Here is a 55,821-nt window from a genome sequence, read left to right as displayed (position 1 = left end):
ATAAGGGACGGTGAAATGGCGCGCGGCGCGCAAACAGATAGTGTATCCGCTAGCGCGCCGCGACGTGGCGATCAACAAATTAAGAGTTGCTTAAAGGAATGAAACCGCTTTAAGCCAGAACCTCGGCAGCCTGGTTTTGCAACAGGGCCAGCAGACGGGCGATTTCTTCGCGCATCTTGCGGCGGTCGACGATCATGTCCACCGCCCCCTTGGTGACGAGGAACTCGGAACGCTGGAAGCCTTCCGGCAATTTTTCACGCACGGTGTTTTCAATCACGCGCGGGCCGGCAAAGCCGATCAGCGCTTTCGGTTCAGCGATCACCACGTCGCCCATGAAGGCGAACGAGGCGGACACGCCGCCCATGGTCGGGTCGGTCAGCACGCTGATGAATGGCAATTTCTTTTCCGACAACTTGGTCAGCATGGCCGTAGTCTTGGCCATCTGCATCAGCGACAGCAAGCCTTCCTGCATGCGCGCGCCACCGGTGGCGGTGATGCAAATGAATGGCACTTTCTGTTCCAGCGCGATCTGCGCGCCGCGCACGAAGCGCTCGCCGACCACGGAGCCCATGGAGCCGCCCATGAATTCGAATTCGAAGCACGCCACCACCACTGGCAAGCTCATGATGGCGCCGCCCATGACGACCATCGCATCCGTTTCACCGGTGGCTTCCATGGCCGATTTCAGGCGATCCGGGTATTTCTTGCTGTCTTTGAACTTCAAGGTATCGACTGGCAGGATTTCCTGGCCAATTTCATAACGGCCGCCCGCGTCGAGCAGGCTGTCCAGGCGTTCACGCGCGCGGATACGCATGTGGTGGTCGCATTTTGGACAGACGTGCAGGTTCGATTCCAGATCGGTGCGGTACAGCACGGCTTCGCACGATGGGCACTTGACCCACAAGCCTTCCGGCATGGTTTTGCGCGCGGCAGCGTCAGAGCGCTGTATGCGCGGTGGCAGCAGTTTTTCCAACCAACTCATATTTTCTCCTTGGGCCATAAGCGGGACATCGGTCAATGTCCCCGGCAGACGGTAAAAGGGCGGCAAACACAGAGGGCGCCGCCCCGAATTTTATCTATTGCTTACAAATCAGTGGCCGAAGTGTAGCCGTTTATCGCCGGGCTGTCGAACTTTGCCGCCGCACAGGAGTGCCTAAAATACAAGATTGCTCAGGCGTCCAGCGCTGCGCGTATGCCTGCCGTAAAGCTGCGCACGGCGTCCGCCGCGCCGCCCGCCGGGGCATTTTCGATTTCCTGGATGATGCGGCTGCCGATCACGACCGCATCGGCCACCTTGGCAACGGCCTGGGCGGTTGCCGCATCGCGGATGCCGAAACCCACGCCAATAGGTAATTTTACATGCTGGCGGATGGCTGCGAGACGTTCGGCTACCTGTTCCGTATCAATGTTACCTGCACCCGTGACGCCTTTCAGCGATACGTAATAGCTGAAGCCGCCGCCAACCTTGGCCACTTGCTGTATCCGTTCCTCGGTCGAGGTCGGCGCCAGCAGGAAGATCAGGTCCAGGCCCGCTGCCCGCATGGCGCTAGCGAATTCCTCGCATTCTTCGGGGGGATAATCGACCACGATGGCGCCATCGGCGCCTGCTGCTTGTGCGGCGGCAATAAAAGCGGCGCTGCCGATGCGTTCGATCGGATTGGCATAACCCATCAGCACCACCGGCGTGGTCTGGTTGGTCAGACGGAACTGGCGCACGTAGTCAAATACATCGTGGATGCCGATATTGAATTTCAGGGCGCGCTCGCAGGCGCGCTGGATCACGGGGCCTTCGGCCATCGGATCGGAAAACGGCACGCCCAGCTCCAGCACGTCGGCGCCGCCTTCGACCAGCGCATGCATCAGCGGCACGGTAGCGTCAGGGCCGGGATCGCCGGCGGTAATAAACGTGACCAGGGCGGTCTTGTTACGGGATTTTAAATTGGCAAAGGTGGTGGGGATACGGGACATGGTGCAACTCTCTTCTGAAGGAATTTGAAGGCTGGGGTCAGATGGGGACGCCGAGTCCCGCCGGGTCTGACCCCGGCAGTTATCAAAGGTCAACTGGATATCAGCTGAAATTGAGTCCCATGCGTTCCGCCACGGTGTGCATGTCCTTGTCGCCACGGCCCGACAGGTTGGCCAGTACGATCTGGTCTTTCGGCAAGGTGGCCGCCAGCTTGGCCGCGTACGCCAGCGCATGCGACGATTCCAGCGCCGGGATGATGCCTTCGATATGGCAGCAGTCGTGGAAGGCCTGCAGCGCCTCTTCATCGGTGATCGAGACGTATTGCGCGCGGCCCGAATCTTTCAGCCACGCATGTTCGGGCCCCACGCCAGGATAGTCGAGGCCAGCCGAGACGGAGTGCGTCTCGATGATCTGGCCATTCTCGTCCTGCAACAGATAGGTGCGGTTGCCGTGCAGCACGCCAGGGTAGCCGGCCGTCAATGACGCCGAGTGCTTGCCCGTGTCCAGGCCCTCGCCCGCCGCTTCCACGCCGATCAGTTTTACATCTTTCTGGTCGATGTACGGGTAAAAAATGCCCATGGCATTCGAGCCGCCGCCGATGCAGGCGAGCACATAATCAGGCTGGCGGCCCGTCATTTCCGGCATTTGCACCAGGCACTCTTCGCCGATCACGGACTGAAAGTCGCGCACCATCATCGGGTACGGGTGCGGCCCTGCCACCGTGCCGATGATATAAAAAGTGTTTTCAATGTTGGTGACCCAGTCGCGCATGGCTTCGTTCAGCGCATCCTTGAGGGTCTTGGAACCGGACTCGACCGGCACGACGGTCGCGCCCAGCAATTTCATGCGGTACACGTTCTGCGCCTGGCGCTTGACGTCTTCGCTGCCCATGTAGACCACGCATTCCAGGCCGAAGCGGGCGCAGATGGTGGCTGTCGCCACGCCATGCTGGCCGGCGCCCGTCTCGGCGATGATGCGAGGCTTACCCATGCGCTTGGCCAGCAAGGCCTGGCCGATCACGTTGTTGATCTTGTGCGCACCCGTGTGGTTCAGGTCTTCGCGCTTGAAATAGATTTGCGCGCCACCGGCTTGCTCGGACCAGCGCTTGGCGTGGTAGATCGGCGAAGGGCGGCCCACAAAATGCTTGAGTTCGTAACGGAATTCTTCCAGGAATTCCGGGTCGGCGCTGTAGCGCGCATAGGCGTCTTTCAGTTCGGCCAGCGCGTGCGTGAGCGTTTCGGCAACGAAAGAGCCGCCATACGGGCCGAAATGGCCGCGTACGTCGGGAAATGGGTAATCGGCGGCGTGAAACAATGCAGCGGCGGCGCCACTGTCTTTGATTTGGTCAGTCATGGGGTGATCCTCTGGCAATGATGGCATCGGCATCCTGTACCGCGCAGATAAAGTCGCGGACCTTGGATGCGTCCTTGATGCCCTTGGACGCTTCGACACCACTGCTGATGTCGACGGCGTAAGGGCGCACGCGCACCACTGCGTCAGTCGCGTTTTGTACGCTCAAGCCACCACTTAAAACGACCCGAGGCGCGAGCTCTTTTGGGATGAGAGACCAATCAAATACCTTTCCTGCACCACCGTAGGCATCCACATAAGTGTCCAGCAAGAGGCTGGCAAACAAGGGACTGGCGGCGCGATAGCGCTGCTCATATTCTAGCAAATCTTCACCACGGCTGTCAGGTTTGACGCGGAACACTTGCGTAAAGGGCCGATTGACCGCAGCGGCCAGCGCGGCGCTATGTTCCGGCGTTTCATCGCCGTGAAACTGCAGCAGCGACAGGGGCGCCACCGCCAAGGCCGCTTGCACATCTTCCACGCTGGCGTTGACGAACAGGCCCACCGTGCTGACATACGGCGGAATGGCGGCGATCAACGCTGCGGCCTGCTCCGGCGTCACGTAGCGCGGGCTTTTCGGATAAAACACGAAACCGATGGCGTCGGCGCCGGCCGCGACGACGGCGGCGATATCGTCAGCGCGGGTCAGGCCGCAAATCTTGATGCGTGTGCGTGGCATGGCTATTTCTTTCCTTAAAACCAGGGCAGAGCGCTGCTCGAATCCTGTGGCAAGCCCCATTTCGGGTCGTAATCGATCTTCGCCAGGTACAGGCCGTCCGGCATGAAGGTGGGCGCGGCCGCGTGGCGATCCTTGCTTTCCAGCAAATATCCCATCCATTCCGGCGCTTCGCGCCCGCTGCCGATATACACCAGCGAGCCGACCAGGTTGCGCACCATATGGTGCAAAAAGGCGTTGGCGGTGATGGTAAAGATGATCAGCTCGCCACGGCGCTCGATACGGATATCGTGCATCAGCTTGACAGGCGACTTGGCCTGGCACTGGGCGGCGCGGAAAGCCGTGAAGTCGTGCCAGCCCAGCAAGGGCTGCACGGCTTGCTGCATGCGCTCCACATCGAGCGGGCGGAAAAAGAAACCGGCGCGCCCCGCCACCAGCGGCGAGCGGGTGGGGTTGTTGTACAGCACATAGTGATAGGTGCGGGCACGGGCGCTGAAGCGGGCGTGGAAGAAGTCATTGACCGTGGGGTCGCCAACAAGTTCCTTGGCCCAGCGCACGGCGATGGACGGTGGCAGGAAGGCATTCACGCCGCGCACCCAGGAATGGATGTCACGCGTCAATTCCGTATCGAAATGCACGACTTGCTCAAGCGCATGCACGCCCGTATCCGTGCGGCCGGCACAGGTAGTGGCCAGGCGCACGCGGGCAAATTGTTCCAGGGCGTTTTCCAGCTGGTCTTGCACCGTCTGGCCACCGTCCTGCTTTTGGTAGCCATGCCATGCCAGGCCGTCATACTGCAAACCCAGGACGATGCGTTTTAATGGCGTTGCGGAAGTAATATTTTGCATCGGGGCATTATACCGGTGCACAAGCAGCCCTGCCCCCAGAGACATCAGCGCCTGAGACGGCGTTCAGGGCAAGGCGCACGGTCGAAGACAGTACGAATAGTACGGCGAGACCGTGCAACGCCGCCATGGATGTCGTATCAGGCGCTTAGCTAAGGAGCGCTTTCATGGTGTTGGCCTTGGCAACCTGTTCGGCACTACCACCCTTGATCACCTCATCGATCAATTCACGCGCGCCTTCCTTGTCACCGATTTCCTGATAGGCAATCGCCAGGTCCAGCTTGGTATCCATTTCCATGTGGATGGCCGACAGCGGGTCTTCCACGCCGGGTGCGGCAGGCTTGCCGTCGTTCAAGTCGAGGTCGATGCCGGACAAGTCGAATTCTTGCGCTGGTGGCAGGGTTTCCGCTGGCGCCGGCGATGCCGGCTCAGGCGGCACGACGGGCGCGGCTGAAGCTGCCGGCGCTGCATCGAAACCGGCCAGGTCCACATCTTTCAACGGGTCTGGCAGCGGCGTCAGGCCTGGGCCGGCGCCATTCACGGGGCCGGCAGGCGGCTCCAGGTCCAGGCCGAAATCCATGCTGGCGTCAAATTCCGCATCCTTGTGTGCTTGCGCAGCCGACACTTCAGGCGCTTCGGGCACGGGAATCGCTGCCGGGCCAGGCATGACGATAGGATCGCTGGTCGAAACTGGTTCGAAATCGAGGCTGTCCAGATCGAAATCCAGGTGATGCGGGTCGGCAGGCGCAGCCTGGACGGGCGCAGGCGCGGGGGCAGGCTCTTCATCGGGCAAGTCCATGCTGCTACCGACTGGGGCCGGCCCCTTGCTCAGGCTCACCACCGCATCGACATCGGCGTTGCGGTACAAGGGATTGTGCGGATCGAGCGCCAGACCCATGGCGGCCGCTTGCGGCCACTCATCGCCCTGCCCCTGTGTCTGGCTGTACAACTCGCTGGCCTGCGCTTCGAACGCAGCCGCGTCATTGCGGGCCGAATAGATTTCCAGCAGCTTCAACCGGGCGGCATGGCGGTCCGGATGGGCCCGCAAGGCTTCCTTGAGGATTTCTTCCGCCTGGCCATCACGGCCGTAGGCGATATAGACATCGGCTTCGGCCACCGGATCGACTTCATTGCCATCGAGCGCAGTCGCGCCCGCCACGGCAGCCGCACCAGCCGCTGCCGCGGCACCGGCGCCAAACAGATGATTGCTCGCTTCCGAATGCTGTTCTTCCGGCGCCAGGCTGTGCTCTGCCGCTGGCGCAGGCTCAGGAGCGGGCGGCGGTGCCGGCTCAAACGTGGGGGGCAGGTCGTCCTGTGGCGGTTCGGCATCTTTGCGGCGGCGTGCCACCACCAGCGCGGCAGCGGCCGCCAGCAAGGCGGCCACGGCAATGCCGATGGCGCCTGCATGGTCGCCCAACTTGTCGGCCAGCGTCGGCTCCAGCGGCGACACCTGTTTCACCAGCGGCACCGGCTTGGCTTTCGGCACTGGCGGCTGGGCCGCTGCACTGGCGTCCGCGCTGGCCACGGCAGACACAGACACAGATGCAGATGCGGATGCAGCGGGCTCAGCCGGCTTGGCCGGCGCCGGCGCGCTCTTGTCGGCCATGGCCTTGTTCTTGACGGCCATCAGCTTTTCCAGGTCGCTGACGTTCTTTTCCAGTTCTTTCACGCGCGAGGCCGCTTCTTCCACCTGCTTGGCCTTGGCGATCTTGTCTTCATCGCTGGCGACCGCGCTCTTGCCGGCAGCCTTCGCCGCCGATTCCGCCTTCGACAGCTTCAGCTTGTCCTGCGCTTCACTGACGGCGGTCGGTTTTTCTTCCACCTTGGTGGCGCTGATCTTGCCGGCCGTGCTTTGTCCTGGCTGGACAGACTTGGCAGGCTTGCTTTGCGCGACCTGCCCTGCCAGCTTGTTGCGGTAGGCTTCGAAATCGATGGCGTGCGCCGTCACCACGCTTTTCGCTTCGGCCGCACTGGTGGCGCGAATGGTCTCGGCGCCCGGCACGGCCAGGATGCGGCCGGCCTGCATGCGGTTCATGTTTTCGCCCTTGAAGGCGTCGGGATTGGCGCGGTACAGGGCCACCAGCATCATGTCGAGCGAGACGCCGGACGGCTTCAATTGACTGGCGATGCGGCTCAAGGTGTCGCCCGGCTTGACCCGGTAATCGGCAACTTTTTTGGCAGTATCGGCGGCAGGTGCAGGTGCAGGCGCTGCAGCGGCTGCGGCAGCCAGCTTGCCCTTGCCTGGCGCCGCTACTTGCGGGCCACGCGTCTGGCGCGCTTCCGGCGTGTCGAGCACGAACGCATATTCCCGTACCTGGCGGCCATTTTTTCCACTCAATTCCAGCAGCAGGTCAACCATCGGTTCAGTGACGGGCTGGGCCGAGCTGATGCGGACAAACGGCTTGCCATTGCGGCTTTCCACCGCAAAGCTCAGGGCGCTCAGGGCGGAGTTGAATTCCACATTGGCCTGCTTGTAGGCATCAGGTGGCGCCAGCTTGGCCAGCAAGCCCGACAATTCGTCGCCCTTGACGGAGGTCAATTCGATCTCGGCGCGCAATGGCTGGCCGGCAGCCGACAAGACGGTGATCTTGCCCAGCTCGGCCGCGGACGCCGCCGTGGACAATAACACTGCGCAGGCAACCGCGCTACTGAGTGTTTTGAGAGCAAGGGAGGCGACCCGGGGACGAGTGTGTGCAGGCATAGTTGGCGGTATCTTAGTTGACGTGGGAAAACAGTTACTTTTCCAGATGTATCAACATATCATCATGCCCATGGCTATGCAAGCTCCGCATGGTTGAGTCTTGAGGGGCACGGGACGAAAAAAAAGCCGGGAAAACATTCCCGGCTTCACTTCGTCGCGACTTACGCATCTAAAAGAATGCGCAGCATGCGGCGCAATGGCTCGGCCGCGCCCCACAGCAACTGGTCGCCCACGGTGAACGCGGACAAGTATTCGCCGCCCATGCTCATCTTGCGCACGCGGCCTACCGGGATCGTCAGGCTGCCCGTCACGGCCGCTGGCGACAGGTCTCGCACGGACGCTTCGCGCGTATTGGGCACGAATTTTACCCATTGGTTGTTGCTGGCGATGATGTCGTTGATTTCATCGAGCGGCACGTCTTTCTTCAGCTTGATGGTCAAGGCCTGCGAGTGGCAGCGCATGGCGCCGATGCGCACGCACAAGCCGTCGACCGGGATTTCTTTCGAGCCAAAGTCGATGCCGCGGCCCAGGATCTTGTTGGTTTCCGCGCCCGCTTTCCACTCTTCCTTGGACTGGCCATTGCCCAGGTCCTTGTCGATCCACGGTATCAGATTGCCAGCCAGTGGCGCGCCGAACTGCTTGATTTCGTCTGGCGAGTAGCCGTGCTGGGTGGCCAGCACCTGGCGGTCGATTTCCAGGATGGCCGAGGCCGGGTTTTCCAGCAGCGCCTTGACGGAACTGTTGATGGTGCCAAATTGCGTCAGCAACTCGCGCATATGCTGCGCGCCGCCGCCCGATGCTGCCTGGTAAGTCATCGAGGTCATCCAGTCGATCAGGTCGTGCTGGAACAGGCCGCCCAGGCCCATCATCATGCACGAGACGGTGCAATTGCCGCCGATATAGTTCTTGACGCCCTTGCCCAGCGCATCCTTGATGACGTGCAGGTTGACCGGGTCGAGCACGATGACGGCGTCTTTTTCCATGCGCAAGGTCGAGGCCGCATCGATCCAGTAGCCATCCCAGCCCGCTGCGCGCAGCTGCGGGAAGACGGCGCTGGTATAGTCGCCGCCCTGGCAGGAAATAATGATGTCGCACTTGGACAGTTCGGCGATGCTGTTCGCATCTTTCAGGATGGTTTCATTCTTCGCCATGGCCGGCGCTGCGCCGCCCGTGTTCGACGTCGTGAAAAACACCGGTTCGATGTGGGCGAAATCGCCCTCTTCCTGCATGCGCTGCATCAGGACCGAACCGACCATACCGCGCCAACCTACCAAGCCAACTAATTTCATTACCATTCCTCAAGATGAGACGGCCACTGCCGTCATTGAATTATTTTATCCCAAAGCCTTGACCACGGCATCGCCCATGGCCTCGGTGCCGACCAGTGTCGTACCCGCTTCATGGATATCCGCCGTGCGCAAGCCTTGCGCCAGCACTTTTTTCACCGCTGTCTCGATGCGGTCTGCCTGCTCTGCGCGATTGAGTGAATAGCGCAACATCATGGCCGCCGACAAGATCGTCGCCAGCGGATTGGCAATGCCCTTGCCCGCGATATCGGGCGCCGAACCATGCGATGGCTCATACAAGCCCTTGTTGTTGGCGTCCAGCGAGGCCGACGGCAACATGCCGATCGAGCCTGTCAGCATGGCCGCCGCGTCCGACAGGATGTCGCCGAACATATTGCCCGTGACCATCACGTCGAATTTCTTCGGCGCCCGCACCAGTTGCATGGCGGCATTGTCGACATACATATGGTCGAGCGCGACATCCGGATATTCCTTGTGCACGTCGATCACGATGTCTTTCCAGAACTGGAAGGTTTCCAGCACGTTGGCCTTGTCCACGCTGGTGAGCCTCTTGTCGCGCTTTTGCGCCGCCTGGAAGGCTACGTGGGCGATGCGGCGGATTTCGCCTTCTGCATAGCGCATGGTGTCAAAACCTTCGCGCTGGCCCTTGAAGGGACCGTCCGGGCACTCGCGCACGCCGCGCGGCTGGCCGAAATAAATGTCGCCCGTCAATTCGCGGATAATCAGAATATCCAGGCCGGACACCACTTCCGGTTTCAGGGTGGAAGCGCCGGCCAGTTCCGGATACAGGATCGCCGGACGCAGGTTGGCGAACAGCCCCAGGTTCTTGCGCAAGCCCAAAATGGCTTGTTCCGGGCGGAACTGGCGCTCCAGATTGTCGTACTGATAGTCGCCCACGGCGCCAAACAGCACCGCATCGGCCGCCTTGGCCAGCGCCAGGGTGGCTTCCGGCAAAGGATGGCCATGGGCCGCATAACCGGCGCCGCCGACCGGCGCGCTTTCCAGTTCGAACGATTCGCCAAGCACATTCAACACTTTGACGGCCTGGGCGACGATTTCAGGACCGATCCCGTCGCCGGGCAAAATTGCAATTTTCATGGATATAATCTTTTAGATAACGTTGGCCAGCCACGGTTGGCTATGCAAATGGCGCTCTTCGAAGGCGCGGATATCGTCGGCGTGGCGCAGGGTCAGGCCGATATCGTCCAGCCCATTCATCAGGCAATATTTGCGGAAGGCATCGATCTCAAACGGATACGAGACGCTGCCATTGCTGGTCGCCACGCGCTGCTGTTCCAGGTCCACCACCAGCTTGTAGCCGGGGAAAGCTTTCACTTCATTGAACAGGTGATCGACTTGTGCTTCCGACAGCACGATCGGCAGCAAGCCGTTCTTGTAGCAGTTGTTGAAGAAGATGTCGGCAAACGATGGCGCGATGATGGCGCGGAAACCATATTGATCGAGCGCCCACGGCGCATGTTCGCGCGAGGAGCCGCAACCGAAGTTCTTGCGCGTCAGCAAGATCGAGGCGCCCTGGTAGCGCTGTTCGTTCAGCACGAAGTCCGGGTTCAGCGGACGGCGGCTATTGTCCTGGCCCGGCTCGCCGTGGTCCAGATAACGCCATTCGTCGAACAGATTGGGGCCGAAACCGCTACGGTGGATCGATTTCAGGAATTGCTTTGGGATGATGGCGTCGGTATCGACGTTGGCGCGGTCCAGCGGGGCCACCAGGCCTTCGTAAATCGTAAATTTATCCATGCTATTTCTACTCGGTAAGACGGCGGCGCAGCGCGCCAGCCGTCACGGTTTATTTTCCGCCGGCGCCGGTGACGACCTGGCCGACTTTCTGCACATCGCGGCCGAAACCGGAAACGGTGTTGCAGCCGGCGAGAACGATGGCGACGATGGTGAGGGCGAAGAGTTTTTTCATGATGTGTACGTTTTGAAAATAAAATGAGGGGCTGAAACCGCTAGTGTAATCCAGCGGCGTCCAGCCCTGCATTCATCGCAGTGCCCGCACATCCACAAAGTGGCCGGCGATGCCTGCAGCGGCAGCCATGGCGGGCGACACCAGGTGGGTACGGCCGCCCTGGCCTTGCCGGCCTTCGAAGTTGCGGTTCGAAGTCGAGGCGCAGCGTTCACCCGGCTCCAGCCGGTCGGCATTCATCGCCAGGCACATGGAACAGCCCGGTTCGCGCCATTCAAAACCGGCATCCTTGAAGATGCGGTCCAGGCCTTCGCGTTCAGCCTGATCCTTGACCAGGCCGGAGCCTGGCACCACCAGCGCCAGGGTCACGTTCGAGGCGCGGTATTTGCCACGCACCACGTTTGCTGCAGCGCGCAAGTCTTCGATGCGCGAATTGGTGCAGGAACCGATAAACACCTTGTCAATGCGGATATCGGAAATCGGCGTATTCGGTTTCAGGGCCATGTAGACCAGCGCCTTTTCCATCGCGTCGCGGCGCACGGCGTCTTTTTCCTGGTCGGGATCGGGCACGCGGCCATTCACGCCCGTCACCATTTCCGGCGAAGTGCCCCAGGTCACTTGCGGCACGATTTCGGCCGCATTCAGGGTGACCACCAGGTCGAAACGGGCGCCCGGGTCCGAATGCAGGGTGCGCCAGTAGGCGACAGCCCGTTCCCAGTGCGGGCCAGCCGGCGAAAATGGACGGCCCTTGACGTAATTGATGGTGGTGTCGTCGACGCCGATGATGCCGGCGCGCGCGCCCGCCTCGATCGCCATGTTGCAGACCGTCATGCGCCCTTCCATCGACAGCGAGCGGATGGTGGAGCCGCCAAACTCGATACAGTAGCCGGTGCCGCCGGCCGTGCCGATCTTGCCGATGATGGCCAGCACGATGTCTTTTGCCGTCACGCCGGCCGGCAGGGCGCCATCGACCTGCACCAGCATGGATTTCGATTTCTTTTGCAGCAGGGTTTGCGTGGCCAGCACGTGCTCGACCTCGGAGGTGCCGATGCCGTGCGCCAAGGCGCCGAACGCGCCATGGGTGGACGTATGCGAATCGCCGCACACCACCGTCATGCCGGGCAGGGTCGCGCCTTGTTCAGGCCCGATCACGTGCACGATGCCCTGGCGCTTGTCGTTCATGTTGAAATACGTCAAACCGTAGTTCCTGGCATTCTTGTCCAGGGTTTCCACCTGCAGGCGCGAGACCGGGTCGCTGATGCCGTCAAGACGGCTGGTGGTCGGCACGTTATGGTCGGCCACGGCCAGGTTGGCGGACAAACGCCACGGCTGGCGGTTCGCGGCGCGTAGGCCGTCGAACGCTTGCGGGCTGGTGACTTCGTGCAGCAAGTGCCGGTCGATATACAGAATTGTCGTGCCATCATCGTCGGCCCGCACAACGTGGGATTCCCAAAGTTTGTCGTAAAGCGTCTTCATCATGATTTATGCAGCGTTGCCACAGCCTGTGTAAGTAAGCACTAATGCGTAAGCGCTAATAAGTAATCAGTCATGCAGATCCCAAGGATCGGCAATGATTATGCCATATTTCGCGCAATACAGAACTGAAACAGGCAAAACCGTTAGATTGGCGATACAAAGTTCGGACTCGAAGTTTGATATGAGTTAAAAATTGCTGAAATATCCCTTTTACTGGCATGGCCGACGCATCCGCTACCGCGTGCCCGAAGGAATGTCTGTGGAGTAAGAAATAATGGGTTTTCACTCTGCTTTCATGTATCGTGTTTCGACAAAAACAACAGCGTGCGCACTCGCCCGCGCTACCCCATACAGTTGAGGATGATTGATGAAATTACGCTTTTTCGCGCTGGCCACAGCCATGGCCGCCAGCGGCCAGGCCAGCGCCGCCACGGCCGGTGACATCTGCGTACAGGACTTGCGGGCGATTCCGTCCTTCCTGCTGGAAAACGACACGGGGGCGCGCCAGCACCTGGCGCAAAAAGGCCAGGCCTATTTTGACCTGGCGCTGGCGAACTCCACCACGGCGGCGGCCGGCGCGGCAAACAGCAAGGCCTGCGATGTCATCCTGGAAAACTATGTGGGCATGTGGCGCAAGGGCCATTTGCATGTCAAGCCGGGCAGCGCGCAGGACGTCGCCAAACCCTCCCCGGCCCAGCCCGCTGTTGCAGGACAAGCCGCGCCATCCAGGGAACCCTCGCTGCAAGTGCTGTCGGAGACGACCGTTTTATTGACGCTACCCAGCTTCCACGGCCGCTACCGCACTGCCATGGCCGCCCTGCTCGACACGCACCGTACGACACTGGCCTCGCATCCGAACTGGATCCTGGACGTGCGCAGCAATGGTGGCGGCAGCGACGCCACGTATGCGCCCCTGCTGCAATGGATCAGTTCGGGAGAGATGGTCAACATGGGCGCCGAATGGCTGTCCACGCCGGCCAATATCGATGGCCAGGAGAAAGTCTGCCCCCTGCTCGCACCGGGCGACCAGAATTGCGCCGCGTTTTCCGCCCAGGCCGTGGCACAGATGCGCACCGTCAAGCCGGGCGACTATGCCCCTCAGAACGATGAGGGCGTGATCAGCTATACACGCTTGAGTCCGCCAGAGTTGCACCAAGCTGCACGACAGCCGGCACGCGTGGCGGTGCTGGTCGACAATGCGTGCGCCAGTTCCTGTGAAGAATTCCTGCTGGCGGCGCGGCAAAGTTTCCATGTCAAATTGATCGGCCGCAACAGCTATGGCGCGCTCGATTATTCCAACCTGCGCCTGCACGCCCTGCCATCGGGTCTGCGCCAGCTGCAATACGCCACTTCGCGCTCGGCCCGCCTGCCCCATCTGCAAGTGGACCTGGGCGGCATCATGCCCGATATTTACTTGCCGCCACCCAAGGACGAAGCAGCGCGCGTACAGGAAATCGTGCGCGTGCAACGCTGGCTGGAAGGTGGAACCTTACGTCCGGACGGTGTCTGATGCAGTAATAAAAAAGCCCGCTGTGCGTGAAGCACAGCGGGCTTTCCAAGCAACAAAGCAGTCTTAAGCTGCCAGGCGCACGCTGCTTCGGCAACCATCCATCAGGAACGACAGGCCCACCACCAGCACCAGTTCGCCTTCAGCCGAGCGGGCCGTGCCGGTAATGCCTTCCACCGTAATCGCCGTCATCGGCTTGATCACCAGGTCGGCCGTGCCATCGACGGCTTCCACCGCCAGGATGTACGGTTGCGGTGCGGCCACCACGATGCCGACGCGCTCGCTGCACGATTCGTAGCCCAAGGCGCCCGCCAGCGAGCGTACCGGCAATGGACGGCCCTGGTCTTTCAGGACCGGTGCGCCGCCCACTTCCATGAAGGTTTCCGGCAACTCGACCACGCGCTGCACCACCGCCATCGGCAGCGCCAGCGCGGCGCCCGAGGTGGACACCAGCATGGTCGGCACGATCGACAGTTCGATCGGCAGGCGGATGGCAAACTTGGTGCCATGGCCCAGCGCGGATTCGATGTGGATCGCGCCACGGTTTTTCTCTACCGCCGTTTTCACCACGTCCATGCCCACGCCGCGGCCGGACACGCTGGACGCGACTTCCTTGGTCGAGAAGCCTGGCAGGAAGACCAGCTGGAAACACTCGTCGTTGCTCAACTGCGCGTTTTCGCTGATCAAGCCTTTTTGCTGCGCCTTGCTGCGCAGGAAGACGGGATCCATGCCCTTGCCGTCATCCTGCAGCACGATCATGACGCTATTGGCTTCCTGCCATGCTTTCAGGGAAATATACGACTTGGCAGGCTTGCCGGCGGCCAGGCGGTCTTCCGGCGACTCCACGCCATGGTCGAGCGAATTGCGCAGCATGTGCACCAGCGGATCGTACAGGCTGTCGACCACCACGCGGTCCACTTCCGTCTCCGCGCCCTCGATGGTCAGCTCGACATCCTTGCCCAGGTCTTTCGCCAGTTCGCGCACCAGGCGCGGGAATTTCTGGAACAGACGGCCTACCGGCTGCATGCGCGTGGCCAGGGTCGCGCGCTGCAACTCGGTCGAGTAGCGCGAAGCGCGTTCCAGCGTTTCGGCCAGGGTTGCCATCAGGCTGGCAGCCGGGCCTTCGAATTTGAATTGCAGCAAGCGTTCCAGCAACACGGCAGCCTGGTTGGCCGCCTGCACCGATTCGCCAGCCACTTCCAGCAAGGCGTCGAGCTTGACGGCGTCGACGCGGATGCTGTCTTCCTTGACGGGCGCGGCGTGACGCGCATCGGCGCCCTCGCGGCGGTCTACGCCATCCCAGGCCTTGCCGGCCGGCTTGGCAGCGGCAGCGACAGGTGCGGCAGGCGCGGATGCAGGCGTTGCCGCCACAGCGGCAGTGGCGGGCGCGGCGGCCAGCTTGCTGCCTTCCGGCACCACGGCGTTATACATGCCAGTCCAGTCCAGGCCATCTTCTCCGAGCACCGGTGCGGCAACAACGGGGGCCGCGACCACTTCGGCCACGACTTCCACTGCTGCAGGGGCGGCAACCGGCGCAGGCGCGGCCGGTGCATCCTTGCCTTCGATGGCGTTGGTCAGGATGTGTTCCAGTTCCTGCGGCATGGCTGGCAGGGATTCCGGCGCGGCGCCATTGGCCAGTTCCGTCAGCTGGTCGGCCACGAAACCGGAGGCCTGCAGCGCTGCCTCGATGGCCAGCGGAGTGACGGGCGCGGCGCCCGTGCGCAAGGCGTCGAACAGGTTTTCCGTCAGGTGGCAGGCTGCCACCAGCGCAGGCAAGCCCATGAACCCGGCGCCGCCCTTGATCGTGTGAAAAGAACGGAACACCGCGTTGAGCGTTTCCTTGTTGTCAGGATCGCGCTCGAGACGCAATAGGTGCTCTTCAACATTAACCGCAAGATCCATCGCCTCGACGACGAAATCCTTGAGCATATCGTCCATTAGAATCCCAAATCAGCAAGAAGATCGTCAACATTATTCTGGTCCAGCGCCACGGATGGCACCGACGGGCCCTGCATCAGCGGTGCGGCCGGCTTTTGCGCGAGTTTTTCGCGCACTTCGGCTGGCGCGTTGTCGCGCAGCAGCTGGGCCAGTTCGTTTTCCACCGTCTTGGTGATGTTGACCACTTTTTTGATCAGCTGGCCGGTGATGTCCTGGAAGTCCTGGGCCATCATAATTTCCAGCAAGCGTGCTTTTTCTGCTTCCGTGGCCACCGCAACGGCTTGCGTGAACTGGCGCGTGTCACCGGCCAGGGCCTTGAATTCTTCCAGGCTCAGCTTGCCGTCGAACAGCGCGGTCCAGCGGCTATCCATGTCCTTGGCCTTTTTCGACAGCACATCCTGCGCCGGCATGCCTTCGTCCAGGGTGTTCAAGACCTTGTTGGCGGCCTGTTCGGTCAGGGTTGCCACGTATTCCAGGCGGTCTTGCGCGTCGACGATCTGCGACGACGCTTCCGTCAACGCCTTGTCGTAACCCAGTTCACGCAAGGAATCGTGCAGCAGGCGCACGATACCGCCGAGGCGCTCAAACATGGGCTGGTCGGATTTGTCGACCGGATCGGCGGCCGGCGCTTCTGCGGCAACATCCGTTGCCACCTCAGTTGCCACCTCCACAGCGACTTCGGCCACCGGCGCGGCGGCCGCTGCCGGCGCTGCCACGCTGGCCGACACCGAGTCGAACAAGGCTTCAAAATCGTCGTCCGCTATGTCGGCGGGTGCTGGCGTGGCGGCAGGCGCGGGCGCGGCCGTGCGTTGCGCAGATACTTCATCGAATAAGGCATCGAAATCATCAGCGGCGTTGGTCATATCCCTGCTTCTCCATAATTTGTCAAAATTCCGCCTGAACTGTGCGTTTTACAGACTGATACCCGCAATTTCTCGATTAAGATGATTTGAGGCAATACCGCTGCGATGGTGCGAGTGTAGCAGGGCGTTGCCCTATTGGTAAATCTCAAAACGCGCTTCCTGCTATAAAGCGGGCCTACAATTGCTTTTCCTCACGGAAATAAGTGTTCCCACTGTTGTATTTTGAAATACTACCATTGGCGTGCGGGCAAGAACATGCCCAGGCAAGAAATCCCCCTCCCTTGACACCCACAAAAGCCCTCTTCTTGCCTATGTTGTCTATACTGAAGGTGCAACTGTGTTGATAAATATCAAGTCTTTACATGAAAACAATGCTGCAGCCACGTCTACAATAAGACTGGCTGCGCGCGCCGGTCCATACACAAAGGAACTGCCATGTATAAGAAAATTCTGATCGCCACCGACGGCTCAGCCGTCTCCAACCTGACCGCCTGCGCCGGCGTGGCCTTCGCAGAACAGATGCAGGCGGACATCCTCGCCCTGTATGTGGCGCCCGAGTACCAATACCCCGTGTATATCGAGATCATTCCGCCAAGCTATCCCAGCGAAGAGGAATACCGCATCGCCATGCGCAAGGCTGGCGCCGGCCACTGGCAGGCCGTGCTCGATGCGGCAGCCAAACGGGGCCTGCAGGCGACGGGCCTGACGACTTTTTCTGACAGCCCGGCCCTGAAAATTGTCGAGGTAGCCCAGTTGCAGCACTGCGACCTGATTTTCATGGGTTCCCACGGCCGCAGCGGCTGGGGCCAGCTCTTGCTGGGCAGCGTCACCAATAAAGTCTTGTCGCACTCGACACTACCGGTATTGGTACATCGGCTGATCAAGGAACCACCGGCGCCGTAACAGGTCAGATGAAAGGGCGGCGCACGGTAGAAACACGGGGCTGGCGCCGTTTTCAGCTAATATGACAAGCTTTCCGATTTTTTAACACTTCTTTTCACCCTTGGCCAGCTCTTGCGGCCAGCACAGACTGCAGGCCTATGATACGTATTGTGATTGCCGACGACCACACCATCATGCGCGAAGGTTTGAAGCGCATACTCGACGGCGCGCCCGATATCGATATCGTGGGCGAAGCGATTGACGGTTTCGAAGTGCTGAACCACGTGCGCCAGGGTGGCTTTGACTTGCTGCTGCTCGACCTGTCGATGCCGGGCCGCAGCGGGGTCGACCTGATCCGCCAGATCCGCAGCGAAGCGCCCAAGCTGGCTATCCTGATCCTCACCATGCATGAAGAGGAGCAATACGCCGTGCGCGCCATCCGCGCCGGCGCGCAAGGCTATCTGACCAAGGAAAGCGCCGGCACCCAGCTGGTAGGCGCCATCCACAAGGTGGCGTCGGGCCGTCCCTACATCAGCGCCGAAGTGGCCGAGCAACTGGTGCTCAATATCATGATGCCCAATGAAAGCTTGCTGCATAAACAGCTGTCGGACCGCGAATTCGAAGTCTTCTCCTTGCTGGTCTCAGGCAAGTCGATCACGGAAATCGCCAACAACCTGCACTTGAGCGTCAAGACGGTCAGCACGCACAAGACGCGCATCATGCAAAAGATGGGCATGAGTTCCCTGTCGGAAATGGTGCAATACGCCGTGGCCCATCGCCTGCTGTCCCCCTTCAAGACCTGAGCGCGAGCGTGCTGCATCCATCATTGCCATGCCATCGGCATCGGCAATGACACCCCTCCCGGTAGGAACAATCCTACAGACACTACCGTGGCTCCTACTGCCATATTCAGCCACTTGCTGATATTAATTTTATACGGCTGTTGGCATACTGAAATCAGTAATCAAGTTGCTGGCAAGTTATGTCTTCACTTAGGTTGATCATTACTGCAGTCATCACACAGCAAGTCTTCAGCGAATTGAGCAATACCCGCCAGGATCAACGCCGCCGGCCTGCATGGCCGGGCGCAACGACCCCGTGCATTCCGTTATTCAAATCTGAACTACCTGTCACCAGGAGATGAACATGCTGTCCACGCAAACACCTGAAAACCGCCCGGCCTCGTCGCCGCTCGTCCCATCTTCCTCGATGGAAGCGGGGCGCCAGCGCCAAGGGCGGCTGTGGTCGAATCTGAAGGAAGTATGTGACCTGCTGCATATCTCCAACGCCTGCACGATTGCCGCCGACGAGCTGCTGTTCCAGCACGTACAGTTCAAGACGGGGCAGCGCGTACACACCATCGGCCAGCCATTCGACACCTTGTATATCGTCAACTCGGGTTTTTTGAAAACCGTGCTGATCGACGAATTCGGCAACGAACAGGTGCTCAGCTTTCCCATGAAGGGCGACATGCTGGGCGTGGACGGCATCCACTCGCGCCATTATTCGTCGGAAGCGGTGGCCCTGTCCGACTGCGACCTGATTTTGCTGCCCTTCAAGAAACTCACGGCGCTGGGCCGCGTCCACCTGGAACTGGAAAACGTCATGTATGGCGTGATGAGCCGCGAACTGGTGCGTGAACAGGCGATGATCGGCATGCTGGGCGCGCTCAGCGCCGAAGCCCGCGTGGCCCGCTTCCTCGTTTCGCTGGCCGACCGCTTCGCGCAGATGGGCTATTCCAGCAAACTGTTCAACCTGCGCATGACGCGCCACGAAATCGGCAGCTACCTGGGCCTGACCCTGGAAACCGTCAGCCGCACCCTGTCCGCCTTCAATGAAATCGGCCTGATCACGGTCGACCAGCGCACCATCGGCATCAAGGATCCCGATGCGCTGAAAACCCTGCGCCGCCTGCCGCCATCGCGCTCACGCGCCAAACAACTGGCCGCCGCCAAGCTGAAAGCCGACACGCAAGCTGCCGCCAAGGCGGAAGCCGACACCGACACCAAGGCCGATGCCGCGCAATTGCTTGCCACGATCTGATCCATTGACAACTCGCCAGACACAGGCTTGACCCGGCCGGAGCGCTTGCCGCTCGGCCGGGTCTTTTTTCGCCGCTGACTCCCCGCCCTACCTGCCCGCCACCGCCACCGCCCGACGCAGTTCCCCCGCTTGCGCATACCATTTCGCCATCTGAATTGACCAGGCGGCAATCCCCTCTCACCGATGCTCAACAAAATGCCCGATTTCGCATAAATAGGGCTTGCTTTTCGGGCCACATTCAACAATAATGCAAATACGAATCATTCTCAACTGAGATAAAAGAAAGTCAAAATGCATACTTCAAAACCCGCCTTGGCCCAGGATGCAACTTCCATTCACGCCCGTCCGCTCGCAAGCATGGCGCAACCGGCGCGCCGCATCACCAGTGAAGCGCTGCTGCAGCAGGGACGTGAAGTGGAAATCGAACACAGCGGCAAGATTTACCGCTTGCGCGTGACCCAATTGAATAAGCTGATCCTGACTGCCTGAACTGCCTGAACGTTAGATAGCAGCCCGGCATCACCGCGCCAGCCAGTCGCGCGCCACGTGCGCGCCAGCCAGCCAAACCACCGCACAGGAGTGTTTGATGGCGATCGACCGTAACTCTTCGACGCCTGCCAGCGCCACCGGGCAACAACCCGAGTTGATGCTGTCGGCCGTATTGCACCTGATGTCGCATTACCACGCACGCAGCACGGATAACGGTGCCTGCCCGAAACTGGCGTCGGTGATCGAACGCCACCTGCAAGTCCTGTCCGGCTTGCCCGACCTGGCGCCCGTACTGCAGGCGACTTGCCAGCAACTGTCGCAGCAATGGGCCACGCTGGTTAGTCAAAATTTACCCACGCCACCAAAAACCACGTTCATCGAACGGCTGGGCCGCATGGTCAGCACCAAGCGTCCGGCCGCTTCCCTGCCGCAATAATTCTCCCTTCTTCCTACGCCTGACAGGATACCGCCATGTGTGACAAAGACAAGTCTCTCCCCGTCATCAGCAATTGTTCCAGCGGCGAGGCCGAAAAGGCCGCGCTCGCTTCGCGCCGGCGACGGCTGTGGGAACTGTCGCATACCTGCCACTGCCCGCTGGTCGGCGTGGGCTTGCCGCTCGGCTATCTGCGCAAGCTGGTCGGCAAGATGACGGGTGGCCGCGTGCTGGCCGACGATTACGAAGTGCATGTGGGCGCCGTGACGGAGTGCGGTGCGCGCAACCGCTTGTCGGAAGCACTGCAAAAAGAACTGGAACGCCGCTACGCGCCCGTGATCCTGCGTTTCCGCGGCGCCAAGACGACGGAACAGGTGGCGCAATTGTGGCGCACGGCCGTCGGCAATGGCGACGTGGCCGGCGCCTTCTGGGCTGGTCTGACGCATCCGCGCTGCGATGCGGAACTGGAAGAACAGATGTGCAGGGACTTGCACATGATCCAGCACCAGGCCGGCGCCTGCGTGCGGGCCGACATGGGCAAATTCACGGCCTTGCAGGAAGAAAACGCGCGCCTGACGCACGAACTGGCCAAGCTGCAACAACGCAGCCACGCCCTGCTGCAGGAAAAAACGGGCGACCTGGAGCGCCAGGAAGCGCTGCTGCTACGGGCGCGTGCCGAGACCATCGGCAAGGAGAGCGTAATCGACAGCTTGCGGGCCGAACTGGCGCAATTGGAAGCCAGCGTGCCAGAACTGGAATCGCGCACCCGCCTGGTCGAGCGTCTGGCGCAGATGGATGAGCGTGAAAAGGAATTGCGCCAGCAAATCAGCGAATTGAAGCAGGCGCAGCCGCGTAACGCGCCCGTTGCGCCGCCACCGGCGCCGAAGCTGGAAGTGCAAAGCGGCGGCAAGCTCAAGATGCCGATCCGCCTGGTCGATCAAAGCGTGCTGTGCGTGGGTGGACGCAGCGGCAATGTGGCCACCTACCGCGCACTGATCGAACGGGTCGGCGGCCAGTTCGCCCACCACGATGGCGGCCTGGAAGACAATGCCAATCTGCTCGATTCCAGCCTGGCGGCGGCCGACCTGGTAATTTGCCAGACGGGCTGCATCAGCCACAGCGCTTACTGGAGGGTGAAGGATTATTGCAAACGCACGGGCAAGCGCTGCGTATTCATCGACAACCCCAGCATCTCCAGCCTGGCGCGCGGTTTGCAGGAAGTCAGCAGCGGGCTGGAACCGGCGGCGCTGAACACCGCCGAATAAAGCGCCGCCTGTTTTTTTAAGCGGCCAGTTCGCGTTCGATAGCGTCGCGCAAAATCGCATCATCGGCCGTGGTATCGGGCGCAAAGCGTCCGACCACCCTGCCATCCTTGCTGATCAGGAACTTTTCGAAATTCCACAGCACGTCGGTGGGATTGTCCTGCACGATGCCGTAGCCGGCCAGCTTGGCGCGGAACTCGCTGCCCGGCTTTTCCTGCGCCTGCGGCTGCTGCTCGACCAGGCGCTGGTACAGCGGATGCTGGCCAGGACCCTTGACGACGATCTTTTCAAACAAGGGAAATTGCACGCTGAACTTGCTGCTGCAAAAGTCCGCGATCTCGGCATTGCTGCCCGGTTCCTGTGCGCCAAATTCATTGGCAGGGAAACCGGCCACCACCAGGCCTTGGGCCTGCTTGTCTTCATACAGTTTTTCCAGGCCTTCGTACTGCGGCGTCAAGCCGCAAGCCGACGCCACGTTGACCACCAGTACTACCTTGCCCCGGTACGCACCCAAGGTGGCAGCGTCGCCATTGATGCGGCGCAGGGGAATGTCGTAAATGCTCTCGCTCATGATGTCTCCTTGGAAGAAACAACCATCATAACCGCCTCTGCGCGGACGTGCTGGCGGCCGCGCAATATCTCGACAAATTATCTAATAGACATCTCTCCGGTAGCGTCCCTGCGCCGCCAGCGCGTCCAGCCCGGGCCGGCCCAGCATGTCTTGCAAGGCCAGGTCGACGCCGCCCGCCATGCCGGCCAGGCTGCCGCAAACATAGATGGCCGCGCCCTGCTCCAGCCATAATTTGACTTCATCGGCATTGCCGCGCAAGCGGTCCTGCACATACAGGCGCTCTGGCTGGTCGCGCGAAAACACCAGGTCCAGGCGCGGCAAGCCGCCGCTGGCATGCCAGTGCTGCAGTTCTTCACGATAATGAAAATCGTGCTCGGCATTGCGTTCGCCAAAGATCAGCCAATTGCGGCGCTGGCCAGCCAGCAAGCGGCTTTTCAAGTGTCCGCGCAAACCGGCGATGCCGCTGCCGTTGCCAATCAGTATCAATGGCCGGTCGGCATTGTCTTCCAGGCGGAAACGTTTATGCGGACGCAAGCGCAGCTGCACCGTGTCGCCTGGCTGCGATTGCGCCGTCAGCCACCCGGACGCCAGGCCCGGACTGCCATCAGGATGCACATGCTGGCGCACCAGCAAATGCACGCGGCCATCATGGGGAGTCGAGGCGATCGAATATTCACGCGGCTGCGCCGGGTCGGCCGGCGCTGCCACCTGCACCAGGTCGCCAGACTGCCATTCGGGCAAGCTGCCCTTGGCAGGCGCCAGTTCCAGGTGGTACACGGCGCCGCCGGCGCTGCCCGGATTCAACAAGCGCCGCGCCAGCAAAGACCAGTCATCGAAGGCGGGCGCGCTCCAGTCCGGCGCATCGCTGGTGCCGGCCAGATGGCTCAGATGCTGGAACCACTGCGCGATGGCCGCATTGGCGCTGCGGTCCACCTCGATGCGCGCGAACAAAGGCGAAGCGCCCTGCCCGGCCAGCCAGGCATCGAGTGCGCGGCCAAAGCCGCAGTACTGGCTGTAGCTGCTGTCGCCCAGGGCCAGCAAACCATAATGCAACTGGGGCAGCGTCAATTCCCCCGTCATCAGGCTGCCGATAAAGGCGGCGGCATTATCGGGGGCATCACCTTCGCCATAAGTACTGACCAAAAACAAGGCCCGTTCGGCCTGCTGCAAATCTTCGGCCGTCACCTCGGCCAGCGCACACAGGCGCACGGGCACGCCAGCCAGCTGCAAACTGTGCGCCGTCTGCGTGGCCAGTTCTTCGGCGTTGCCGGTCTGGCTGGCGTAGACCACCAGCCAGGCGGGTGTATCGGCCAGCGCTGCCCTGGCCGCTTGGTCTGCGCGGCGACGCTTGCGTGCGCGCAACCAGGGTGCCAGGCAAACACCGGCATAACTGAGGGACAGGCCAGCCAGCAAGGCCAGCCGCGTCGTATCGTGCGTAAAAATCATGGGGGTTCAGTGTTATTCGTCCAGCATGGCCAGCAGCTGGCTGCTCAATGTTTCGCGCAAAGCATTTCCGTCGCGCTGCAGGAAACGGGCCGCCAGGCCCTGTTCTTCGGCCAATGCCAGTCCCGCTTCCGGCCCCAGCACGGTCAAGGCCGTGGACCAGACGTCGGCCGCCATGCATTCGGCGTGGATGACGGTCACGGAAGCGAGCTGGTTGCTGATCGGCATGCCGCTGCGCGGATCGATGGTGTGCGAAAAGCGCACACCCTCCCCTTCATCCTGGAAAAAACGCCGGTAATCGCCCGACGTGGCGACCGACAAGCCATGCAGCGCCAGCAGCATTTCCGGTGGCTGCGGTGTTGCTTCTGGCATGCCCTCGACCTGTTCCAGCATCACCCACCACGGCTGGCCATCGGGCTTGCTGCCAGCGCCGCGCAGCTCTCCCCCCACTTCCACCAGATAGTGACGGATATCCTGGCCATCGAGATAGCGCGCCAGGCGGTCCACGCCATAGCCCTTGGCCACCGCGGACAAATCCAGCAGCAGGCCGCCAGGCTGGCGCACGCGGCGGGCCGCCAAATCCAGTTCCAGGCGGCGGCGCCCTTGCTGCAACAGTAAAAAGGCCACCGTTTCGGGCGTCGGCGATTGAAAACCGGGCTGGTCATAACGCTGGCGGGGGCCGAAGCCCCACAGATTGACCAGCGCGCCGGCACAGGGATCGTAGGCGCCGCCGGAAGCTTGCGCCACGTGCATGGCAAAACCCAGCACTTCGCAAAAGGCCGCAGGCAGGCTATGCCAGCTACCGGGCTCGGCCCGGTTAAAGCGGCCCAGGTCGGAATCGTCGTTCCAGTGGCTCATCTGTGCCACCACCAGGTCCAGTTGCTGCTGCAAGCCTTGTTGCAGATCAACGTGACCGGCACGCCCCGGCGTGGCATTGTCCAGCAGGTGCACCGTCCAGCTGGTGCCCATGCTGAGGCCAGCAAATGTCCGCAATACGCCGTTGGCAGGCGCAGCCTGATCGGATATCTGCTGCGGCAAAAGAACCCGGCGCATACTGGACACTAGTGCACCATTACTGCGGCAACACTTCCACGCTGGCCGCGTAGGTCATGCGGCGCTCGGGCATGGCCGGTGGCTGGCCTGCCACGGCAGGCGCGGCGGCTGGCCAGCTGCTGCTCAGGTAATACATGCCGGCAGCCGGCACAGTAAACGTGATCTCGCCCTTGGCGTCCGTCGTCTGGCGGATTTCACCGAGCACGCCACGGTAGCGCACGCCGCCGGGCACCAGGCTGAACGCCAGGTTGGCGGCCGGCTTGCCATCGACCAGGAAACGCCAGGTGGCTTTTTCGCCTGCGCGCAAGTCGTTCGGATGCGTGACGGGCACGAATTCCAGGCCGGCGCCGGTCGGCTTGAAGACGGCCGTGCTGGTCTCGCCATTGCTGAAGAAGGTTTCCAGGCGGCCTGCCGTGCGCGTGACTTTCAATTCCTGCGCGTCGGCCGGCACGTCTTTCTTGAAGGTTTCCTCGTTGCCGCGGAAACGCTTTTGCTCGCCATTCACCTTGTAGCTGGCCATCACGGTTTGCGACACGATGGCCGCTTTATAGGTGCCCGGCTTTTCCATCTTCACGTCGAATACGCTGCGCAGCCGCCCCGTCAGCACGTTGGCAGGCGCCACCGTGGCGCCGTCCGGCCCCGTGATTTGCAGCAAGTCCAGCCGCAGCGGCTGGTGATCGATCTCGAACAAGCCATCGGACACGGCGGCATCCACCGTCACCCAGGCATCCTTGCTTTCCACCATCGTGCTCGACGGCACCATCCAGCCGCGATGGGCGTGGGCGTTCAGGGACAAGCCAGCCAGGGCCAGCACCATCAACGATGTACGTACTGTGGTTTTCAACATGGGAGGCGCGCCTTATGGTTTGAGTTGGACGACGACGTTACCGAGTTCTTCCTTGCCTTTGGCAGGGACCGACTCGGCGCTCTTCGGCGGCCACTGGAAGGGCACGCGCACCAGTTCGCGGCCGCCCGCTTCACGCGCCGCTTCCACCACCAGTTGATATTCGCCGGCCGGCAATTTGTCGAGCACGGCTTTCGAGCCAGGGAAGGTCAGGTTGTGTTCGCCGGGCGCACGGGTGGCGCCGCTCACGCCATCGACCGGCATGGCCAGGTCGCGGCCGCTCTTGCGCCACCACTGGCGCATGTCCTTGAGCCACTTTTCACCGGCCTTGTCCTTCTTTTTCACGTCATACAGCACGGCCAGGTTGCCTACCACTTTCTGGTCCGGCGTTTCCAGCCAGGCAGCCACGTAGGGACGATGATATTCCGCCACGTTCAGTTGCGGGATTTCAAGCTTGAGGGACAGGTCGGCCGCCATGGCCGAAGTACCGATCAGGGGAAGTCCAAGCGCAAGGGAGTAGCGTAATTTCATGGTATGCCTGTAAAAAAGTGGAAAATAAAAACGATCAGTGTATGAACAGCAAGGCGATACCACACGGTATCAAAATCCCGAGCCCTACCATCGGCCAGGTCAGGGGCCGCTTGACTGCATGGAACTTTAAAATCAACAAGCCTGTGAGGCAAAACACCACGCACAGCCCGGCAAAGATATCGATGAACCAGTTCCAGGCTACGCCCGTGTTGCGGCCCTTGTGCACATCGTTGAGCCAGGAAATCCAGCCCCGGTCCGTCACTTCATATTCGGCCGCGCCATCTTCCAGGCCGATGCGTACCCAGGCGTCGCCGCCAGCCCGGGGCAGCGGCAAATACACGTCTTCCAGCGACCATTCGGCCGCCCGTCCGCCCGCATTGATGGACCACTGCCGGGTCAGCCAGCGTTCGGCGATGCCGGGCAGCGGCGCATTGGCGCCATCGTGCTGATGGGCATATGCAGCCAGCTGCTTGACCACCGGCGCCGGCACGCTGGCCTTCTGGCGCGTGACGGTGGGCTTCGCTTCAATCTGCGTGGCGTGATTCAGGGTAATGCCGGTAACGGCGAACAAAAACATCGCCAGCAAACATAGCGCCGAGCTGATCCAGTGCCATTGGTGCAACTGCTTGAGCCAGACGGCGCGGCTGGCATTGTGCCTGGCCTTGTCGGCGGCGCCCGCGTCATGCATGGCACGCTCCCGCGCGGCGGTCTGATTGCTTCATGTACATCCTTCAAAATAGATTTCTGGGCCAGCCTTGCTACTGTTCCAGGAACAAACCAGCACAAAGATGATAATGATTATCATTTATGAAGTCAACCAAACTACAGCCGCCCAGGCCGCCGTTTTGTAACAAGATTGAAACATGGATCGCGCCCCAGGGTACGCTGACTAACGGTGTCCGGGCTCGCTACACCCTATGCTGGAGCTTCGCCATCCACTCACCGGAGCATGCCATGAGCTATAACAGCGAACAATTGAATATCATTGCGGGCAAGATCAAACATGTCAAATTTGGCATGTTGACGACCAGCGATGACATGCGCACCCTGACCAGCCGCCCGCTCACCTTGCAGCAAACCGATAGCGAAGGCCAGATGTGGTTTTTCGTCTCCGAGCAAGCGCCGTTCGTGCGCGATCTGCTGAACAATCCGCAAGTCAATATCAGCTTTGCCGAGCCGGGCGACAGCCTGTATGTCTCCGTCTGCGGCCATGCGGAATTACTGAAGGACCGCAGCAAGGCGGAAGAATTATGGAGCCCGCTGGTCAAGGCCTGGTTCCCCGGCGGCCTCAACGATCCGCAACTGGCGCTGATCAAGGTGCGCTTGCAATCCGCCGAATACTGGGACGTGAGCAGCAGCAAGATGACGCAATTTTTCGAGATGGCCAAGGCTGCCATCACGGGCGACCGGCCCAGGGAAATGGGCGAACATGGGAGGGTGGATCTGTAAATAAAAAAACACTGGCGCAAGGCGCCAGTGTTTCACCTGTCAACGCCCGTCAGACACCGGTGCTGCCCGTGGTGTCAGGCGCACAGGACGTATCCGAGGCGCTTTGCTGGTTCTGGCCGCCAGCGCCACCCTGGCGGTGCGGCAAACGGTCGGCGCGGCGTACCTCGCCGATGGCAAACTGGTCGTCACCGATATCGAGTCCCTGTTCGCTATCGATCAATACAAAGCTTTGTCCTGCGGCCGGGTCGCTTTGCTTGTGACCCGCATCACCCCGCATGGGGCCGGACATATTGCCTGGGCTGCTGCTGGAAGGAAGCCCGTCGTGTACATTAGCCATGTTGATCTCCATGGTAGTTTGCTGCACTATCGCAGCCTTTTCAGCATAGTCCATCTGCATCACAAGAGGTAGGGCGATACCTGACCAGACCGCATCGCCGCCTGTCCCTGATGTCAGCTCAGGCGTCAACTGCCGCCGCGCGAACCGGAACCGGAACCGGAGCTCGATCCGCCGCCGGACTGCACGCTCGAACCCGCGCCGCCGCTTTGTTTGCTGGCGCCGCCGCTGGTATCGTTGCTATTGTCGGGCCGCATGGTGGCATGCTCGCGCGTGCCCGGCGAGGTGCTGGCGCTTTGCCGGTTGCCATCGTTTTTATGGCTTTGGCTGCCAGCCCGGCGTGCTTCTTCCGACGTGAACTCATGCGCCGTGCCTTTTTCATGCGCGGCGCGCCCGCCTTCGCTGGCAATTTCACGTTGCTGGGCCGGGTCCATGGAAGCAAAACCCCGTTTGCTGGTATCGCTTTGCTTGCTGCCCGATTTACTGCCTTGTTTATTGTCGCTCGATGTCGCCATGATAATCTCCTGGTTAATCAATACTGTCTCAACGCTGTCATTAACATGTTGTCTCCATGCAAAGTTAATAGCCCCGCATGGCAAGGGAAACCTCATCTTAGTGCTGGCCCGCGGCATTACAAATAGGACGTTGAGCGGCAAAAATGTAGGATTTCTCCCGCGATCATGGCAAGGGGAAAATGGCTCCGTCCGCTACCACGAACACGCGCTCGCCCGCCTCCGGGCAGACGGCATGGCCTCCCGTGAAAGCGCCAAAGGAAGGCAGGATCAAGCGCGACGGGCCCTGCAAAAAACACGGCAGGCGCAAGCCGTCGTGGCCGGAGCGCAAGTGATACACGGGATGGACGTGGCCCGCCAGCACATAAGCCTCGCTGGGCGTCTCCGGATGATGGCAAAACGCAAATGGTCCCAGTCGATACGGCTCATCGACCAGTGTCACTGCCAGCAAGCCCGACGGGTCGCCCGCATGCAGGTCGTGATTGCCGCGCACCAAAGTCAGCAGCAATTGCGGATGGCGGCGGCGCCAGGCCAGCATGGCCGCCACGGTGGCGGATGCATGGGCGGCCCTGGCATGCAAAAAGTCACCCAGAAATACAATCTGGCGGCAAGCAACTTGTTCCAGCAGCGCATCGAGCGCCTGCAGGTTGTGCGTGGTGGTGCCGCGTGGCACGGGCACGCCCAGCGCGCGAAACGATGCGGCCTTGCCAAAATGGATATCGGCCACCACCAGCATCTGCCGGGCCGGCCAATACAGCGCGCGGCCTGCCAGCAAGAGGACCGCTTCTCCAGCCAGGGTGACAGGGCAATGTGCACTCATCAGGCAGCCGCCTTTTCCAGCTCGCGCACCAGGCGCGCGACCCGGTCCGACAGCTTTTCCGTGGTCAGCTTTTCGCGGAAACGCTCGACCATCAAACCAAACGCAAACGGCGACGCGCGCGGCAAACCGTGCAGAGACAGGCGGCAAGCGTGCATCTGCTGCAAGCTGGCACGCAAGCGCGTCAGTTCCAGCTCCTGTTCCAGCACTTCGCGCTGCGCCTGCGTCAGCAGCAAATTAGCAGAGTCATGCTTGCGAAACACTTCAAAAAACAGCGACGACGACGCTTGCAACTGGCGCGCACTTTTCGGCTGGCCCGGATAACCCTGGAACACCAGTCCCGCGATGCGGGCAATTTCACGAAAGCGCCGCTGCGACAATTCCGTCGCATTCAGGCTGGCCAGCACGTCTTCCAGCAAGTTTTCTGTCGCAAACAGGCCGACCTCCGCCCCAGTGTCACCGTGAAACAGGGGCGCCAGATCCAGTTCCCGCGGCCCCAGCAATTCAAGGCCGTAATCGTTGACGGCAATCGAAAAAGTGGCTGGCTGCATACGCGCGATGCGGTACGCCAGCAGGGACGCCAGGCCCAGGTGCACGGAGCGGCCCGCAAACGGATAGATAAAGACATGCCGGCCTTCGCGGCTGGACAAGGTTTCCACCAGCAAATTAGTACGCGTGGGCAAGGCCGACCAGCGCTGCTGTATCGCCAGCAAGGGCGCCAGCGCCGCCATTTCCGGCCCTTGCGCCTGGTCATCGGCAGCCAGCTGCAGCTGGTCCAGCACGGCGTGCGCCAGTTCGGACGACAGCGGCATCTTGCCGCCCTGCCAGCGCGGCACGGCGCCCCGGCTGCCAGTAGCGCGCCGCACATAGGCCGTCATTTCATGCACGCGCACGAATTCCAGGATGCGCCCGCCAAACAAAAAATGATCGCCCTGCTTCAGGCGTGAAATAAACGATTCCTCGATGCTGCCGATCCGGCCACCGCTCATGAATTTCACCTGGATCGAGGCTTCCGAGACAATGGTGCCGATGCTCATGCGGTGGCGCCGCGCCAGGGCCACATCGGGCACGCGGTACACGCCGCGCTCGTCGGGCAGCACGCGCCGGTATTCGGGATACACGGCCAGGCTTTGCCCGCCGCGCGCCACGAAATCGAGTGCCCATTGCCATTCCTGCTGGCGCAGGTGGCGGTATGACCAGGCCGTGCGCACTTCGTCGTAGAGTTCCGCCGAGATAAAGCCGCCACCGAGGGCGATCGTCACCAGATGCTGCACCAGCACATCGAGCGGCTTGTCGGGCACGGGCCGCGCTTCGAGTTGACCGTGGACCAGCGCCTGGCGCGCGCCGGCCGCTTCCAGCAATTCCAGGCTGTTGGTGGGCACCAGGGTCACGCGAGAAATGCGCCCCGGCGCGTGGCCGCTGCGCCCGGCCCGCTGCACCAGCCGCGCGATGCCCTTGGCGCTACCGATCTGCAATACCCGTTCGACAGGCAAAAAATCCACGCCCAGGTCCAGGCTGGAGGTGCATACCACGGCTTTCAGGCGGCCTTCCTTCAAGCCCTGCTCCACCCAGTCGCGCACGGCGCGGTCCAGCGAGCCGTGGTGCAGGGCGATCAAGCCGGCCCAGTCGGGCCGCGCATCGAGCAAATGCTGGTACCACAATTCCGCCTGCGAACGGGTATTGGTAAACACCAGCGAAGTCGCGCTCGATTCAATTTCAGCGATCAGGGGCTGCAGCATCTGTAAACCCAGGTGGCCGCCCCAGGGAAAACGCGTGGGGTGTTCGGGGATCAGGCTATCGATGACGATGCGCTTCTTCACCTTGCCTTCGACCAGCACGCCATCAACCTGCGCGCCCAACAGCACATCCTGTGCCTGCCGCAAATTGCCCAAGGTGGCCGACAAGCCCCACACCATCAAGCCCCCCTGCCACGAACGCAGGCGGGCCAGCGCCAGCTGCACCTGCACGCCGCGCTTGTTGCCCATCAATTCATGCCACTCATCGACGATCACGGTTTCCAGCAAGCTGAAACGTTGATGGGCGTCAAGCTGGCTCAGCATCAGGGACAGGCTTTCCGGCGTGGTGACCAGCACCTCGGGCCAGGACTTCGATTGCCGCGCCCGCTGCGCCGCGCTGGTGTCGCCCGTGCGCGCCTCGATGCGCCAGTCCGGCACCAGGCTGGCGCCCGAGGCTTGCAAGGCGCGCACGGTGTCGGCCGCCAGCGCGCGCATGGGCGTGATCCACACGATGCGCAGCCCCTGCTTGCGCCCCTTGCGCTGTTGCCGCTCGGCACGCAGCAAGGCGCCAAACCAGACCGCATAGGTTTTACCCGACCCGGTACTGGCATGCAGCAGACCCGACCGGCCTTGGCCCGCCGCGCGCCACACCGTGCGCTGGAAGGGAAACACCGTCCAGCCACGCTCCACGAACCACTGTTCGATACGCAGCATCAGCGCACTCTTGCTCATGCCAGCATGCCCTTCAGGGTCGCCAGGGTATCGGCGTCTGCAATGGTCTTGTCTTCGCGCCAACGCAGGATGCGGGGAAAGCGCACGGCAATGCCCGCCTTGTGGCGGCTGGAGGCAGCAATACCCTCGAAGCCGATCTCGAACACCATGCTGGGCCGCACGCTGCGCACGGGGCCGAACTTTTCTATCGTGGTCTTGCGGATCACGGCATCGACCTGGGCGATCTCGGCATCCGTCAAGCCGGAATACGCCTTGGCAAACGGCACCAGCTTGCGCCCGCCTTCTGCCTCGGGGTCGTCATCCCACACCGCAAACGTGTAATCCGTGTACAGCGAAGCGCGCCGGCCATGGCCCGCCTGCGCATAAATCAGCACGGCGTCGATGGTATGCGGGTCGATCTTCCATTTCCACCAGGTCCCCCCATCCTTGGTGCGTCCCACGCCATAGGCGCTGGAGCGCTGCTTGAGCATCAAACCCTCCACGCCACGGGCACGCGATTCTGTGCGGATGGCCGCCAGCGCATCCCAGCCATGGGCGTCGATGCGCGGCGACAGGCGCAGGGTGGGCGCATCGACCTGGGCCACCAGTTGCTCGAGCAAGGCGCGCCGCTCATGCTGCGGCAAGTGGCGCAGATCGACGCCATCGTATTCGAGCACATCGTAGGCGACCAGCACCACCGGCAAGTCAGCCATCAGTTTGCTGGAGACGGTCTTGCGGCCCATGCGTTTTTGCAGCTCGGCAAAGGGCGCAGGCGTCTCCCCGGCCTGCCAGACGAGGATTTCGCCATCGATGACCGTGCCTTCCGGCAAGGGCAAGCGGGCCAGTTCCGGGAAACGTTCCGTCATCAAGTCTTCGCCGCGCGACCATAACCAGGTTTGCCCGTCGCGCCGCAGCAGCTGGGCCCGCATACCGTCGTATTTCCACTCGACCAGCCAGTCGCCCGGTTCGCCCAGGGTGGCAGGGTCGGCTTGCAAGGGATGGGCCAGGAAAAACGGATACGGCTGGCCGCCGCGCAAGGCGTGTTCGCCCGCATGCGGTTCGCTGATCAATTGCAAGAAACCGGCCGCCGTGGGGCTGACCCGGCCATCGGTCCAGCCCATCAGGCGCTGGGCGACCAGCTTGCTGTCGACCGCCGCGATGGCCGCCAGGGCCCGCGTCACCAGCAGTTTCGATACCCCCACGCGAAAGCCGCCGCCGATCAGCTTGGTCAGCAAAAAGCGTTCGCGCGTTTCCAGTTGATTCCAGTAAGCATGCAGCGCCGTGCGGATGGTATCCGGTGCGGCGCCGCGCAAGGGCGCGATGCGCTGTTCTATCCACTCGGCCAGGCCCACCTCGCTGCGCCCGGCAGGCTCAGGCAGGATCAGGGCGATGGTTTCCGCCAGGTCGCCCACAGCGTGGTAACACTCGTCGAACAGCCAGTCGTCCAGCCCGGCAAATTCGGTGGCGTACTGGCGCAGCAATTTGGTCGGCACGGCCTGGCGCGGCTTGCCGCCGGCCAGGAAATACACGGCCCAGGCGGCATTTTCGGGCGCTGCCTGCTGGAAATACGCTTGCAAGGCGGCCAGCTTGCGGCTGGTGGACGTGGTTTCATCGAGTGCGGCATACAGGCGGGCAAAGTCACGCATGGTTGACCTCTTGCTCCGTGGCCGGTTCGGTCTCCTCGTCGCCATATTCCGTCTCGAAACCGCCCGCCAACAAGCCTTGCTGGCGCAGCCAGCGCACCATCACGGCGGTGGCACCATGCGTGACGATCACCCTCTGGGCACCGGTGGCAGCAATCGCCCGCATCAGGCCGGGCCAGTCCGCGTGGTCGGACAGCACAAAGCCCCGGTCCACGCCGCGCCGCCGGCGCGCCCCGCGCAGCAGCATCCAGCCGCTGGCAAACGCGTCGCTATAGTCGCCGAAACGGCGCATCCACGGCGAACCGGCCGCCGAGGGCGGCGCAATCACCATGGCTTGCCGCAAGGCAGCTTTGTCTGTTTCGCTGACCATCACGGTAGGCGGCAAGGCCACGCCGCAATCGCGGTAGACCGTGTTCAGGGCTTGTGCGGCGCCGTGGCACACGATGGGGCCGATACTGCTGTCGAGGCCGCTCAAAATACGCTGCGCCTTGCCGAAGGCGTAGCACAGCATCACGCTGCAGCGCCCCGCTTGCGCATTGCTGCGCCACCAGGCGTTGATGTCGTCGAGAATTTCCTGCTGCGACTGCCAGCGGTAGATCGGCAAGCCAAACGTGGATTCGGTGATGAAGGTATCGCAGCGCACGGCTTCGAACGGTGCGCAGGTGGGGTCCGCTTCCAGCTTGTAGTCGCCCGAGGCTACCCAGACTTGCCCCTGGTATCCGATACGCACTTGCGCCGAACCCAGCACATGGCCGGCAGGATGCAGGGAAATCGTCACGCCATGGTGAGTCAGGCGCTCGCCATATGCCAGGCCCTGGATGGTGACGGCCCCCAGGCGCGCCTGCAGCACAGGCACGCCGGCGGCGGCGCTCAGGTAATGGCGGTGGCCCACGCGGGCATGATCGGCATGCGCATGGGTGATCACGGCGCGCTCGACAGGACGCCACGGGTCGATATAAAACTGCCCCGGCACACAATACAAGCCTTCCTTGCGCACCACCACCAGGTCGTCCATCCATGCCTCCCAGGCCAGTCATGACTGTGATGGGATCAGTGTAGCGGGGGACGGGCGGCTTCTCTGTCCGCCAGCGCACAGAGCTATGCACTAGTGCACCAGTATCGCCCACAGCAGCATCAGCAGGCCGGCCACCGAGACCAGCCAGACGAGCGTGCGCACCACGGGGATGCCGAACGCATACAGCGGCACATAGATCACGCGCGCCGCCAGGTACAGCGCGGCGCCATACAGGGTCAAGCTGCTTTCCTGCGCCGTGACGTGGATGATCAGCACGGCGGCGGCAAACAGGGGCAGGGTTTCAAACAGGTTGGCCTGGGCACGCTGCAGCCGGCCCGTGATCTTGCCCACCGGCGGCCCGGCGCCATCGCGCGCGCTCACGTTGTAGGCGGCGCCCGTTTCCCGCGTGCGGAACAAGGAGGGCAGCATGATCTGTACCAGCGCCAGTACCAGGGTCCAGCCGAGTATCGTCAGTTCGGGTGTCATGCTTGCCTCTCAAGAATGTTTCAGGTGAAAAAGATTCAAATGAAAGACCTGACAAACCAATATGGAATAAACACGCTGTCAGGATTGGTCGAGCGCCGCCTGCAATTCGCTCAGGTCATACGGCTTGCGCAACACGCTGGCGGAAAAGCCCAGTTCATCCATCGATTCCTTGCCGTAGCCGGTAGAAAAAATAATGCGCGTGTTCGGCTTGTCGCGCAACACCATGCGCGCCAGCGCAATGCCCGACATGCCCGGCAGGCTGACATCGGTAAACAGGATATCGAAATCTTGCTCATTAAGCAATTTCCATGCGGATTCGCCATCCGACACGCCACTGACCGTGTGGCCCAGCATGCCCACCAGTTCGCACACCATCAGCTGCGAATCGAGGTTGTCTTCCACCACCAGGATTTTCAAGGACTTGGGGGTTTCGCCCGATGCTTCCAGTGCATGGCCCGTCAAGTCCAGTCCCGGCGTGCCGGCCAGCGCAAACTGGCGCGCGCGCAACTGCTGCTGGCGGTTGGCCAGCACATGGCGCAGCTTGCGCGCCAGCTCTTCGCGCCGGTAAGGTTTGCTGAGCAGTTCCACGCCCGTATCGAGCCGCCCTTCATGCACGATGACATCTTGCGCATAACCGGAGGTAAACAAGACGGCGATATCGGGCTGCAACTCGCGCGCCAGGCGCGCCATCTCGGTGCTGCGCACGGGCCCCGGCATGATCACATCGGTAAACAGCAAGTCGATCGGCACACCGCTTTGCAGCACGGCCAGCGCGCTCTCGCCATCCTCGGCCTTGAGCACGGTATAACCGAGTGCGCTCAGCATGTCGACCACGGTGGCGCGCACGCCCACGTCATCTTCCACCACCAGCACCGTTTCCGTTCCCCCCGTCACCACACCGCTCCACTCCTGCTCTTCTTCGGCTTCCGCCATCAGCGAGCGGGGCAAATAAATCTTGACGCCCGTGCCCAGCCCCGGCTCGCTGTAGATACGGATATGGCCACGGCTCTGTGTCACAAAGCCATAGGCCATCGACAGGCCCAAACCCGTGCCCGCTCCTTCCGGCTTGGTCGTAAAGAACGGTTCAAACGCCCGCTGCAACACGGGGCCGCTCATGCCGCGCCCCGTATCGGTGACGGACAGCATCACATATTGCCCCGCCGGCACATCGACCAGCTTGTGCACATAACGCTCATCAAGCACCACATTGCCCAGCTCGATGCTCAGCTTGCCCGCACCATCCATGGCGTCGCGCGCATTGATGGCCAGGTTGAGGATCACGTTTTCAATCTGGCTGCGGTCGACCAGGGTATTCCACAAGCCACCGCCGCCCACCAGCACGATTTCTATCGCTTCGCCCAAGGCACGCCGCAACAGCGCATCCATGCTGCGCACCACGCGCGACAAGTCCAGCACCACGGGCTTGAGCGGTTGACGGCGGGCAAAGGCCAGCAAGTGCGACGACAGCTTCGCCCCCCGTTCGACGGCAGCAATCGCCGTGTCAAGGCGCTGGCGCATCACACCATCCTGGGGCGACAGCTGTTGCAGCAAATGCAGATTGCCCGAAATAATCTGCAGCACATTATTGAAGTCATGCGCAATACCACCCGTCAACTGGCCCACGGCTTCCATCTTTTGCGCCTGGCGCAAGGCTTCCTCTGCCTTGGTGCGCTCCTGCACTTCCTGTTCGACCCGGTGTTCCAGGGTTTCGTTCAATTCGTGCAGCGCTTTTTCGATACGCCGCCGCTCCGTGATATCGGTCTTGACAGAGATCAAGGCGCGTGGTTGACCCTCTTCATCGACCAGGCGACTGACATTGCTCGACACCCAGACATGCGAACCATCGGGTTTCAGGTAGCGTTTTTCCAGGGTGAATGATTCCCCCGTTTCCACCAGCCGCTGGAACAGGAGATTGTTGCCTGCCAAATCATCCGGGTGCAGGATATCGCGCATGTTTAAGCTCAGCAGTTCTTCGCACGAACGGCCCAGCATGCGGCACAGGGCGCCGTTGACCTTCTGGAAGCGGCCATCGAGGCCCAGTTCCGACAAGCCCACCGACGCCTGGCCGAAAATCGCCGCCATGCGGTCCTGGCTGGCCGTGAGCTCATCCTCGATCTGGCGCCGCTCGGTCACGTCGAACGACACGCCCACGTAGCGGCGCTGTCCCGGATCCTTGCCCTCGATGACTTCGCCCTGGCGCGCTATCCAGCGCAGCGCGCCATCGCTGCGGCGGCGGATGCGGTATTCCACGTAATCGAGCGGGTTGGACGACAGTGCGATCCGGCTGGGGCCGATCTTGGCGTGATCGCGCGCGTCGACCATGCCGACCAGGAACTGCTGCGTGATTTCCTGTTCGTCGGCTATGCCCCACAGGTGGCGGAAGGTGGACGACACTTCCATGCGGCCCGTCTCGGGAAACCATTCAAAGGTGCCGATACCGCCCGCCTGCTGCGCCAGGCGCAAGCGTTCATCGCCTTCCAGGTGGCCGGTGACATCGATGCCTTCGACCAGGATGCCGCTGACCACACCGGCTTCATCCTTGATGGGCTGGTAGATAAAATCGACATACCGCTGCGCCGTGCCGCCATCTTCCTGCTGCAAATCCACCTTGACCTGGCGCCCTTCGTAGGGCACGCCGCTGCGGTAGACTTCATCGAGCAGGTCGATAAAGCCCTGCTGCTTGACCTCGGGCAAGGCCTGCTCGACTGATTTGCCTAGCAATTCACGGCGTCCCACCAGGCGCAGATAATGTTCGTTGGCCAATTCAAATACATGTTGCGGCCCGCGCAGCACGGCCATGAAACTGGGCGCCTGCTGGAACAGGGCGCGCAGCAAGGCGCGCTCCTCGCCCAGCTGGCGGTTGGCCAATTTCAATTGGCGCCCCTCTTCCAGCCGCGCCGTCAGTTCCAGCGCCGTGCACAGCACGCCATCGACCTGGCCCGCATCGCCATGCACGGGCGTATAGAACAGGTCGAAGCAGACATCGGTACGCACGCCGTCGCGCAGCAGGGGCAACACACGTTCGCGATGTACCTGGGTCTCGCCGCGCAAGCCCGCCTCCAGGATGCGCGCATTCCAGTCCCAGATTTCAGGCCAGACGGCGGGCACCGTGCCACCCAGCGCCGCCGGATGGCGCGCCCCCGCGATCTTGGCGTACTCGTCGTTATAAATCATCACATGCTCGGGGCCCCACATCAGCACCATCGCCATCGGTGAATTGAGCACGATATCGACGCTGGTGCGCAAGCTGGCGGGCCAGGCGGCCAATGGCCCCAGGCTGGTGCGCGACCAGTCGAACTGGCGCAGCAGCTCACCCGTGGCGCCGCCTCCGCGCGGCAGATAATCGGCCGCGCCAGACTGCCCCAGGTGGCTCATATTGCGGCTCATGCTGAAGTGTCCACAACGATGTTTGCCACAGTGCCGGCCTGCACGCAGACCTGGCAATGGCGCGGGATGCGCACGGTAAATACGGTGCCCTGGGTTTGCGTTGAACTCACTTGCAAGCTGCCGCCGTGCGCCTTGACGAACATGTTGACGGTGTACAAGCCCAATCCCAGGCCCTGGCCTGCCTTGCGTTTTTCGCCGCCCTGCTGGAATGGTTCAAACAGGGTGGGCAGCAGTTCCGGCGCAATCACGCCACGGTTGCTGACGCGCAGTTCCAGCATGTCGGCGCTGCGGCCATCGAGCGCCAATTGCACCGGCGCATACGCCTCGCCATGCGTGATGGCGTTGCTGAGCAAATTGGAAATGATTTGCGACAGCAAGCCCGCATCGCACTGGCCATGCAATTCACCGACGCTGGCAATTTCCACTGGGGCACTGCGTCCCGGCGTATCGAATTCATCGACGATGGCTTGCGCCAGCGCCAGGTAATCGTGGGTGGCGCTGCGCAACTCCATCGTGCCCGAGCGTATCCGCGCCAGGTCCAGCAACTGGTCGACCATGCGCCCCATGCGCCGGGCGCTGCTCTCGATGCGCTGCGCCGTGACGATCACCTTGGGATGGTCGCTCATCATGGGCAACACCATGGCGCCATTCATGACCACCGACAGCGGCGTGCGCAAATCGTGGCCCAGCACGGCGGTAAACAATTCATTGAGGTGCAGCGCATGCTTGAGTTCGTCGAGCTGGGCGGACAAGGCCCGTTTCTGCTGATACAGCTGCACCAGTACTTGCACCTTGCTTTGCAGCGCCTTGACGTCGATCGGTTTGAACAGGAAATCGACGGCGCCGGCTTCATAACCACGGAAGCTGTAGGACGGTTCGCGCGTGGCCGTCAGGAAGATCAGCGGAATGGTGCGCGTGCGCTCGCTGCCGCGTATCAGTTCGGCCAGCTCAAAACCATCCATCTGCGGCATTTGCACGTCGATCAAGGCCAGCGCCACCTCGTGCGTCAGCAACAATTCCAGGGCCTCGGCGCCAGAGGCAGCTTTCAGGATAACAATACCTGGCTGCGCGAGCACGGCTTCCGCGGCAATCAGGTTTTGCGCTACGTCATCAACGACGAGGATATGGATAGGTGCGGTCACGGCTCAGTCTTCGGTATCGCAGCGATTGCCCGGCTGGGGCTGCGATCGTCCATGTTAGGTTAACTATAAAAATTTTAACTTTATATCACTGTTGCACGGATATCTTACACGCACTGAGCCTTTGCCATCCGGATCGCCGTGCGGACCCTAGCCTCCATCGCCGAGCAAGGCCAGGCTGGCCGCAATCTGCCGCAAGTCCAGCACGCGGTCGGCGCCGGCCCGCTGCAAGGCAGCCGCCGGCATGCTGCGCGCCACGGCATCGGCAGGATCTTGCACCCATGCACTGCCGCCCAGGCTGCGCACGCGCGCCAATCCCGCCGCACCGTCGGCCGACGCGCCCGTCAGGATGATGGCCAGCATGTCGCCACGGTAGGCGTACGCGGCTGATTCAAGCAGCACATCGATGGACGGGCGCGAAAAATTCACGGCGTCATCGAGCGACAGCGAAAAGTATCGTTCAGGCTCAATCTGCAAATGGTAATCGGGACCGGCAAAATACACGGTGCCACCCAGCACTTCTTCCTTGTCCTGCGCTTCCCGCAAGGGCAACAGGCAGCGGTCGGCATACAGTTGCGGCAGGCGGCTGGAACGGCCGGGCGCCAGGTGCAGCACCACCACCACAGCCGCCTGGCAACTGGCCGGCAACGCCCGCAGCACGACCCCGAGCGCTTCGACGCCGCCAGCCGAAGCGCCGATGGCGATCAGGCGCAGTCCCGCTGGCGGCGCGGCAACCATGGTGGAAGGCAAGGTGGAGCGCATGGCGGCGATGCCCCTCAGGCGCGCTGATAGATTTTTTCAGCCGACGCCAACTCGCGGAAGCTGGCCGCATGGCGGCTGAAATGCAGGCTTTCCTTCATGCCCAGGCCCAGGAAACCGCGGTTGACCAGCGCCTCGTGGAACAGGCCCAGGGCGCGGTCTTGCAAGTCCTTGTTAAAGTAAATCATGACATTGCGGCAGGACACCATATGCACCTCGGAAAAGACGCTATCGGTCGCCAGGCTGTGGTCGGCAAACACGAACTGGCGCCGCAAGCGCCGGTCGAAGATGGCGCCCTTGTAGGCGGCCGTGTAATAGTCCGACAAGGAACGCTTGCCGCCCGCCTGCCGGTAATTCTCGCTGAACTGGGCGATACGGTCGATCGCGTAAATACCGGCCTCGGCAGCAGCCAGCGCTTCGACATTGATATCGGTTGCATAGATCATGCTGCGCTCCAGCAAGCCCTCTTCTTCCAGCAAGATCGCCAGCGACCAGACTTCCTCGCCGCTGCTGCAACCGGCCACCCACAGCTTGATCGATGGGTAGGTGTGCAGCACCGGCACCACCTTGTCGCGCAGCATGCGGAAATAGGCGGGATCGCGGAACATTTCACTGACCTGTACCGTAAAAAACTGCAGCATCTGCGCAAACACGGCCGGTTCGTGCAAGATACGGTCCTGCAACTGCGACACCGTCGCGCAGCCAAAGCGTTCCATCGCCTGGCGCATGCGCCGGCGCAGCGACGCCACCGAATAATCGCGGAAATCATGCTGATAACGCAGCAAGATTCCCTCCAGCAACAGTTTCAGTTCTATATCGAAAACATCATCATCTTGCAATTGAAAGTACGCTCCCCAATCTGCTTCCGGCCGCACGCCGGGCGAGCTTCGATGCTAGCAGAAGCGCCCGTTTATTTTTGTACGCTAGCGTACGGAGATGGCCACTTTCTCAAACATCCACGCCCTTCATGCCCTCTTCCGTATAGCGCGCCCCCGCCGCGATGCCCGGTGGAAACGCGGCACCGATCAGCGCCAGCTCGGCCGTGCTGAGCGTCACTTGCAGGGCGCCCAGGTTATCTTGCAGGTAGGCAATGCGCTTGGTGCCGGGGATGGCGAGGATATCGTCACCCTGCGCCAGCAGCCAGGCCAGGGCCAGCTGGGCCGGCGTGCACTGCTTGCTGATCGCCAGTTGCCGCAGCATCTCGACGATGGCCAGGTTGTATGGCAGATTATCGGGCGCGAAACGGGGATTCATCTGGCGGAAGTCGCCCTCGTCGAGACTGGGCTGAGCGCCGATGGCGCCCGTCAGGAAACCGCGCCCCAGGGGACTGTAGGCCACAAAACTGGCGCCCACCTGGCGGCAGGCGGCCAGCACGCCCTGCTCCGGTTCACGCGACCACAGCGAATACTCGCTTTGCACGGCCGCCACCGGGTGGATGGCGGCAGCGCGCAGCAAGGTAGCGGCGCTCACTTCGCACAGGCCCACGGCGCGAATTTTGCCTTCCTGCACCAGTTGCGCCAGTGCTCCCATCGACTCTTCCAGCGGCGTGTCCAGGTTCACGCGGTGCAAGTAATATAAATCGATGGTCTCCACGCCCAGCCGGATCAACGATGCTTCACATGCCTGGCGGATATAGGCGGGGGAATTGTCGATGCGGCGCGCATAGGCGCCCGGTTCGCGCGCCAGGCCACACTTGCTGGCGATCAAAGCTTGTCCTGGCCGCTCACGCAGGAAGCGCCCCAGCAATTGTTCATTGTGGCCAAAACCATAGGCGTCGGCCGTGTCGAACAGGGTCACGCCGGCGTCCAGTGCGGCGCGGAGTGTCGCCAGCGATTGTTGCTCGTCGGTAGCGCCGTAAAACTCCGACATGCCCATGCAGCCCAGGCCCAGCGCCGAACTGCGCAAGCCGCTCTTGCCGATAGTGCGTTGTTGCATATGATTCCCCTTGCTTGTTAAAGGGGGCAGTCTAGGCAACACCGGCAAACCACGGAATGACCGTTTTCGTGATACCTTTCAGGTATGAGGACACTCGATACCCATGCACTGAGCCTGTTTTGCGCCGTGGCACGCTGCCTGAATTTCCGCCAGGCGGCGGAGCAATTGCACATGACGCAGCCGCCGCTGTCGCGCGCCATCAAGACGCTGGAAGAACGGCTGGGCAAGCTACTGTTCGAGCGCGATACGCAAGGCGTGGCCCTGACCGATGCCGGACGTACTTTATTGCCGCAGGCACTGCATATCTTGCAATTACTGGAGCAGGCAGAACAATCCCTGCAGCACGGCACGACTCCCGCGCGCTTGCGCCTGGGGCTAACCAGCTCGGTGGAGGCGGGGTTGTTCCGGCCCCTGCTGGCGGCGTTGGCGTCATCCCTGCCAACGTGCCGGCTGGAATTGACGGCGGCGCCGTCGCCGCGCCTGGTCGCCGGCGTGCGCAAGGGCCAGCTCGATGCCGCCCTGGTCGCCTTGCCCAGCGCCACGTTCGAACTGGCCGTCTTGCCGCTGGCCAGCGATCCCATGATGCTGGCCCTGCCGGCCGGCCATATGTTGGCGAGCAAGCGCAAGGTGGCGCTGGCCGAGATTGCACACGAACCGGTCTATTGGTTTGAGCGGTCGCGCCAGCCTGCATTTTTCGACCATTGCCAGCAAGTGTTTGAACGCCATGGTTTTGCGCCCGCCTTTGTGCGCGAGCCGCTGGACCACCATGTCTTGCTCAGCGAAGTGGCTGCGGGCAAGGGCATGGCGCTGCTGCCCGATTCTTTCCGCGCCTTGCGCCTGGATGGCGTGGTGTACCGGCAACTGGCGCAAGGCAGAGAACTGGCGACGGGCATCGGCCTGGCCTGGTCCGCCGACAGCAAGCATCCGGCCCTGCCGCTGCTGCGTCAACTTGCGCCGCAGCATCTTTAGCCTGGCCGTGCAGAGCCTCGCCAGACGCGCTACCATACTGCCTTCCTATTTCCACTTGGCCAACACCATGACGTTTACCATCAGCGACGCCGCTTACGGCACCGATACCCCCGCCGCCAAAGAAGCCATGTATGCAGACTTGCGTTCGCAACTGCAAGGCTTGCTCGCGGGCGAAAGCGATTTCATCGCCAATACCGCCAACTTCAGCTCGCTGGTGTTCAACACCATGCCCGGCTTGAACTGGGCCGGCTTTTACTTTTTGAAAGACGATGAGCTGGTCTTGGGCCCCTTCCAGGGCAAGCCTGCCTGCATCCGCATCAAGAAAGGCCGTGGCGTGTGTGGCACGACCGTGGTGGAAGGCAAGTCGATCGTGGTGCAAGACGTGCACGCGTTTCCTGGCCACATCGCCTGCGACGTCAATTCGCGCTCGGAACTGGTGGTGCCCGTGTTTTCCAACGGCCAGATCATCGGCGTGTTCGACCTGGACAGCCCCTTGACCAGCCGCTTCGACGATGTCGATGCAGCAGGCGTGGAATCGCTGGTCAAGGTGCTGGAAGCAGCGATCGTCGCCTGAAGTTCAAGCTGACTTCACCGCAATAAACTCGCCCTTGCCCACCGGCACCAGGCAACTGGTGTAGCGCGCATCGCCGCGTATGCCGTCGATAAAATCGGCCATCTCCGCGTAATGCGAGGTGGCGTTATCGACCACCAGCACGCCGCCATCTGCCAGCGCCCGGTCCAGCTGCGGCCACCAGGCGCCGTACTGGCTGCGGGCCGAGTCGAGGAAAATAAAATCGTGGGCGCCATCCCGGCTGTCCTGCAGCACCTGGCCGGCGTCGGCCAGTCGCTGTTCGATCACATCCTGCAAGCACGCCCGCGCAAAGTTGGCTTGCGCCATGTCAAACTTGTCTTGCGCCCTTTCCACCGTCACCACCGCGCCTTGCAACGCCTGCACGGCGCGCGCCAGCCACAACGTGGAATACCCATTCGACGTGCCGATTTCCAGGATGCGCCGGGCGCTGCGCGCCTGCACCAGCACGGCCAGCAATTCGCCTGTATCGCGCGTGATATTGAGCATGCGCTGCCCCCGTTCCGTGTGGAGCGCATCGTTGGCGATGCCGAATGCTTCGAGTTCAGCGAGCAAGATTTCCACTGCGTCTTTTTGAATAGTCATGCCATCTCCTTGTTGATTGGCCAGCATACTACTCCAGCTCAGGCGGCGCGGCGCAAGGGCCGTTTCAAGGACTGCACCATCAACACGCCCAGCAGGGTCACGCTGCCGCCGATCACATCGTAGCTATGCAAGGTTTCACCGAGGAACAGCAAGGCGATCAGGACGGTAAATACGGGCAGCAGATTCATCAGGGTGGTGGCGCGGCTGGGCCCCAGCTTGCCCAGGCCATGCATCCACAGCCAGGGCGCAATCACGGATGCGGGGATGCCGGCAAACAGCACCAGCGGCAAGCCGGCGCTGGTCACAGGCGGCGCGGAATGGCTCAGGTAATAGAGGAACAATACGGGTACGGCGCACCAGACCTGGACCAGCAGGGAATGCCAGTTATTAAGTTGAATCTTCCAGCGCTTCATCAGCACGCCATACGCGGCGTACGACAGGCAGCCCAGCAGCATCAAGCCATCGCCGACACCCATGCCATGCTCCAGCAGCGCGGCCGGGTCGCCATGGCTGAGCAGATAACCGAGGCCCAGCAAGGACACCAGGCTGCCGAACACGCCACCGACAGTGGCCGTCTCGCCCAGCAGCAATACCGACAAAATCACCGCCAGCAGCGGCATCAATGAAGCCAGGATGCCCATATTGGTGGCCGTGGTGGTTTGCGCCGCCGTGTAGGCCAGGCATTGGTACATCACCATGCCCAGCATGCCCAGCACAAACAGCTTGCCCACATGGGGTGCGATTGCGGCCCGCTGCCGCCAGGCAGCGCGGCCGAACACCAGCGCCAGCAGCACGCCAGCGAGCAGCCAGCGAAAAAACGAGATGGCAGCCGGATCGATGACGCCCACGGCCAGCTTGCTGACGATGGTGTTGATGGCCCAGATCAGCACGGCGATCACGGGTAATAAATAGTGCATGAGGATTCCTTTAGTCGAACAGCGATTGTCCCATAGTCTGATTTGATGGATATAATGCGTATCAGACAAATGATTCTTTAATCTGGACAATATGGCGACCAATCAGCATTTCCCGGAAGTGTCCGACGTCCTGCCCTATCCCGTGTATTTCCGGCTCAGCGATTACCAGGCCCACCAGCAATTCGAGTACCAGACCCATCCCTGGGGCCAGCTCACGTATTGTTCGACAGGCGTGATGGAAATCATGGTCGATGGCCAGCGCTACCTGGCGCCGCCCCAATATGCCGTGTGGATACCACCGGAAACCTTGCATGACGGCTATATCCGCCAGGACGTGATCTTTCATTCGGCCTATATCGACGCCAGCCTGTGCGCGCAGTTGCCAAGCAAGCCGTGCGCGCTGGTGCTAAGTCCCCTGCTCAAGGCCATCCTGGCTGACTTTGCAGAACGGAAAGTGACCACGCCAGTTTCAACCGCCGACCAGCGCCTTGCGCAAGTCGTCATCGACCAGTTGCAACTGGCGCCCTGCAGCCGCAATTATCTGCCCGGCAGCGACGATCCGATTACCAAGGCCCTGCTCGATGGCTTGCAGGCCGATCCTGGCAGTAACCGCTCACTGGCAGACTGGGCGGCGCAATTGCATGTCACGGAGCGCACCCTGGCCCGCCGTTGCCAGCGCGAACTGGGCATGTCCTTCGGCGAATGGCGCCAGCGCCAGCGCTTCCTGGCTGCCCTGCCTCTGCTGGAGCGGGGCGACACGGTGCAGGCCATTGCACTGGAACTGGGCTATAGCACGGCGTCCGCCTTTATCGCCATGTTTCGCCGGCAAAGCGGCGGCACGCCAGACCAGTTCCGCCGCCAGCCGCGCTGAAAGGAAACAGGCCGAGTCTGCTTTCTTTGGTCCGCTTCAATGCTAAAATCAAAACATCTTTCTCGTAAGCAAAAGGATGACTGCATGAACCCCACGACCGACTCGGCCAGCGACAACAGCCTGGACCTGCCGGCCCCGTCCGCCCTCGCGCCTGGGGCGGGACCAGTCATGCTCGACAAGGCCGAAACGCCCACCGTATTGGGCAAGCTGCGCACCCTGGTGCAGGAAAAAACGCGTTTCGAGCCGAAAGACATCACGCCGCTGGCCGAGGACGACGCGCTACAGGATTTTTCGCTGCAAGCCAATTTCGTGCTCGAAGCGCGTTTCGAAAACCGGGTCATCAATGGTTATTTCAAGCCATCGCCGGGCGACCAGCACTGCGATGCGCACGAGGTGGGAGCGCTCGCTATCGCGCAAGGCAAGGAAAGGCTGCGCCTGGCGGCAGCCAAGCTGGAAACGGCCCTGCAGCGTAGCGACCATGCTTACGACACAGTCAAGGAAGGCGCGTATCTGCTGCATGCCGTCAAGTACTGGCACCTCGATGACTGCAGTCCCTGCCACGGCAAGGGGCGCATCCGCTGCAGCACCTGCCATGGATCGAAGCAGGAAACCTGCTGGAAATGCCATGGCGGGCGCACCGTCAGTTGCGACGCCTACGGCTGCTTCGGCAGCGGCAAGGTGTCGTGCAGCTATTGCAGCGGCAGCGGTTCCGTCTCCGAACAAGTCACCGATTACGTCACGGTGCAAGTGCCCACTACCACCTACGAGAACGGCAACTCGCACACCACGTACCATACCGAGACGCGCACGCAATACCGCACCGTATCGCGCAATTGCACCCATTGCAGTTTCGGCAAAGTCACGTGCAACAGCTGCCACGGCGCCGGCAATGTCAATTGCGGCACCTGCCTGGCCAGCGGCAGCATCAGTTGCCGCACCTGCAGCGGCCTGGGCGACCTGCGCTGCAACCCGTGCGAAGGCTCGGGCCAGCAGGGCGACGCTTCCTGGACCGACATCCACGTGGTGCCCGATTACAGCGTCAGCCTGCCCAAGCAGGCGCCCGACGATGCGCGCCGCATCCGCGACAAGGAGAGCGTGCACTCACTGGCGACCATCGCCAGCAGCATGGCACTGGCGAAAGTAAGCATTTACGATAGCGACCACCCGCAGGAAGTCGACGCCCTGTATGCGGGCAAGCTGCGCATCGTGCGCCTGGACGCCGCATGCAATGAAGAAAAACATCACCTGGTGGCTTACGGCACGGACTTGCGCTGGCTGACCATGGACGACATCGTGGAAAAACTGCTGCGCGGCGACCTCAAGGCGCTCAGCGATGCGCTGGCCGGCAGCGCCGACGACGGCCTGTTTTCAGCCCACGTGCAAGGCTTGCTCACGCCGCTGCGCGACGTGGCCGCCTCCGAACTGAATGCGGATGTGATCGAGTCCATCCTGCGCGGCGAAACGGACCACGCCCACGTGGACGTGGTCTCGCCCGACTATGCGCAGATGGTGCGCACCTGCGTGCTGGGCGCGCTGCGCCAGGTCTACACGCGGCTGGCCAAGCCATTCTGGTGGAAAAGCGCACTGGCCGCGCTGGCCATCACCGTCGCCACCTGGTTTGTCGCCGGACGCGGCACGGCCGCCTTTGCCGGCCTGGTGACGGTGGCTGGCGGCTATCTGCTGTTCAACCGCAAGGTCAAAGCGGTGCTGCAAGAGGCGCTGGGCGGCGAGAGCCAGGCTGAACGGGCCATGCAGATCGCCGGCAAGGGCCGCCGCAACCAGCTGGCGCAAGTGCTGATCCTGGCGCCCGCCACGGCTGCCGTACTGGCGGCCAGCATGACCCTGCCTGCCAGGGTGCGCACACCCGCGCCCCCACCGCAGCCGGCGATGGCCTCGGCCCCGGTCGAACCGCATCCACCCACCATCGCGCCGCAGGACGCCAGCATGCCGAAAGCCGTCAAGCTGTATGAAAATGGCGACAAGGTGAAGGCGCTGGCCATGCTGGAAACCCTGGTCAAGGATGGCGAAGTGGAAGCGTATGGCTTGTACGGCTGGATGCAGCTGATGGGCGAAGGACAGCGCCATACCGGCAATGTCAGCGAGCAGCAGCGCAAGGCGCGCCAGGTCACGGCCAAGCCGTGGATCACCAAGGCGCTGCCGAAGAACGACAGCTATGCGCTGACGGCCAAGGGCGTGATGATGGCCGAAGGCTGGCAAGAGCCGCGCAACATGCCGCGCGCGCTCGACTACCTGAAGCAGGCGGCGCAGCAAGGCAATATCAACGCCATGCATCTGCTGGGCCTGTACCACGTGCGCGGCTACCAGACGCCCGTCAACAACAAGGAAGCCCGCAAATGGTTCACCATGGCCGCTGACAAGGGCAGCGCTGGCGATATCTACAACCTGGGATTGATGGACTGGGAAGGCGCGGGATTGAAACGCCCCGACCGGACCAGCGCCATGCAGCGCTGGAAGATTGCGGCGGGGATGGGTGAAGAGCGGGCCATCAAAGCCGTCGCGCAGGGCCACCCTTAAGCTGGGGTCTGACCCGCCGGGTCAGACCCCATCATCAATTGGCTTGCGCCGCCAATGCCTGCAAGGCCATCGGATTGGGCGTCGGTTCGCCTATCTTTTTCAGCAGGTTGCGGTCCGTGTGGTGGAACGGTTCATCCTTGCCGCGGATCAGCATCACCGTGTCTTCATCGTAGCCCCAGCTGCCGTCCGGGTGGATGTCGACCTTGATGCGGTACTCGACGGTGGTAAACGCGTGTTCGAGGAAGGGGTTCGAGCAAATGCCAAAGGCCGTGGTGTCGCGTTTGGCGACCAGTTCAAAACTGGTGGCGTCGGCCGTGGTGGTGCCCGAGGCCATGGCGATCTGGCCGCGCGGGATGGCCAGCGTCTGGATCACGGCGCCGGTAGCTGGCTCCCACAGCCAGTAGCCCACTTGCTCATGATAGGTCTTGACCTGCTCCGGCTTGGTGATGTGGATGTAGTAGCGCAAGCCGTAAAACAGTTGCGGGCCGTTGGTGACGGGGTCGATCGGCTGCAGTTCGATGCGTTCGACAAAGGCTTGCTTGCGCGGGCCGTCAGCCTTCGGCTTGACGTCCAGCCCGCGCGTGCCGGCCCAGATGCCGGCCATGCCGGTCAGCGGCCCCAGGTTGTTCAGCGTGTGAACGTCGGCCGAGGGTTCGGTGTAGATATCTTCAGGAAAATCGCTCATGCGGTGGCTTTACAGTGGTCTTCAAAAGTGGAGCAAAAGTGCTGCCTGCTATTGTAAGACTTGGGCTGCCACCGGCAAAGCTTATCAGACCAGCGGATCGGGCAAGGCTGTCAGGGTAAAGATTTCAAAACCCGTCTCCGTCACGGCCAGCGAGTGCTCGAACTGCGCCGACAGGGAACGGTCCTTGGTCACCGTGGTCCATTTGTCGGGCAAGACCTTGACCTGGTAGCTGCCCACGTTGAGCATCGGCTCGATCGTGAAAATCATGCCCGGTTCGAGCACGATGCCGGTGCCGGCGCGGCCATAGTGCAGCACTTGCGGCGTGTCGTGGAATACCTTGCCCACGCCATGGCCGCAAAAATCGCGCACCGACGAAAAACCCTGTGCCTTGGCGACCGCTTCGATCACGGCGCCCACGTCGCCCAGGGTCGCGCCCGGACGCACCGTATTGATACCGGCCATCATCGCTTCATACGCCGTCTTGACCAGGCGGTTGGCCAGGATCGACACTTCGCCCACCTTGAAGGTGCGGCTGGTGTCGCCATGCCACTCATTGAATTTCGGCGTGACGTCGATGTTCAGGATGTCGCCCACTTTCAGGATCTTGGTTTCGGACGGAATGCCGTGCGTGACCACGTGGTTGACCGAGATGCAGCTGGCGTGCTTGTAGCCGTGATAGTCGATGGTGGCGGGAATGGCGCCGGCGGCGCGCATGAATTCCTCGCACATGGCGTCGAGCTTGGCCGTCGAAATGCCGGGTTTCACGAATGGCGTGATGTAGTCGAGCGTGTCGGCGGCGATGCGGCCGGCCGCGCGCATGCCGGCGAAGCCCTCTTCATCGTGCAGGGGGATTTTCTTGCCGTGTTCTAGCTGGGTGGAATAACGCATGGAGTAATCGTTCTTTATGAGTGTAAATTAGTGTGGAGTTGTTTGAGTAGCCCAGCCGCGCACGGCGTCGTGCGAGGCGCGCAGCATGGCGTCCGCGCTGGCCGGTATCGGCAGGTTCTGGGTCAGGTAGGGCTTGACGATGGCTACCGGGGCATCGATCAGCATGAAACGCAAGGTGCTGTTCAGATGGTCCGGCTGGCTGGCCATGGCCGACATGCAGCGCTCGAAACAGGCATCGAGTTCGCCCTGCTCCGCTTCCAGTGCGGCCATCAGTTCGGCGCTCAGCGCGCCATTGAAATCCGGCGTGTCTTCGCATTGCAACAGGAAGCGCGCATACACGGGCTTGCGGCGGCACCAGTCCAGCAAGCCGTTGACGCCGGCCCAGGTATCGCCATCATCGCGCGCCCACAGGCTGGCCACTTCGCTGCGGAAATCGGCTTTCACGCGCAGCCAGGCACGCGCCAAGATGGCGCTGCGCGACTCGAAACGGTGATACACGGAACCTATCGGCGCGCCTACCTTGAGCGCGATGGCGGACATCGACACGGCCGCGAAACCGCATTGGGCGGCAATCTCGATGGCGCTGTCGATAAAGTGGTTTTCGTTGAATTTAGCTAGTCTGACCATGCAAATAGAATAGCAATTCTATTTGATGCCGTCAAGTCGGATGCACTGACTTGCCTGGTCAAACCTGCGTCACTGCTGCACGAAGAAGAACAGGAATGCAAACAATCAGCGATGCTCTGTTGTCGCTATCGGCCAAAACCGGTCGTCCGACATGGGTGCCTGAATCGTCGATCATCTGAGAGTCCACTCAATCAAAGTCGGCCTAACTGAATCGCCACGAGTCTGCTAGACACTCAAGAGCCGTTGGAAATACCGCTTTTCGTATTCGACCAGCGAAGCATGCATGCGCCCAAGTCGCCAGCCCAGGCTCTCCGGGCCAAGCGGGCCTGAAAAATGTCGAGGGCAAGGCGCAGCGACGCAGACAGTACGCATGTACGACAAGGAGCTGCAACGCCGCCATCGGCATTTTCTCAGGCTCGCGTCTCCGGCCCGCTGTTTTCAACAACACCCGCCAGCATCACACAAACCCTGAGCCTGCCTTACAATGGTATGCACGAAACATCAAAGGAGAAATCGCTTGCTTACGCCCCCTTTCATTGCCTCCACCCGTTTTGATGATCCACGCCTGGCGTTGGAACAAGTGCAAGCCATTTACCGCAGCAGCATCGAACATTTGCGCGATGCGCTGCAACGCTTCGTGGCCGGCGAAGACTTGCACGAGCGCGTGCGCGCCTGCTACCCCTTCGTGCGCATCCAGACCGACACGGTGGTGCGCGCCGACTCCCCGCTGGCCTATGGCTTTGTCGCTGGTCCCGGCGTGTTTGAAACCACCCTGACCCGCCCCGACCTGTTTGATGATTATTATCTCGACCAATTCACGCTGCTGCTGAAAAACCATAACGGCGGCCAGCGCGTGCACCTGGAAGTGGGCGTCAGCGCGCAGCCTATCCCCGTACACTTTTCGTTTGCCGAGCATGACCATATCGAAGGCAATATGGACGCCAGCCGCCGCCTGGCCATGCGCGACCTGTTCGACCTGCCCGACCTGTCAGCCATGGACGACGGCATCGCCAATGGCACGCATGAACCGGCGCATGGCGAAGCGCAGCCGCTGGCACTGTTCACTGGCCCACGCGTGGATTATTCGCTGCAGCGCCTGCGCCACTACAGCGGCACCTCGCCGCAGCACTTCCAGAACTTCGTGTTATTTACCAATTACCAGTTCTATATCGACGAATTCATCCGCCTGGGCCACGCCATGATGGCGCACGCGCCCGACGCAGATGCGCCATCGGACGACGATGACTACATCGCCTTCATCGAACCGGGCAACGTGGTCACGCGCCGCGCCGGCCAGCCAGCCGAGAGCGACGATTTGCTGGGCGCCGCGCCGCCGCGCCTGCCGCAAATGCCGGCCTACCACTTGCTGCGCGCCGACGGCAGCGGCATCACCATGGTCAATATCGGCGTGGGCCCGGCCAACGCCAAGACCATCACCGACCATATCGCCGTGCTGCGCCCGCACGCCTGGCTGATGCTGGGCCACTGCGCCGGCCTGCGCACCACGCAAAGCCTGGGCGACTACGTACTGGCGCACGCCTATGTACGCGAAGACCATGTGCTCGACGAAGACTTGCCGCTGTGGGTGCCGATCCCGCCGCTGGCGGAAATCCAGCAGGCGCTGCAAACGGCGGTGGCCGAAGTGACGCAGCTGACGGGGCTGGACCTGAAGCACATCATGCGCACGGGCACGGTGGCCAGCACCGATAACCGCAACTGGGAACTGCTGCCGCAGCGCACGCCCGAGCGCCGTTTCAGCCAGAGCCGCGCCATCGCGCTGGACATGGAAAGCGCCACGATTGCCGCCAACGGCTTCCGCTTCCGCGTCCCTTACGGCACCCTGCTGTGCGTCAGCGACAAGCCGCTGCACGGCGAAATCAAGCTGCCCGGCATGGCCAATCACTTTTACCGCGAGCGGGTCGACCAGCACCTGCGCATCGGCATCCGCGCCGTGGAACTGCTGCGCCGCCAGGGCGTGGACCGGCTGCATAGCCGTAAATTAAGGAGTTTTGCGGAGGTGGCGTTCCAATAACGCTCAAGGAAAAAAGCGCGGATCGTAGATCCAGCGCTTGACGGTGCTGGCGGTGATCGCGCCAGCATCGGCGTGGCGGGGATTGAGCAAGACATTGTATTCGCCGGGCACGATCACGGACGGCACCATCAGCAGCGCGCTTTTGCGCGCCGCGATCCAGCCATTGCCAGCCGCCCTGGACGACATGCCTGCCGGTATGGCGTCCCAGCCACCGGGTGGCAAGTCGAGGATCTGGCGCGCCACCCACACCGCATCGGGAATCTCGATACGCACCAGGTAACGATTGAATGGCAGGATGCCGCTACACAGGCCATGGACGGTTTCGAGTATCGCCAGGGCGATGCTGGTGGAACAATACACGACGGGTACCCCCTTGCTATTCCAGCGCCCGCCCGTGATCCTGGCGCCGGCGCCGCCCAGATCACGGGCAGTGTACGTTGGCGTCTCCTGGGCGATACGCCATAGCACGCTCATGCATAGGCCCCGCTCTGGCTCATGGACAGCAAGTCGGCCACCAGCCTTTGCCCTTCAAAGGTATCCATATAACTTGCCGCAGTCGCCCCGGCCAGTGCAGGCAGCGGCCGGCTCAGCCAGTCCGCCAGCCAGCGTGCCGCGTCGAAACCGGCGGGATCGCCCGATTGCACGACCATCTCCTGCACCATGCCGATCAGGATTTCGACCCCCAGCACGCGCTCCGACTCATCTTTCGACAACAGGCCAGCGTCTTTTTCCTTGCGGCTGATGGTGGCGCGCGACAGGCCCAGGCTGGACAGCAGCAACTCCTTGCTCATGCCCATGCGTGCCGACAGGCGGCTGATCGCCGAGGCCGGTATGCCTTGCCGTATCAACGCGATGCGCGCCTGCGTATCAATCCCGTACGGCGCCATGCTTTCATACAGCGACATGCTCTGGCGGGCCGAGGCTGACTGATCTTGCATCTTGGAATTAGCCATGACTCTCTCCTTTAAGACACCAGACTAGATCAAGTGAGGCAAATTGCAATCATCAATGCATGGCCAGATGCTTTAGCTCAAGCCTGCGTTTACTCCTGCGTTTCGTAATGCAAGCCATAGGTCCCGCTGCTGCGCCGGATGCGTGCAAAGCCCAGCTCGCCCAAATGCATGCCGGCGATCAGCAGTTTTTCCGAGGACACCATATCGAGCAGCCGTGAACGGGTGGTGGCCGCCATGGCAGGATCCTGGTCAAACGCAATCGATACGTCCGGCCGCACAATCTGGATGTGCGGAAAATGTACGATATCGCCCCAGACCAGCAAGCTCTGCGCCTGCGATGCGAACAGATATCCCGTATGCCCCTCCGTGTGCCCGGCCAGCGGCATCGCTTGTATGCCGGGAAGCACCTCACCGTCCCGGAAAGTTCGCAGCTGCTGGCGATAGCCGTCGAAAACGCGGCGCGCCATGGCAAAGTTGCCTTTGGCGCGCTCGCTGGCCCGGCTCAGATTGCCGTCATCGTCCCAGAACGCCAGCTCCCGCTGATGCACCACCAGTTCCGCATTGGGAAAACCGATCTGTCCGGCAGGATCGACCAGGCCGCCCACATGATCGGGGTGCGCATGGGTCAGCAGGATGGTGTCGATTTCCAGGGGATCTATGCCGGCGAGCCATAAATTGTCGCGCAGGCGGCCGCCCCATTGCTTCACGCCTCCCGCCCCGCCATCGATGAGGATGGTGCGCTGCGTGCCATGCACCATGCCACGCACGATATAGCAATTGATATGCACGGCGCCAGGCGCCGCCTGCCCTGCGGCGCCCTGCATGCCGGCAGCGTCGGACGCGGTGATATTGGACAGGACATCGAGGCTGGCGGACAGATAGCCATCGCTGATCGCGGTGACCGTGAAATCGCCTGCCCGCTGGCTGGGAAAAGGAAAGTTGGACATGTTTTTCTCTAAAAATGATTCAGTGACGGGCATCGATGGCATGAGAAGCAAAGCAACGTATGCGCGCCGTCAGGCCCGTGTGGCGCACGATGGCGTTGTCCAGGCCTTCCATGAATGCCTGCATCACGGCAGGCGTGCGATAGAGCTCGACGCGGTACAGCAGTTCTGCAAACACCGGATGGCCATGGCCCGGGCGCACCTCGACATACATGATATGCACCTTGTCCTTGGCCGCGTGCAGCACGCGCGTGCACAGCTCGACGCAGTCGCGCGACAGCAGGGCCAGGTTCCGGTCGGACGGCATATGCTCCGCAGCAATATAAAAAGTGAGATTGGGCATGGCGAAGCTATCGCGTTTGTTCGGCCTGGCCGAGACTGGAACTCCTCAGCTGTTCCGTCATCGGTGCATATAAAAAGATGCCTTCTGGCAAAGTCCCCGCGAGCGGCGCCTGTTGCCGGGGCAAGCTTGCCAGCCAGCGCTGCGGCGGAAATTTTTCAAGTGCCACGGCGTGCATGGCCAAAGGATGCAGTCCCAGCGCCAGCAACGGTTCCGGGCCTGTGCTGCACAACACCAGCCATTCGTCTGCCTTCACGGCGGGCGCCAGGCCAATATCGCTGTACAGGTTGCGGTGCCAGTCCGTGATGTGTTGCTGCCAGCTGGCAAAGTTGCCGCCGCCTTGATGACGGTATTCCTCGCCCGTCAGGATATCGAGGCCATCGATGGTGTGCATGGCCAGATAAGTGGGGCAACCATCGCTGAGCGCCTGGAAGCGCTGCGAGGTGTGAAAGCCGCTCACGGAAATCAGCGCGGGGAGTTTTTCCAGGCTATAAAAGTCGTTCCACTGGGCTTCGCTAGCGGGATCGGCAAAGCTGCATTCGACGGTGTAAATCATCACATTATCCTTTGCGAAAGATGGGCAAGGCGCCGCAACTCGCATGCGCTTATTGCAGCAAGGTAATGATAAGATGGAATTTTCACCGTATATAGCGATATAAAATCACTCTTCCATGACTTTTACTCAAGCTGCCGTCACTCCCCACTCTGGAGCAAGCCATGCGGCGTAAGGTTCCCAGCAATGCTGCGCTGATGGCCTTCGAGGCCGCAGCGCGGCATGGCAGCTTCGCCCGCGCCGCCGAAGAGCTGTCGCTGACCGAGGGGGCCATCAGCCGCCAGATAGGCCGCCTGGAAGAGT

55 protein-coding genes (1 of these 55 cut by a window edge) are annotated in these 55,821 nt (G+C 61.9%); 14 read left to right on the top strand and 41 right to left on the bottom strand.

Annotated features, from left to right (window positions below; all coding sequences use genetic code 11):
- Nucleotides 1–109: 109 nt before the first annotated feature.
- From accD to leuC, 11 genes are all read right to left on the bottom strand, one after another.
- Nucleotides 110–982: an acetyl-CoA carboxylase, carboxyltransferase subunit beta gene (accD, locus tag ACL9RI_RS24885; protein WP_183675865.1), complete on the bottom strand. Its 873-nt coding sequence runs from the start codon at nt 980–982 to the stop codon at nt 110–112.
- A gap of 188 nt (nt 983–1,170) precedes the next feature.
- The gene (gene trpA / locus ACL9RI_RS24880; RefSeq protein WP_422729156.1) at nt 1,171–1,968 is read right to left on the bottom strand and encodes a tryptophan synthase subunit alpha; all 798 of its coding nucleotides are present in this window, start codon (nt 1,966–1,968) and stop codon (nt 1,171–1,173) included.
- Between the two features lie 100 nt (nt 1,969–2,068).
- Nucleotides 2,069–3,319, bottom strand: coding sequence for a tryptophan synthase subunit beta (gene trpB / locus ACL9RI_RS24875; RefSeq protein WP_422729155.1), 1,251 nt, complete (start codon nt 3,317–3,319; stop codon nt 2,069–2,071).
- Entirely contained in the window at nt 3,312–3,995 is a 684-nt protein-coding gene (locus tag ACL9RI_RS24870) for a phosphoribosylanthranilate isomerase (protein WP_422729154.1), read from the bottom strand. The genes trpB and ACL9RI_RS24870 overlap by 8 nt, the downstream gene beginning before the upstream one ends.
- Before the next feature lie 14 nt (nt 3,996–4,009).
- A complete protein-coding gene (truA, locus tag ACL9RI_RS24865; protein ID WP_422729153.1) occupies nt 4,010–4,840 on the bottom strand; it encodes a tRNA pseudouridine(38-40) synthase TruA in 831 nt (276 codons plus the stop codon).
- Between the two features lie 145 nt (nt 4,841–4,985).
- Nucleotides 4,986–7,466 carry a FimV/HubP family polar landmark protein gene (locus tag ACL9RI_RS24860; protein ID WP_422729152.1) on the bottom strand — a complete coding sequence of 827 codons (2,481 nt, stop codon included), beginning with the start codon at nt 7,464–7,466 and terminating at the stop codon, nt 4,986–4,988.
- Nucleotides 7,467–7,699: 233 nt separating this feature from the next.
- Complete coding sequence (gene asd, locus ACL9RI_RS24855) at nt 7,700–8,827, bottom strand: aspartate-semialdehyde dehydrogenase (protein ID WP_422729151.1); 1,128 nt, start codon at nt 8,825–8,827, stop codon at nt 7,700–7,702.
- Between the two features lie 45 nt (nt 8,828–8,872).
- Entirely contained in the window at nt 8,873–9,943 is a 1,071-nt protein-coding gene (gene leuB / locus ACL9RI_RS24850; protein ID WP_183675858.1) for a 3-isopropylmalate dehydrogenase, read from the bottom strand.
- A 12-nt stretch (nt 9,944–9,955) separates the two neighbouring features.
- Nucleotides 9,956–10,603, bottom strand: coding sequence for a 3-isopropylmalate dehydratase small subunit (gene leuD / locus ACL9RI_RS24845; protein WP_422729150.1), 648 nt, complete (start codon nt 10,601–10,603; stop codon nt 9,956–9,958).
- A gap of 49 nt (nt 10,604–10,652) precedes the next feature.
- Nucleotides 10,653–10,775, bottom strand: a complete 123-nt coding sequence (locus ACL9RI_RS24840; protein WP_300753827.1) for an entericidin A/B family lipoprotein — start codon at nt 10,773–10,775, stop codon at nt 10,653–10,655.
- A gap of 72 nt (nt 10,776–10,847) precedes the next feature.
- A complete protein-coding gene (leuC, locus tag ACL9RI_RS24835; RefSeq protein WP_422729149.1) occupies nt 10,848–12,251 on the bottom strand; it encodes a 3-isopropylmalate dehydratase large subunit in 1,404 nt (467 codons plus the stop codon).
- A 364-nt stretch (nt 12,252–12,615) separates the two neighbouring features.
- On the opposite strand from leuC, the gene ACL9RI_RS24830 reads away from it, so the two are divergent.
- On the top strand, nt 12,616–13,758 hold the full coding sequence (locus ACL9RI_RS24830) for a S41 family peptidase (protein ID WP_422729148.1): 1,143 nt from the start codon (nt 12,616–12,618) through the stop codon (nt 13,756–13,758).
- A 63-nt stretch (nt 13,759–13,821) separates the two neighbouring features.
- Here the strand turns inward: ACL9RI_RS24830 and ACL9RI_RS24825 are convergent, their stop codons facing one another.
- Nucleotides 13,822–15,693: a chemotaxis protein CheA gene (locus tag ACL9RI_RS24825; protein WP_422729147.1), complete on the bottom strand. Its 1,872-nt coding sequence runs from the start codon at nt 15,691–15,693 to the stop codon at nt 13,822–13,824.
- Complete coding sequence (locus ACL9RI_RS24820) at nt 15,693–16,556, bottom strand: protein phosphatase CheZ (RefSeq protein WP_422729146.1); 864 nt, start codon at nt 16,554–16,556, stop codon at nt 15,693–15,695. Before ACL9RI_RS24820 ends, ACL9RI_RS24825 begins: the two co-directional genes overlap by 1 nt.
- Nucleotides 16,557–16,991: 435 nt before the next feature.
- On the opposite strand from ACL9RI_RS24820, the gene ACL9RI_RS24815 reads away from it, so the two are divergent.
- The 6 genes from ACL9RI_RS24815 (at nt 16,992) to ACL9RI_RS24790 (ending at nt 21,668) form a co-directional block, all read left to right on the top strand.
- Complete coding sequence (locus tag ACL9RI_RS24815; RefSeq protein WP_183740764.1) at nt 16,992–17,459, top strand: universal stress protein; 468 nt, start codon at nt 16,992–16,994, stop codon at nt 17,457–17,459.
- Between the two features lie 137 nt (nt 17,460–17,596).
- Nucleotides 17,597–18,241, top strand: a complete 645-nt coding sequence (locus ACL9RI_RS24810) for a response regulator (RefSeq protein WP_183740767.1) — start codon at nt 17,597–17,599, stop codon at nt 18,239–18,241.
- Between the two features lie 406 nt (nt 18,242–18,647).
- Nucleotides 18,648–19,481 carry a helix-turn-helix domain-containing protein gene (locus ACL9RI_RS24805; RefSeq protein WP_422729168.1) on the top strand — a complete coding sequence of 278 codons (834 nt, stop codon included), beginning with the start codon at nt 18,648–18,650 and terminating at the stop codon, nt 19,479–19,481.
- Nucleotides 19,482–19,772: 291 nt separating this feature from the next.
- Nucleotides 19,773–19,970 (top strand): hemin uptake protein HemP, encoded by a 198-nt coding sequence (hemP, locus tag ACL9RI_RS24800; protein ID WP_422729145.1) that lies wholly within the window; start codon nt 19,773–19,775, stop codon nt 19,968–19,970.
- 97 nt (nt 19,971–20,067) lie between these two features.
- Nucleotides 20,068–20,406, top strand: coding sequence for a hypothetical protein (locus ACL9RI_RS24795; RefSeq protein ID WP_422729144.1), 339 nt, complete (start codon nt 20,068–20,070; stop codon nt 20,404–20,406).
- A gap of 35 nt (nt 20,407–20,441) precedes the next feature.
- Nucleotides 20,442–21,668: a DUF2325 domain-containing protein gene (locus ACL9RI_RS24790; protein ID WP_422729143.1), complete on the top strand. Its 1,227-nt coding sequence runs from the start codon at nt 20,442–20,444 to the stop codon at nt 21,666–21,668.
- 16 nt (nt 21,669–21,684) lie between these two features.
- Here the strand turns inward: ACL9RI_RS24790 and ACL9RI_RS24785 are convergent, their stop codons facing one another.
- The 6 genes from ACL9RI_RS24785 to ACL9RI_RS24760 form a co-directional block, all read right to left on the bottom strand.
- On the bottom strand, nt 21,685–22,236 hold the full coding sequence (locus ACL9RI_RS24785) for a glutathione peroxidase (protein WP_422729142.1): 552 nt from the start codon (nt 22,234–22,236) through the stop codon (nt 21,685–21,687).
- Between the two features lie 81 nt (nt 22,237–22,317).
- Nucleotides 22,318–23,682, bottom strand: coding sequence for a sulfite reductase subunit alpha (locus tag ACL9RI_RS24780; RefSeq protein WP_422729141.1), 1,365 nt, complete (start codon nt 23,680–23,682; stop codon nt 22,318–22,320).
- 12 nt (nt 23,683–23,694) lie between these two features.
- A complete protein-coding gene (locus ACL9RI_RS24775; RefSeq protein ID WP_422729140.1) occupies nt 23,695–24,732 on the bottom strand; it encodes an FAD:protein FMN transferase in 1,038 nt (345 codons plus the stop codon).
- A 19-nt stretch (nt 24,733–24,751) separates the two neighbouring features.
- On the bottom strand, nt 24,752–25,579 hold the full coding sequence (locus ACL9RI_RS24770; RefSeq protein WP_422729139.1) for a DUF4198 domain-containing protein: 828 nt from the start codon (nt 25,577–25,579) through the stop codon (nt 24,752–24,754).
- Nucleotides 25,580–25,591: 12 nt separating this feature from the next.
- On the bottom strand, nt 25,592–26,107 hold the full coding sequence (locus ACL9RI_RS24765) for a DUF2271 domain-containing protein (RefSeq protein ID WP_422729138.1): 516 nt from the start codon (nt 26,105–26,107) through the stop codon (nt 25,592–25,594).
- A gap of 34 nt (nt 26,108–26,141) precedes the next feature.
- Nucleotides 26,142–26,795 carry a PepSY-associated TM helix domain-containing protein gene (locus tag ACL9RI_RS24760; RefSeq protein ID WP_422729137.1) on the bottom strand — a complete coding sequence of 218 codons (654 nt, stop codon included), beginning with the start codon at nt 26,793–26,795 and terminating at the stop codon, nt 26,142–26,144.
- Nucleotides 26,796–27,061: 266 nt separating this feature from the next.
- Between ACL9RI_RS24760 and ACL9RI_RS24755 the strand changes: the two genes are divergently transcribed.
- A complete protein-coding gene (locus ACL9RI_RS24755; protein WP_422729136.1) occupies nt 27,062–27,556 on the top strand; it encodes a pyridoxamine 5'-phosphate oxidase family protein in 495 nt (164 codons plus the stop codon).
- Nucleotides 27,557–27,605: 49 nt separating this feature from the next.
- Here ACL9RI_RS24755 and ACL9RI_RS24750 read toward each other — a convergent pair whose 3' ends face one another.
- The 12 genes from ACL9RI_RS24750 to ACL9RI_RS24695 form a co-directional block, all read right to left on the bottom strand.
- The gene (locus tag ACL9RI_RS24750; RefSeq protein ID WP_422729135.1) at nt 27,606–27,893 is read right to left on the bottom strand and encodes a hypothetical protein; all 288 of its coding nucleotides are present in this window, start codon (nt 27,891–27,893) and stop codon (nt 27,606–27,608) included.
- Between the two features lie 125 nt (nt 27,894–28,018).
- Nucleotides 28,019–28,405, bottom strand: coding sequence for a KGG domain-containing protein (locus tag ACL9RI_RS24745; RefSeq protein ID WP_422729134.1), 387 nt, complete (start codon nt 28,403–28,405; stop codon nt 28,019–28,021).
- A gap of 163 nt (nt 28,406–28,568) precedes the next feature.
- Nucleotides 28,569–29,222, bottom strand: a complete 654-nt coding sequence (pdeM, locus tag ACL9RI_RS24740) for a ligase-associated DNA damage response endonuclease PdeM (protein WP_422729133.1) — start codon at nt 29,220–29,222, stop codon at nt 28,569–28,571.
- Nucleotides 29,222–31,687: a ligase-associated DNA damage response DEXH box helicase gene (locus ACL9RI_RS24735; protein WP_422729132.1), complete on the bottom strand. Its 2,466-nt coding sequence runs from the start codon at nt 31,685–31,687 to the stop codon at nt 29,222–29,224. The genes pdeM and ACL9RI_RS24735 overlap by 1 nt, the downstream gene beginning before the upstream one ends.
- The gene (locus ACL9RI_RS24730; protein WP_422729131.1) at nt 31,684–33,312 is read right to left on the bottom strand and encodes an ATP-dependent DNA ligase; all 1,629 of its coding nucleotides are present in this window, start codon (nt 33,310–33,312) and stop codon (nt 31,684–31,686) included. The genes ACL9RI_RS24735 and ACL9RI_RS24730 overlap by 4 nt, the downstream gene beginning before the upstream one ends.
- Nucleotides 33,305–34,324: a ligase-associated DNA damage response exonuclease gene (locus ACL9RI_RS24725; protein ID WP_422729130.1), complete on the bottom strand. Its 1,020-nt coding sequence runs from the start codon at nt 34,322–34,324 to the stop codon at nt 33,305–33,307. The genes ACL9RI_RS24730 and ACL9RI_RS24725 overlap by 8 nt, the downstream gene beginning before the upstream one ends.
- Nucleotides 34,325–34,414: 90 nt before the next feature.
- Complete coding sequence (locus tag ACL9RI_RS24720) at nt 34,415–34,810, bottom strand: MAPEG family protein (protein ID WP_422729129.1); 396 nt, start codon at nt 34,808–34,810, stop codon at nt 34,415–34,417.
- 78 nt (nt 34,811–34,888) lie between these two features.
- Complete coding sequence (locus ACL9RI_RS24715) at nt 34,889–38,197, bottom strand: PAS domain S-box protein (RefSeq protein WP_422729128.1); 3,309 nt, start codon at nt 38,195–38,197, stop codon at nt 34,889–34,891.
- On the bottom strand, nt 38,194–39,339 hold the full coding sequence (locus tag ACL9RI_RS24710; protein ID WP_422729127.1) for a hybrid sensor histidine kinase/response regulator: 1,146 nt from the start codon (nt 39,337–39,339) through the stop codon (nt 38,194–38,196). Before ACL9RI_RS24710 ends, ACL9RI_RS24715 begins: the two co-directional genes overlap by 4 nt.
- 147 nt (nt 39,340–39,486) lie before the next feature.
- Nucleotides 39,487–40,098: a chemotaxis protein CheB gene (locus tag ACL9RI_RS24705; protein ID WP_422729126.1), complete on the bottom strand. Its 612-nt coding sequence runs from the start codon at nt 40,096–40,098 to the stop codon at nt 39,487–39,489.
- A 14-nt stretch (nt 40,099–40,112) separates the two neighbouring features.
- The gene (locus ACL9RI_RS24700; RefSeq protein ID WP_422729125.1) at nt 40,113–40,934 is read right to left on the bottom strand and encodes a CheR family methyltransferase; all 822 of its coding nucleotides are present in this window, start codon (nt 40,932–40,934) and stop codon (nt 40,113–40,115) included.
- Nucleotides 40,935–41,043: 109 nt separating this feature from the next.
- Complete coding sequence (locus ACL9RI_RS24695; protein ID WP_422729124.1) at nt 41,044–42,030, bottom strand: aldo/keto reductase; 987 nt, start codon at nt 42,028–42,030, stop codon at nt 41,044–41,046.
- Nucleotides 42,031–42,114: 84 nt separating this feature from the next.
- On the opposite strand from ACL9RI_RS24695, the gene ACL9RI_RS24690 reads away from it, so the two are divergent.
- Together ACL9RI_RS24690 and ACL9RI_RS24685 are read left to right on the top strand one after the other, a co-directional pair.
- The gene (locus ACL9RI_RS24690; RefSeq protein WP_422729123.1) at nt 42,115–42,999 is read left to right on the top strand and encodes a LysR family transcriptional regulator; all 885 of its coding nucleotides are present in this window, start codon (nt 42,115–42,117) and stop codon (nt 42,997–42,999) included.
- A 67-nt stretch (nt 43,000–43,066) separates the two neighbouring features.
- Complete coding sequence (locus ACL9RI_RS24685; protein ID WP_422729122.1) at nt 43,067–43,573, top strand: GAF domain-containing protein; 507 nt, start codon at nt 43,067–43,069, stop codon at nt 43,571–43,573.
- A 3-nt stretch (nt 43,574–43,576) separates the two neighbouring features.
- Here ACL9RI_RS24685 and ACL9RI_RS24680 read toward each other — a convergent pair whose 3' ends face one another.
- Both ACL9RI_RS24680 and ACL9RI_RS24675 read right to left on the bottom strand, forming a co-directional pair.
- Nucleotides 43,577–44,173: an O-methyltransferase gene (locus tag ACL9RI_RS24680; RefSeq protein ID WP_422729121.1), complete on the bottom strand. Its 597-nt coding sequence runs from the start codon at nt 44,171–44,173 to the stop codon at nt 43,577–43,579.
- Nucleotides 44,174–44,211: 38 nt separating this feature from the next.
- Nucleotides 44,212–45,090, bottom strand: coding sequence for a DMT family transporter (locus ACL9RI_RS24675; RefSeq protein ID WP_422729120.1), 879 nt, complete (start codon nt 45,088–45,090; stop codon nt 44,212–44,214).
- A 91-nt stretch (nt 45,091–45,181) separates the two neighbouring features.
- Here ACL9RI_RS24675 and ACL9RI_RS24670 point away from each other — a divergent pair, with 91 nt between their 5' ends.
- Both ACL9RI_RS24670 and ACL9RI_RS24665 read left to right on the top strand, forming a co-directional pair.
- Nucleotides 45,182–45,961: an AraC family transcriptional regulator gene (locus tag ACL9RI_RS24670; RefSeq protein ID WP_422729119.1), complete on the top strand. Its 780-nt coding sequence runs from the start codon at nt 45,182–45,184 to the stop codon at nt 45,959–45,961.
- Between the two features lie 84 nt (nt 45,962–46,045).
- Nucleotides 46,046–48,496, top strand: coding sequence for a hypothetical protein (locus ACL9RI_RS24665; RefSeq protein ID WP_422729118.1), 2,451 nt, complete (start codon nt 46,046–46,048; stop codon nt 48,494–48,496).
- A gap of 34 nt (nt 48,497–48,530) precedes the next feature.
- Here the strand turns inward: ACL9RI_RS24665 and ACL9RI_RS24660 are convergent, their stop codons facing one another.
- The 3 genes from ACL9RI_RS24660 to ACL9RI_RS24650 form a co-directional block, all read right to left on the bottom strand.
- Nucleotides 48,531–49,181, bottom strand: a complete 651-nt coding sequence (locus ACL9RI_RS24660) for an FABP family protein (RefSeq protein WP_422729117.1) — start codon at nt 49,179–49,181, stop codon at nt 48,531–48,533.
- A gap of 84 nt (nt 49,182–49,265) precedes the next feature.
- A complete protein-coding gene (gene map / locus ACL9RI_RS24655; protein ID WP_422729116.1) occupies nt 49,266–50,069 on the bottom strand; it encodes a type I methionyl aminopeptidase in 804 nt (267 codons plus the stop codon).
- Between the two features lie 27 nt (nt 50,070–50,096).
- Complete coding sequence (locus ACL9RI_RS24650; protein ID WP_422729115.1) at nt 50,097–50,696, bottom strand: TetR/AcrR family transcriptional regulator; 600 nt, start codon at nt 50,694–50,696, stop codon at nt 50,097–50,099.
- A 517-nt stretch (nt 50,697–51,213) separates the two neighbouring features.
- Between ACL9RI_RS24650 and ACL9RI_RS24645 the strand changes: the two genes are divergently transcribed.
- On the top strand, nt 51,214–52,728 hold the full coding sequence (locus ACL9RI_RS24645) for an AMP nucleosidase (RefSeq protein ID WP_422729114.1): 1,515 nt from the start codon (nt 51,214–51,216) through the stop codon (nt 52,726–52,728).
- A gap of 3 nt (nt 52,729–52,731) precedes the next feature.
- On the opposite strand, the gene ACL9RI_RS24640 is transcribed toward ACL9RI_RS24645, so the two are convergent.
- The 5 genes from ACL9RI_RS24640 to ACL9RI_RS24620 form a co-directional block, all read right to left on the bottom strand.
- Nucleotides 52,732–53,202: an RES family NAD+ phosphorylase gene (locus tag ACL9RI_RS24640; protein ID WP_422729113.1), complete on the bottom strand. Its 471-nt coding sequence runs from the start codon at nt 53,200–53,202 to the stop codon at nt 52,732–52,734.
- Nucleotides 53,199–53,681: an antitoxin Xre-like helix-turn-helix domain-containing protein gene (locus ACL9RI_RS24635; protein ID WP_422729112.1), complete on the bottom strand. Its 483-nt coding sequence runs from the start codon at nt 53,679–53,681 to the stop codon at nt 53,199–53,201. The genes ACL9RI_RS24640 and ACL9RI_RS24635 overlap by 4 nt, the downstream gene beginning before the upstream one ends.
- An 89-nt stretch (nt 53,682–53,770) precedes the next feature.
- Nucleotides 53,771–54,628, bottom strand: a complete 858-nt coding sequence (locus ACL9RI_RS24630) for an MBL fold metallo-hydrolase (RefSeq protein ID WP_422729111.1) — start codon at nt 54,626–54,628, stop codon at nt 53,771–53,773.
- A 19-nt stretch (nt 54,629–54,647) separates the two neighbouring features.
- Complete coding sequence (locus ACL9RI_RS24625) at nt 54,648–54,968, bottom strand: hypothetical protein (RefSeq protein WP_422729110.1); 321 nt, start codon at nt 54,966–54,968, stop codon at nt 54,648–54,650.
- A 7-nt stretch (nt 54,969–54,975) separates the two neighbouring features.
- Nucleotides 54,976–55,521, bottom strand: coding sequence for a sugar ABC transporter (locus ACL9RI_RS24620; RefSeq protein WP_422729109.1), 546 nt, complete (start codon nt 55,519–55,521; stop codon nt 54,976–54,978).
- 161 nt (nt 55,522–55,682) lie between these two features.
- Between ACL9RI_RS24620 and ACL9RI_RS24615 the strand changes: the two genes are divergently transcribed.
- On the top strand, nt 55,683–55,821 hold the beginning of the coding sequence (locus ACL9RI_RS24615) for a LysR substrate-binding domain-containing protein (protein ID WP_422729108.1). Its footprint extends 752 nt past the window's final position; 139 of the gene's 891 nt are visible here — the first part of the coding sequence; the start codon lies at nt 55,683–55,685; the stop codon falls past the right edge of the window.

The organism is Janthinobacterium sp. Mn2066 (assembly GCF_049319705.1).
Lineage (GTDB): Bacteria > Pseudomonadota > Gammaproteobacteria > Burkholderiales > Burkholderiaceae_D > Janthinobacterium.
This window is presented reverse-complemented; position numbering and strand designations above follow the sequence as displayed.

What these genes read in the sequence shown, in the direction of transcription:
- ACL9RI_RS24705 (WP_422729126.1), bottom strand. Translation starts at nt 40,098, where the DNA reads ATGCGCTCCACCTTGCCTTCCACCATGGTTGCCGCGCCGCCAGCGGGA.
- ACL9RI_RS24755 (WP_422729136.1), top strand. Translation starts at nt 27,062, where the DNA reads ATGAGCTATAACAGCGAACAATTGAATATCATTGCGGGCAAGATCAAA.
- hemP (WP_422729145.1), top strand. Translation starts at nt 19,773, where the DNA reads ATGCATACTTCAAAACCCGCCTTGGCCCAGGATGCAACTTCCATTCAC.
- ACL9RI_RS24775 (WP_422729140.1), bottom strand. Translation starts at nt 24,732, where the DNA reads ATGCGCCGGGTTCTTTTGCCGCAGCAGATATCCGATCAGGCTGCGCCT.
- ACL9RI_RS24750 (WP_422729135.1), bottom strand. Translation starts at nt 27,893, where the DNA reads ATGGCTAATGTACACGACGGGCTTCCTTCCAGCAGCAGCCCAGGCAAT.
- ACL9RI_RS24680 (WP_422729121.1), bottom strand. Translation starts at nt 44,173, where the DNA reads ATGACTATTCAAAAAGACGCAGTGGAAATCTTGCTCGCTGAACTCGAA.
- ACL9RI_RS24690 (WP_422729123.1), top strand. Translation starts at nt 42,115, where the DNA reads ATGAGGACACTCGATACCCATGCACTGAGCCTGTTTTGCGCCGTGGCA.
- trpA (WP_422729156.1), bottom strand. Translation starts at nt 1,968, where the DNA reads ATGTCCCGTATCCCCACCACCTTTGCCAATTTAAAATCCCGTAACAAG.
- ACL9RI_RS24715 (WP_422729128.1), bottom strand. Translation starts at nt 38,197, where the DNA reads ATGAGCCGCAATATGAGCCACCTGGGGCAGTCTGGCGCGGCCGATTAT.
- ACL9RI_RS24675 (WP_422729120.1), bottom strand. Translation starts at nt 45,090, where the DNA reads ATGCACTATTTATTACCCGTGATCGCCGTGCTGATCTGGGCCATCAAC.
- ACL9RI_RS24815 (WP_183740764.1), top strand. Translation starts at nt 16,992, where the DNA reads ATGTATAAGAAAATTCTGATCGCCACCGACGGCTCAGCCGTCTCCAAC.
- pdeM (WP_422729133.1), bottom strand. Translation starts at nt 29,222, where the DNA reads ATGAGTGCACATTGCCCTGTCACCCTGGCTGGAGAAGCGGTCCTCTTG.
- ACL9RI_RS24810 (WP_183740767.1), top strand. Translation starts at nt 17,597, where the DNA reads ATGATACGTATTGTGATTGCCGACGACCACACCATCATGCGCGAAGGT.
- ACL9RI_RS24745 (WP_422729134.1), bottom strand. Translation starts at nt 28,405, where the DNA reads ATGGCGACATCGAGCGACAATAAACAAGGCAGTAAATCGGGCAGCAAG.
- ACL9RI_RS24770 (WP_422729139.1), bottom strand. Translation starts at nt 25,579, where the DNA reads ATGTTGAAAACCACAGTACGTACATCGTTGATGGTGCTGGCCCTGGCT.
- ACL9RI_RS24760 (WP_422729137.1), bottom strand. Translation starts at nt 26,795, where the DNA reads ATGCATGACGCGGGCGCCGCCGACAAGGCCAGGCACAATGCCAGCCGC.
- ACL9RI_RS24630 (WP_422729111.1), bottom strand. Translation starts at nt 54,628, where the DNA reads ATGTCCAACTTTCCTTTTCCCAGCCAGCGGGCAGGCGATTTCACGGTC.
- leuB (WP_183675858.1), bottom strand. Translation starts at nt 9,943, where the DNA reads ATGAAAATTGCAATTTTGCCCGGCGACGGGATCGGTCCTGAAATCGTC.
- ACL9RI_RS24820 (WP_422729146.1), bottom strand. Translation starts at nt 16,556, where the DNA reads ATGACCAACGCCGCTGATGATTTCGATGCCTTATTCGATGAAGTATCT.
- truA (WP_422729153.1), bottom strand. Translation starts at nt 4,840, where the DNA reads ATGCAAAATATTACTTCCGCAACGCCATTAAAACGCATCGTCCTGGGT.
- accD (WP_183675865.1), bottom strand. Translation starts at nt 982, where the DNA reads ATGAGTTGGTTGGAAAAACTGCTGCCACCGCGCATACAGCGCTCTGAC.
- ACL9RI_RS24640 (WP_422729113.1), bottom strand. Translation starts at nt 53,202, where the DNA reads ATGAGCGTGCTATGGCGTATCGCCCAGGAGACGCCAACGTACACTGCC.
- ACL9RI_RS24730 (WP_422729131.1), bottom strand. Translation starts at nt 33,312, where the DNA reads ATGCGTGACTTTGCCCGCCTGTATGCCGCACTCGATGAAACCACGTCC.
- ACL9RI_RS24735 (WP_422729132.1), bottom strand. Translation starts at nt 31,687, where the DNA reads ATGAGCAAGAGTGCGCTGATGCTGCGTATCGAACAGTGGTTCGTGGAG.
- ACL9RI_RS24665 (WP_422729118.1), top strand. Translation starts at nt 46,046, where the DNA reads ATGAACCCCACGACCGACTCGGCCAGCGACAACAGCCTGGACCTGCCG.
- ACL9RI_RS24840 (WP_300753827.1), bottom strand. Translation starts at nt 10,775, where the DNA reads ATGAAAAAACTCTTCGCCCTCACCATCGTCGCCATCGTTCTCGCCGGC.
- ACL9RI_RS24780 (WP_422729141.1), bottom strand. Translation starts at nt 23,682, where the DNA reads ATGATTTTTACGCACGATACGACGCGGCTGGCCTTGCTGGCTGGCCTG.
- map (WP_422729116.1), bottom strand. Translation starts at nt 50,069, where the DNA reads ATGCGTTATTCCACCCAGCTAGAACACGGCAAGAAAATCCCCCTGCAC.
- leuC (WP_422729149.1), bottom strand. Translation starts at nt 12,251, where the DNA reads ATGATGAAGACGCTTTACGACAAACTTTGGGAATCCCACGTTGTGCGG.
- ACL9RI_RS24650 (WP_422729115.1), bottom strand. Translation starts at nt 50,696, where the DNA reads ATGGTCAGACTAGCTAAATTCAACGAAAACCACTTTATCGACAGCGCC.
- ACL9RI_RS24620 (WP_422729109.1), bottom strand. Translation starts at nt 55,521, where the DNA reads ATGATTTACACCGTCGAATGCAGCTTTGCCGATCCCGCTAGCGAAGCC.
- asd (WP_422729151.1), bottom strand. Translation starts at nt 8,827, where the DNA reads ATGAAATTAGTTGGCTTGGTAGGTTGGCGCGGTATGGTCGGTTCGGTC.
- ACL9RI_RS24805 (WP_422729168.1), top strand. Translation starts at nt 18,648, where the DNA reads ATGGAAGCGGGGCGCCAGCGCCAAGGGCGGCTGTGGTCGAATCTGAAG.
- ACL9RI_RS24635 (WP_422729112.1), bottom strand. Translation starts at nt 53,681, where the DNA reads ATGGCTAATTCCAAGATGCAAGATCAGTCAGCCTCGGCCCGCCAGAGC.
- trpB (WP_422729155.1), bottom strand. Translation starts at nt 3,319, where the DNA reads ATGACTGACCAAATCAAAGACAGTGGCGCCGCCGCTGCATTGTTTCAC.
- ACL9RI_RS24720 (WP_422729129.1), bottom strand. Translation starts at nt 34,810, where the DNA reads ATGACACCCGAACTGACGATACTCGGCTGGACCCTGGTACTGGCGCTG.
- ACL9RI_RS24830 (WP_422729148.1), top strand. Translation starts at nt 12,616, where the DNA reads ATGAAATTACGCTTTTTCGCGCTGGCCACAGCCATGGCCGCCAGCGGC.
- ACL9RI_RS24685 (WP_422729122.1), top strand. Translation starts at nt 43,067, where the DNA reads ATGACGTTTACCATCAGCGACGCCGCTTACGGCACCGATACCCCCGCC.
- ACL9RI_RS24660 (WP_422729117.1), bottom strand. Translation starts at nt 49,181, where the DNA reads ATGAGCGATTTTCCTGAAGATATCTACACCGAACCCTCGGCCGACGTT.
- ACL9RI_RS24725 (WP_422729130.1), bottom strand. Translation starts at nt 34,324, where the DNA reads ATGGACGACCTGGTGGTGGTGCGCAAGGAAGGCTTGTATTGTGTGCCG.
- ACL9RI_RS24785 (WP_422729142.1), bottom strand. Translation starts at nt 22,236, where the DNA reads ATGAGCGAGAGCATTTACGACATTCCCCTGCGCCGCATCAATGGCGAC.
- ACL9RI_RS24625 (WP_422729110.1), bottom strand. Translation starts at nt 54,968, where the DNA reads ATGCCCAATCTCACTTTTTATATTGCTGCGGAGCATATGCCGTCCGAC.
- ACL9RI_RS24870 (WP_422729154.1), bottom strand. Translation starts at nt 3,995, where the DNA reads ATGCCACGCACACGCATCAAGATTTGCGGCCTGACCCGCGCTGACGAT.
- leuD (WP_422729150.1), bottom strand. Translation starts at nt 10,603, where the DNA reads ATGGATAAATTTACGATTTACGAAGGCCTGGTGGCCCCGCTGGACCGC.
- ACL9RI_RS24670 (WP_422729119.1), top strand. Translation starts at nt 45,182, where the DNA reads ATGGCGACCAATCAGCATTTCCCGGAAGTGTCCGACGTCCTGCCCTAT.
- ACL9RI_RS24795 (WP_422729144.1), top strand. Translation starts at nt 20,068, where the DNA reads ATGGCGATCGACCGTAACTCTTCGACGCCTGCCAGCGCCACCGGGCAA.
- ACL9RI_RS24790 (WP_422729143.1), top strand. Translation starts at nt 20,442, where the DNA reads ATGTGTGACAAAGACAAGTCTCTCCCCGTCATCAGCAATTGTTCCAGC.
- ACL9RI_RS24825 (WP_422729147.1), bottom strand. Translation starts at nt 15,693, where the DNA reads ATGGACGATATGCTCAAGGATTTCGTCGTCGAGGCGATGGATCTTGCG.
- ACL9RI_RS24765 (WP_422729138.1), bottom strand. Translation starts at nt 26,107, where the DNA reads ATGAAATTACGCTACTCCCTTGCGCTTGGACTTCCCCTGATCGGTACT.
- ACL9RI_RS24695 (WP_422729124.1), bottom strand. Translation starts at nt 42,030, where the DNA reads ATGCAACAACGCACTATCGGCAAGAGCGGCTTGCGCAGTTCGGCGCTG.